Origin of the sequence: Rhodopseudomonas sp. P1 (genome assembly GCF_039642825.1) — a bacterium.
Taxonomy (GTDB): Bacteria; Pseudomonadota; Alphaproteobacteria; order Rhizobiales; family Xanthobacteraceae; genus Rhodopseudomonas; species Rhodopseudomonas palustris_H.
Genome location: NZ_CP088006.1, coordinates 56,733 through 112,927, shown reverse-complemented (window position 1 = coordinate 112,927; position 56,195 = coordinate 56,733). Strand labels below are relative to the sequence as shown.

Here is a 56,195-nt window from a genome sequence, read left to right as displayed (position 1 = left end):
TAGTCAATCCGAAAACCGGCATTGCCTACGCGGCTGACGTCGCCAAGCATCTGGTGCTGCCTTCGATCACGCTGGGGCTGGTGTTCGTCGCGCAATATTCGCGGCTTGCCCGCGTCAACATGATCGACGTGCTGTCGGCGGACTACATCCGCACCGCGCGCGCCAAGGGGCTGCCGGAGCGGGTGGTGCTGGTCAAGCACGCGCTGCGCAACACGCTGATCCCGATCGTCACGGTGATTGGCCTGCAGTTCGGCAATCTGTTCGCCGGCGCGGTGTTGGTGGAGACGGTGTATTCCTGGCCGGGCATGGGGCGGCTGGTGTTCGACTCGATCCTGCGCCGCGACTACCCGACGCTGATGGGCGTACTGTTCTTCTCCGCCGTGATGGTGATCGCGGCCAATATCCTCACCGACCTGGTGTACCGCCTGATCGATCCCCGCATCCGCGCAGGTGCCCGATGAGCACGATGGAGTCTTCGCTCGCGATGGCACAGAAGCCCGTTCCCAGCGTCAGCAAAGTACCGAAGGCGGTGTCGCCGGCCCGGGCTGCGCTGCGGCAATTCATGAAAAGCCCGTCGGGCGTCGCCGGCGCGGTTTTGCTGCTGGTGCTGATCGCCGGCACGATCTTCGGACCGTGGCTGCATCCGGTCGATCCGCTCGACATCGTCGGAATGCCGTTCGCGCCGCCGGACGCCGATGCTCCGCTCGGCACAGACTATCTCGGCCGCGACGTGCTGGCCGGGCTGATCTATGGCGGCCGCGCCACCCTGACGGTGGGCGCGGTGGCGGCGCTGATTACGATCGTGATCGGCGTCACCGTCGGTGCGCTCGCCGGCTTCTTCGGCGGCTGGGTCGACGCGCTCCTGGTCAAGATCGCCGAGTTCTTCCAGGTGCTGCCGCCGCTGCTGTTCGCGATGGTGCTGGTGACGCTGTTCGGTCCGAAGCTGTCGACCATCACGCTGGCGATCGGCGCCGTGAGCTGGACCTCGGCGGCCCGGCTGACGCGCGCCGAATTCATGCGGCTGCGGGATCTGGATTTCATCAAGGCCTCTCGCGCCGCCGGCGCCGGCAGTCTGCATCTGATCCTGCGCGTGGTGCTGCCGAACGCGCTGCCGCCGATCATCGTGTCGGCGACGCTGGCGATCGGCACGGCGATCCTGTTCGAGGGCGGCCTCAGCTTCCTCGGCCTCGGCGATCCCAACACCATGAGCTGGGGCCTGATGATCGGCCAGAACCGCAACTACGTGCTCGACGCCTGGTGGGCGGTGACGTTCCCGGGCGCCGCGATCTTCCTCGCCGTGCTGGCGGTCAGCCTGGTCGGCGACGGCGTCAACGATGCGGTCAATCCGCGGCTGCGGCGGAGGTGATAATGGCGCCGGTCCTGTCGGTCGAGAATCTCAGCGTCAGCATGACCAATCGCGACGGCGATCTGGTCCCGGTGCTGGAGAATCTGTCGTTCACCCTCGATAAGGCGCGCACCGTCGCGCTGGTCGGCGAGTCCGGCTGCGGCAAGAGCATGACGGCGCTGGCGATCATGCGGCTGCTGCCGGAAGGCTTCGTGGTCACCGGCGGGCGCATCATGCTCGACGGCGAAGATCTGCTCACCGCGCGACCGAAGCGGATGCGCGCGCTGCGGGGCGACGCGATGTCGATGGTGTTTCAGGAGCCGATGACGGCGCTGAACCCGCTGTACACCGTCGGCGATCAAATCGCCGAGGTGCTGTATTATCACCGCCGGCTCAGCCGCAAGGACGCCGCCGAGCAGGCCGTGCAGTTCCTGAAAGCGGTGCAGATCCCGGCCGCCGAGCAGCGGGCAAAGGCGTATCCGCATCAGATGTCCGGCGGGATGCGGCAGCGGGTGATGATCGCGATGGCGCTCGCCTGCCGGCCGAAGCTCTTGATCGCCGACGAGCCGACCACTGCGCTCGACGTCACCGTGCAGGCGCAGATTTTCGACCTGCTCGCCCAGCTCCAGGACGAGACCGAAGCCGCGATCGTGCTGATCACCCACGATCTCGGTGCGGTCGCGGAACTCGCCGACGACATCGCCGTGCTCTATGCCGGTCGCTGTATCGAGACCGGACCGGCACATGAGATCGCGGCGCGGCCGCGCCATCCCTATACGCGCGGCCTTCTCGGCTGCGTGCCGCATCTCACCGTCGGCGTCGCCAAGCCGGAGCAGTGGATCGATCTCGGCGAAATTCCCGGCATGGTGCCGGCGCTCGGCAATCGCGGGCCGGATTGCGCGTTCCTGGCGCGCTGCGCCAACGCCTCCGAGGCCTGCCGGTCGCGGCCGCAGCCACCGCTCGGTGTGATCGCGGCCGGGCATGCGGTGTCGTGCTGGCGTGCCGAGGAGATCGCCGCATGATGATCCACGAAGATCTGCGCCCCGCCGACGGCGATCCCTATCTGCTCGACGTCAACGACCTTGTGGTGCACTTCCGCACCGGCCGCAAGCGGCCGTGGGGCAAGCCGTCGTTCGTTCACGCGGTCGACGGCGTCAGCTTCCGCGTCAAGCGCGGCACCACCTTCGGCATCGTCGGCGAAAGCGGCTCGGGAAAATCCACCACCGCACAGGCGATCATGCGGCTGGTGCAGGCGACCTCGGGGCAGGTGGTGTTTCGCGGCGAAGACATCATGCCGCTCACCGGCGAGCCGCTGCGCAAGGCGCGCAAGCATCTGCAGATCGTGTTTCAGGACCCGTTCTCGGCGCTCGACCCGCGACGCAGGGCCGGCGACCAGATCCGCGAGCCGCTCGATCTGCTCGAGATCGGCAGCCGCAGCGAGCGCGACGCGCGCGTGCGCAAGCTGCTCGCCGAAGTCGGCCTGCCGCCGGAAGCCGCCGATCTGTTTCCGCATCAGTTCTCCGGCGGTCAGCGCCAGCGGCTGTGCATTGCCCGCGCCTTGGCGCCGGAACCCGAGCTGATCGTCTGCGACGAGGCGGTGTCGGCGCTCGACGTCGCGATCCAGGCGCAGATCCTGAACCTCTTGAAGAAGCTGCAGCGCGAGCGCGGACTCACTTACATCTTCATTTCGCATGACCTCGGCGTCATCCAGCAGTTCTGCGACGAGATCGCCGTGATGTATCTCGGCAAGATCGCCGAACAGGCGCCGGCCTCGGCGCTGTTCACCGAGCCGCGCCATCCCTACACGTGGTCGCTGGTGTCGGCCGCGGTGCCGCCCGGTCCGCTGCGCGACGAGCTGAAGGCTAAGTATCTGGTCAAGGGCGAGCCGCCGTCGCCGGTCGATCCGCCGCCCGGCTGCCGCTTCGCGCAGCGCTGCCCGTTCGCCGAGGCGCGCTGCCGGGCAGAGTTGCCGTTCCTCGACGCCGCAGGTCACGAACACTACGTCGCCTGCCACCGCCAGGACGAGATCGGCATCCCCGATTTCGCCCCGCGCGCGGCGAGCGGGCCGATCGGTTAGTTCACTCGGCGGCGATTTGCCATTCGTGGAATATCAATCACCGTCATTGCGAGGAGCGCAGCGACGAAGCAATCCAGCTCCGTGCGCTGAGCTGGATTGCTTCGCTTCGCTCGCAATGACGGTAAGTCAGTCCTACACCTTGGCGTCGAGCAGCGCCTTGCTCATGTTGCGGTCCGCCTTCAGTGAGGCGAGGTTGGCGGTGTAGCTGTATTTCGCGACCATCTGGCCGATGAATTCCTGCGCCAGATCGACGTTCGGCGCTGCCACCATGCCGTCCGCATTGGCGAACGGCGCTTGCGGGTCGGACACAGGCACGGTGGCGGGCGAGGTCGTGCCCAGGCTGGTCTGAGTGCCGCCGGTCGATGTGTCGGTTTGATTGACCTGCAGCGGCTTGTAAGCCTGTGGCGCACCGGCCGGGACGGTGCCGTCGGCGCTGGGCAGCGCGCCGGTCGATTGCTGATTGGCGATGTTGCTGGCCGACACTTCCAGCCGGCGGGTCGCTGCTTTCAGGCCGGAGACGGCAATCGACGAGATGCTGGACATGGACGCGCTCGTTGCGGCGGACAGGTGCGGGCAGAAGACGCCCGCACCTTGCAACGATCCGTGCACAGCTTGGGTGCAATTTGAACGATCCGGCTAAAGCTTTCTTAATCCTGCCGTGCGTCACGCGGATTGCGTCAGGCCGGCTGCGTCGCCGGCCGCTGCGGGCGCCGCCGCAGCTTGCGCCGGGTCCACAGCCAGACGCCGGTGACCAGCAGGCCGAGCAGCACCACCGAGGTGATCACGTTGAGCGTGCCGGACAGCCAGGTCGACCAATTGCCTTCGTGCAGCAGCCGCGGCCAGTTGCGCGGCAGCGGCGTGACGCCATCCGGCGCGAAGGTGTAGGCGCGCAGCTCGCCATCTTCGTAGATCCGCGCCATCATCCGTCCGCCGCGATTGGCGATCATCGCCAGGTGCGACACGTCGTGCGATTGCGCGATCTGCTGCACCGCGTCGGTCAGCTTGATGGTCATGCGGGCCGGCGGCGGGCCGCTGGAGAACGTCAGGCCGAACGCCATGCACAGCGCGGTGAGGGGGCTGAGCAGCAACAGCGGCAGCGTGAACCACGCCGCGCCCTTGTGCCAGCCGGCGAGGCTGTTGCGCAGCCGCGGTAGCCCCATCAGTACGCCGATCGTCATCAGCACCGTCATGGCGATGGTCGAGGTGATCACCAGCCACTCGTAGCCGAGCAGGCGCTCATGGGTGCGTCGCGCCCATAGCAGCAGGTCGCCGGTGGGATCGCTGGCGGCTGCGGCTTCGCCGGTTGCGAGGTCGATCGGTGGTGCATTGACCCCGAGCAGGCGCATCTGTTGGCCGGTGGCGTTGATCGCGAGCCCGCGCGCCTGGCCCTGCGGATCGTAGCGTTCGATCAGGCCGGTGAGGCGGGCGGCATCGAGCGTTCCGGCCGGCAGGCCGCGGCCTTGCAGCATCGGCTCGACCGACAGAATGAGTCCGGTGACGATGATGGCGAGCAGCGGCAGCGCGAACACCAGACTGGTCCAGCGATGCAGTTTGAGCAGAAGTACGTTGTTCATGATGAGACTTCAGGGTTGCGATAGGCGGCGAGAAACACGCGAATCCCGGCGTCGATCAGTGCTTGAACGTCGGCTTCGCTGGGACGGCCGAGCTGCAATTCCCATTGCAGCTGCAGCCGGCCTTGCACGAGGCTGAGAAACTGGACTGCGGCGAGGCCGATATCCGGGATGGTGAGGAGCTGTTGCGCCACCGCGGCACGGAGAAAATTCGCGACCTCCTCCTCGCAGCGGCGCGGCCCGGCCGCCATGAACACCGCCGCCATTTGCGGAAACCGCGCGGCGTTGCTCATCACCAGCCGGTGCAACTTGAGTCCGCGGTCGTCGAGGAAGAACGAGGTGTAGCCGCGGGCGATGGCGCGCAGCGCCGGCTCCAGCTCGATCGGCTGCCCGTCGGGCTGCCACAGCATTTGCGGACCGAAGTTGCGGCATTCGTCATCGACCAGCGCCAGCAGCAGCGCATCCTTGCTGGCGAAGTGCACATACAGCGTGGCCTTCGACACCCCGGCCTCGCGGGCGATCGCGTCCATGCTGGTGACGTCGAAGCCGTGATCGGCGAACAGTTTTCGGGCAGCGGCGAGCACCTGTCGGAGCTTGCGGTTTTCACCATTCGGATCGATGGCTTGCTGCTTACGGGGGCGGGGCATGTCAGGTTCGCGCGTCGGCCGGGATGTCACGGAGGTGTAGGCCTCCCAACCTATCGGTTCGCTGACAGGCTTGCAATAAAAACTAAACCGTTTAGTTTAGTCGCGTAGCCACGTCCGTGTAGGTATTTACATGCGCCATCACTACGAAATCGCCGTCACCAAGCTCATTCCAGACGGCGCTACGCTGAGCCCGCCGATCAGCTTTGCGGCCGAAAGCCACGACGACCTCGCGGATATTATCCGCCGGGTGACCGACAGGGGGTTGTTCGATCCCGAAGAGACCAAGGCGTTTTGCGTCGGTCTGAAACTGCTCGGCGGCGTGATGCTGCAGCATCGCGACAAAGAACTGTTCAAAGACTTCGCGCCGGCGTTCGGCGCCTTAATGAAGACGCTGAAGGCGCGCTGATCCAATCCTTCGTTGTCCCGCGACCGCGAAGTGATTCGGCACCGCAGGACAAAACGATCAGTTGCGGCTGCGGGCATCCGCGACACCGTGTCCGGGAAATGCCGAATCACGCTTCGACCTTGTCGGGTTCGTCGATCCGGCAGACCGGCAGCTATCATCGCTTCGGAGTCGTGCTCCAACCCGGAGCCGGCATGCGTCTCGCTGCCACGCAGTCAGCTTTGGTCGCACTCCAAGACGCGTCCTACGCTGTTCGTTGTTCCACTTGTCCGGCAAATCACCAACTCGCGCAGCCTGATGAGCGACGGTAACATCGAAACAAGCGGTCGGTCGTGACGGGCCGCGCTGGATGTTGAGCCGCCGTGACCGGCGTGTCGCCGACGCGCGTTGTGGTGACGATCGCGCTGTGCCGACGTCATCCTTAGTAGCGGTTGCTCTGTCCTTAAGCGTGCTGAAACTTGCGCCTGTTGAAATTCCGGGGCGTTGATAACATGCTGCAGTTGCAAACCGTCTGGTGACAATTCCAACAGGTATGGAGGTAGTATGCGCTCCTCATCGATGATCTTGCTCGGTGCCATCGCGCTCGTTGCCGCGCTGTCGGTGGTGAACCAGGTCGGTGTGCCTCACCCGGCCCTGATCGAACCCGCCGTCGCCGCCACGCCGGTCGCGCCGCCGGTCAGTGCTTTCCGCACCGTGACGTCGTCGACCTGCTCGTCCAACGGCTGCCCGACCTCGTGCGAGGCGGATGAAGCGCTGATCTCCGCGATCTGCATCGGTCCGAGCAGCGCCAAGTTCAGCGACAACCTTTCTCTGGAGAACGGGCAGATGACCGCGAGCTGCGGCCCGAGCTCCTCCACCATCGTGGTGTCCTGCGCCCGCAAGTAACGCAGGCAGTTCGCTTCTGGGAGCCGGCGGCTGATCCAAGCACCCGCGGGCTCCCGTCAGTCTCAAAGGTTCTCTCCGATGCAAAACTGGTTCATCGCACTCGCCGTCGCAGTGCTGCTGCTCATCGGCTTCGCCGCCGGACCGATGTCCGTGGTCGTCGCCTTCCTGGCATTCTGGGTCACGCTGTATCTGGTGTGGGCCCGCGAACTCGGCTTCAAGGACACCTGGTCGCGCTACGGTCTGCAGCGCGTGAAGCCGCCGTTCTGGGCGGCGGAGAACAAGGTCTGGTTCTTCCCGATCTTCGACGACCGCGCCAAGGTGGTGAAGGCCGCCGCGGTGCCGCTGCTGATCATCGCGCTCAGCCTGATGCTGCCGACCTCGGTGGTGCGCATCGGCACGCTCTTGGTGCTGGCCTGGTACTGCCTGGAGATCTACCGGTCGCAGAAGGGCCTGGATCAGCTCGACCGCGCGCGCTTCAACTAATTCGGCGCAGCGCCGTTTCGGCGGCGCGCGCTCACGACGACATCGGCAACGGCGGGTGTGGCCAGCTCCACGCCCGCCGTTCGCGCGTCGGCGGTTAGGCATCTTTAAATCCTCCGCAGTTAGTACTGGACGGCGCTGCAGATTTTGCGATCATTGTCGCGCGTGAATGGCGTGCACAGGGCTCCGGCCGTGCGGCCATCTGATGCTTAGGTAGCCGGAGAGCCTCGAGGAGATCGCGATGGCAGACAAGAACTCGTCCGACGTCATCCTGAACGTGATGACCAAGAACCTCGAGCAGGCGCGCGGCGCGATGACCAACTACCTCGAGTTCATCAGCAAGAGCATGTCGGTGGTGCCGATGGGCCAGAGCAGCCAGGCCACGACGCTGAAGGGTTACGTCGACCGCAACGTCCAGGCGACCTTCGATTTCTCGCAGCAGTTGCTGCATGCCAAGGACTTTCAGGACGTGGTTCGGATCCAGACCGAATTCCTGCAGACGCAATTCCGTGTGCTCACCGACCAGGCCAAGGACGTCGTCGAGATGACCAAGCCGACCGTCATCGTTCCGAACGACGGCTAGAAGGTTTTGTCCGCCACCACCGGTCGGCCTGTCGTGTAGCGGTCGTCATCTGCGACGACCGCTACGGGAACGGTTGCGCACACATCGCATTGATGCAGCTGAACAGGCTCAGCTCTGATTTTGGATACCAAGCATGTTGAAAATCGTCGGTCCGCTCCTTTGCCTCACCCTGATCGCCGGTGCCGCGCAGGCTCAGGAGCGCCGCCCCGACCCTGGCTGTGGCCGGGATGTGTCGCGTCTGTGCCGAGCGGTGATGAACGAGTCCGACGGGGCGATTCTGAATTGCCTGCAGCAGCATCGCGCCAAGCTCAGCGCCAAATGCGCCAAGGTGCTGACTGACAACGGTCAGTAATAACTCTCCGTCATCGGTCCATGCCTTGTCTGTCGAGGGCTCCGGGTTCTTGAGGGTTCGCCAGGAGCGAGCCCCGGAATGGCCAAGACCGGAATAGCCAAGACAAGCCCGACCATGACGCCGGACGAGATCGATCCTAGGTCGAACCGCCGCTGACGCCAGCGACCGGCAGCACCTCGGTCGCGGTGGTGCGATCGGGGGATTCCTCTTTCCAGCGCACCGAGCCGAACGGCCGCTCCAGCATGCGGCGCACCCGCACCGGCTCCGGTCCACGATGAAACGCGATCGCGCGCCGGTGCAGCGCGCGGTCGTCCTGGGTCGAACGACTGCGCTGGCGCAGATAATCGAGCCAGGTCGGGCAGTGATAGCGCTCGGTCCATAATTCGGGATCTGCGACGTCGCGGGCGATCGACCAGCCATAGGCACCGTTGCGCTGGCGGCTGAGCTGCACCTCCTGCATCACGTTGTGAAACGCGCGCGCTTCGTCGGCGTCGACCCGGTAGTCGATTTCGATCACCACCGGACCGCTGCGTGACGTCAGCGCCAGTTTCACTTCCGGATCGGCCAGCAGTTCGGCATCCTCGGTGCGGGTGCCGACCGGCGGCATCGGCAGCAGGAAGGCGAGGACCGGAGAAGCCAGCATCCCAAGTCCCGACAGCAGCATCGATGGCGCGACGCCGGACAGATCAGCGACATGGCCCCAGCCCCAGCTGCCGATCGCGATGCCGCCGGAGATCGACGCCTGGAATGCCGCAAGCGAACGCCCCGCCACCCAGCGCGGCGCCGACAGTTGAACGCCGATGTTGAACAGCGCGATCGCCAGCATCCACACTGCGCCCGCGATCACCAGCGCGGCGGCGGTGAGCAGCGGCGAACGGCTGATCGCGATCACCGCCATCGCCACGCCCATGATCATCGCGCACAGCCGAACCGCGGCTTCACTGCTTAGGCGCTGCCGCGCAATCCCGACATTGAGTGCGCCGATCACTGCGCCGATGCCGAACGCGCCGAGCAGAAGGCCGTAGGTCTCGGCGCCGCTGTGCAACAGGTCGCGCGCCACCAGCGGCATCAGGGCCAGCACCGAAGAGCCGGCGATGCCGGTCACCAGGGTGCGGGTCAGCACGATCCGAATCGTCGGCGAGTTGGTGATGTAACGCACGCCGGAGACGATCGCGCGGTTCAGCCGCTCCGGCGGCAGCCGCGGCGGCTCGCTCTCCCGACGCCACAGCAGCAGCACGATCAGCAGCGGCAGATACAGCACCGCATTGGCGGCGAACGCCGCCACCGCGCCGGCAGCCGCCACCACGATGCCGCCCACCGCCGGGCCGAAGCTGCGCGCGATATTGTAGCTGATGCCGTTCAGTGCGACCGCGGCCGGCAGGGTTTCGGCCGGCACTTGCTCGGACACCGAGGCCTGCCAGGACGGCCCAAACAGCGCCATGCCGGTGCCGATCACGAAGCAGAACAGCAGCAGGGTGTTGGGCGTCACCAGCCCGAGATGCGCCAGCGCCGCCAGCGTCGTCGCGCCGGCGAGGCCGATGCCGAGCGCGGCGAGCGCCACCAGGCGACGGTCGTACATGTCGGCGATCGCGCCCGCCGGCATCGCCACCAGCATGATCGGCAGCATCAGGGCGGTCTGCACCAGCGCCACCTTGTCGGCGGACGCGGTCATCTGCGTCATCGCCCAGGCGGCGCCGACGCCATTGATCATCAGGCCGAGATTGGACAACAGGCTTGCCAGCCAGATCCGCCGGAACAGTGCGTGCCGCAGCGGCGCCGCGATCCCGTCGCCGGAAAACAGCCCGCGCTTCGCCGTGCCCGCCATCTGGGTCTGACCCTCCGCCGTCCTCACCGCCCCGCCGATTCAACGGCGCTGGAAACAGTGATGCCTGCGAAGCGCTCGCACTGTCCAGAGCCAACGTGGCGCAGCTCTCAGGCCAGGGTGCGGCTCACAGGTGCCGGCTTAGATCGGTGATGGTCGGCGCATCGCCATTCAGGGGATTTTGCGGGTCGCGGCTATAGCGCAGCGTCTCGAACCGCATCGCGCGGGCGTCGATCATCACCAGCCGGCCGACCAGCCCTTCGCCGAAGCCGACGATCTCGCGGATCGCCTCCAGCGCCATCATCGAGCCAAGCACGCCGGCGAGCGCGCCCATCACTCCGGCCTCCTCGCAGCTCGGCACGGTGCCGGCCGGCGGCGGTTCGGGAAACAGGCAGCGATAGGTCGGGTTGGGCTCGCCCGCGGCGTTGCACTCGTGGGCGCGGATCGTCGTCAGCGATCCGTCGAACTGGCCGAGCGCCGCGGTGATCAGCGGCTTCTTGGCCAGATAGCAGGCGTCCGACACCAGATAGCGCGTGGCGAAATTGTCGGAGCCATCAAGCACCAGATCGCAGCCGCCGATCAGCGCCAGCGCATTGGAGCCGTCGAGCCGCACCCGGTGCTGCACCACGCGGACGTGGGGATTGAGAGCGAGGATCCGGCTGGCTGCACTGTCGGCCTTGCGGGCGCCGATGTCGGGCGTGGCGTGGATCACCTGGCGCTGCAGATTCGACAGCGTGACGATGTCGTCGTCGACGATGTCGAGCGTGCCGATGCCGGCGGCGGCCAGATACATCAGCACCGGCGCGCCGAGTCCGCCTGCGCCGACCACCAGCACCCGCGCACCCTTCAGCGCCGCCTGTCCGGGGCCGCCGACATCGCGCAGCACGATGTGGCGGGCGTAGCGTTCCAGTTCCTCGGCACTCAGCATGATCGGATGGTATCCTTCACTTCCACGGCCAGACTGGCACCGTCATCTTGAAGACGCGCATCCGGCTGATCCTTTCCTGCGGTCGAAGGTGCGATTTCCGGCAGGCGAGACATTGTGCGCGGTGCCGCGCGTCGAACCGGCGCAGCGTTGGCGCCGACCAAGCGGTTGTGGTTATTTGCGCATGGCGCAACGTTGCTCGGGAATTGTCATGAGATCGATGCTGGCTGCAACCCTGATCGTCGCCGGTGCCGCCACTCTGGCGGCGCATGGCGCACACGCTGCGCCGAAGCAGACCGCGGCTGCGCCGCCGGCAGCGCAGACCCCTGCGGAGACGGCCAGAACGCTCGCGCAGGGTGAGCGGCAGGCGATTCAATCCGATCTCGCCTGGACCGGCGACTACAATGGCCTGATCAATGGCGAGGTGTCCGATCGGATGATCGTCGCCATCAAGCAATTTCAGACCAATCAGGGGCACAAGCCGACCGGTGTGCTCAATCCGCAGGAGCGCGGTCAGCTCGCCGAGGCGGCGCGCAAGCTGCAGGCGAGCGTCGGCTGGAAGCTGGTTTCCGATCCGGTCACCGGCGCGCGGGTCGGCGTACCGACCCGGCTGGTGCCGCAACAGGCTTCCGACGGCAATGGCACGCGCTGGAGTTCCTCCACCGGGACGATTCAGGTCGCGTTGTCGCGGCGTAAGGAAGCGGACGTCTCGATCGCCAAGCTCGCCGAGCAGGAGAAGAAGGAGCCGGGCCGCAAGATCGAATACAGCGCGATCAAGCCGGACTTCTTCGTGCTGTCGGGCACTCAGAACCAGAAGAAGTTCTATATCCGCGGCAGCTTCAAGGATGCCGAGGTCCGCATCCTCACCGTGCTGTACGACCAGGCCACCGAAGGCACGATGCAGCCGGTCGTCGTCGCCATGTCGAGCGCCTACAATCCGTTTCCGGGCGGCGTCCAGGCCGGCCCACCGCCGCGAAAGAAGGTCGAATATTCGACCGGCACGATCGTGGGCGCCGACGGCGCGATCCTGACCGATCGCGAGGCGGTCGAGGGCTGCCTGTCGATCGTTGTTGCGGGTTACGGTCCTGCCGATCTGGCCGATCGCAGCAAGGAGCCCGAGCTGGCGCTGCTGCGGATCTACGGCGCGTCCGAGCTCAAGCCGCTGCCGATCGGCGGCGGCGCGGCCAAGTCAGGAGCTGTCGAGATCACCGGCGTCGCCGATCCGCAGAGCCAGGGCGGCGGCGCTGCCGTCAGCACCGTCAAGGCGCAGCTCACCGCTGCCGGCACCACCGGCGGTTTGGTAGTAACGCCGCCGCCGAGCCTCGGGTTTTCCGGTGCGCCGGCACGCGATGCAGAGGGACGGTTCGCGGGGCTGACGACGCTGCGTCTGCCACTTGTCGCAGGAGCGGCGGATGGCGCTGCGGCACAGGCGACGCTGATCACCGCCGACACCGTCCGCAGCTATCTCACCGGCGTCGGCGTGAAGCCGGTCGAAGGTACCACCAAGGATCCCAAAGCGAGCGTCGTCCGCGTGATCTGCGTACGGAAGTAAGCGTCGTGCAGCTCGGATTGCCCAGCAAATTAGGGTTGGTCGGATCGACGCGTCTCATTATCTTCGGCTGATATTTATGAGATTGCTGAAAGCAGAATTCCGTGAAGCCGATCGTCTATTGCGGCGAGGAGATGCCGATTGGTCATCTCGCGCCAATGAGAATTGCGTGCCCCTGCGCGCCGATGAATCGGGAATTGCTGATCGACGTTGGCTTCGCCAATCATTGCTATACTGAGAAGTTTATCCAGGGCATCCACTCGCCCGACCAGATTGTCGTGACGGAAGCGAAAGATCGACACAGAGTGTTCTGTCCGATCCGGTACGAGCTTTCTTTCAAACTCCCAGAGCTGATCGAAGCTCTGCCACGCAGCAAGGTTCACCAGACTTCACAACGTCGCAATTATGTGTACGTCGTTCGGCTCGAACTGGAGAAGCGCCCTTATGAGATCTCCAAAGGGCCGCGAACTACGCCGAGGCCGATTTGCGCCTGACGGTCGAAAGTGCCTACCTCGCTGAAGCAGGCTCGAGCTTCAGCAGACGTCCGAACAGCATTCGTTTCGTGATCTTGGCGCACAAGATTTTGGTCAACCAGCCAGTGAAGTTTGCACCGCGTTGAAAAGAAAAAGGCCTCCCCGAAAGGAGGCCTCGTTTCGGTTTCCACTTTGGCCTTTCGGCCTATCTCGCTCACGCGTGGACCAAGAGAACTTGGCGGGGAAGCGCTTTTCCAACCGATCTATCGCTTCATATGCATACAATACCGTACGAGATACTTAGTTTCAACGACAACAGTTTCAAGTCTCGAATGGGCTTGGTCTATACCAAAGCCTTGATCTAGCTAGATTATCCCGATTGGAGCTCATTTCGCCGAAGCCGACTACTTCTGGCACTTCGGGCACCAGAACGTCGACCGGCCGTTCTGCACGAAGCGTTGCACCGTGCCGCCGCAGGTCGGGCACGGCTTGCCTTCGCGGTCGTAAACCTTGAACGCGTGCTGGAAGTAACCGAGCTCTCCGCTGGTCTGGCGATGGTCGCGCAGCGATGAGCCGCCGGCCTTGATCGCTTCGCCCAGCACCTCGCGGATCGACTCGGTCAGCCGCACCGCGTGGTCGGTCGGTTCTTCCTTGCGATTGGCCAGCGTTGAGGCTTTGCGCTTTGGTGACAGGTGCGCGCGAAACAGAGCCTCGCAGACATAGATGTTGCCGAGCCCGGCAACCACGCGCTGATCGAGCAGCGCGGCCTTGAGGCTAGTCTGCTTGCCGGCGCAGGCCTTCGCCAGCAGGCTGGCGTCGAATGCGTTGCCGAGCGGCTCGGGGCCGAGGCCCTTCAGGTGCGGCTCGGTTTCGATCTCGCTGCGCGGAAACACCTTCATGAAGCCGAACCGGCGCGGATCGTTGAACACGATGCGGGCGCCGGACGCCATTTCGAACACCACGTGGTCGTGGGTGCGGTCCTCGCTGCGCGGATAGTGAAACTCGCCCGGCGTGGTCTCGCCATCGGCCTCGATCACCCGGAACGAGCCGGACATCCCGAGATGCATCAGCAGCACGTCGCCGCTCGACAGGTCCGCCAGCAGATATTTGGCACGCCGGCCGAGCCCGGTGACGGTCTGGCCGGTGAGCCGGGCGATGAAGTCCTTCTGCAGCGGAAACCGCAGGTTCTCCCGGTGCGCCACCGCGCGGTCGATCCGAAAGCCCTCCATCGCCGGCTGCAGCCCGCGGCGGACGGTTTCGACTTCGGGGAGTTCGGGCATCGGGCTCGCTCGGAAGGGCTTTAAGCCACTTGATTGGCTTGAATTTCAGGCATGGCGGCGACAACCCGGCGATTGCGGCCGGCGCCGTCCGTCGTTGCATTCTACATTTGGCGTCAGCCAGTTAAGGCATTCAGGTGATAGCGCCTCCGCACCAAGCGCGCTATATGGTCCGCTGCGGACCGCCGTTTTCGTGTTTCGGGCGGCAATCGGCCTGAAAAACCGTCCGCGCGCAGGAGTTGAAGGCATGACTGAGCCGGGCGAGACCACGCATTTCGGCTATCGCGACGTTCCGCTGGACGAGAAGCAGACGCTGGTCAACGACGTGTTTCACAGCGTCGCCGGCCGCTACGACCTGATGAACGATCTGATGTCGGGCGGCATGCACCGGTTGTGGAAGGACGTGATGATCACGACCCTCAACCCGCCGCGTGACGACACCCCGTTCCGGCTGCTCGACGTCGCCGGCGGCACCGGCGATATCTCGTTCCGGGCCGCCAAGGCCTCGGGCGCTGGCTTTCACTCCACCGTCTGCGACATCAACACCGACATGCTCGAAGTCGGCCGCCAGCGCGCGGTCGAGCGCAATCTCGACGACAAGGTCGATTTCGTCGAGGGCAATGCCGAGAGCCTGCAGTTCGACGACCGCAGCTTCGACGCCTACACCATCGCGTTCGGTATCCGGAACGTGCCGCGGATCGATCTGGCGCTGAAGGAAGCCTATCGGGTGCTGAAGCCGGGCAGCCGCTTCCTGTGCCTGGAGTTCTCGTCGGTCGACGTGCCGGGCCTGTCCAAGCTGTACGATCTGTTCTCGTTCAAGGTGATCCCGGAGATCGGTCGCGTCGTCACCGGCGATGCCGACAGCTATCAGTATCTGGTCGAATCGATCCGCAAATTCCCCAAGCCGTATGATTTCGCCGAGATGATGCGTGACGCCGGCTTTGCGCGCGCCAACTGGCAGGTGATGAGCGGCGGCATCGTCGCGCTGCATTCGGGCTGGCGTTTGTGATCGCAGCACTTACTCATGTGGCGCGGCTCGGCCGCGCCGCCTTCGTGTTCGCGCGCGAGGGCGTGTTCGGCGTGGTCGATCCGGCGTTGATTCCGCCTGCAGGTCAGGTGCCGATCCGGCTGGCGCGGCTGATCGAGCGGCGCGGCGCCAAGTCCGGCCCGCGGCTGTCGCGGGCGCTGACGCGGCTCGGCCCGGCGTACTTGAAGCTCGGCCAATTCCTCGCCACCCGGCCCGATGTCGTCGGCGTCGCGATGGCGCGCGATCTCGAAGCGCTGCAGGACCGGCTGCCGCCATTCTCGCAGGACGAAGCCAACGAGGTGATCGCGACCTCGTTGGAGCGACCGCTGCGCGATCTGTTCGTCAGCCTCAGCCCGCCGGTGGCGGCCGCTTCTATCGCCCAGGTGCATCGCGGCGAGATCGAGGTCGACGGCGTCCGCAAGCAGGTCGCCGTGAAGGTGCTGCGGCCCAACGTGTCGGCGCGTTTCAAGCGCGACCTGTCGGATTTCTTCTATGTGGCCGACAAGGCCGAGCTGTATTCCGCCGAGGCGCGGCGGCTGCGGCTGGTCGAAGTCATCAACACGATGTCGCGCTCGGTCGCGATGGAGATGGATCTGCGGCTGGAAGCGGCCGCGGCGTCCGAGATGGCCGAGAACACCAAAGACGATCCGGACTTCCGCGTCCCCACCGTCGATTGGGATCGCACCAGCCACAACGTGCTGACGATGGAGTGGATCGACGGCATCCCGCTGAACGATCACGCCCGTCTGAAGGACGCCAACGTCGATACCATCGAGCTCGGCCGCAAGGTGATCCAGAGCTTCCTGCGCCATGCGCTGCGCGACGGCTTCTTCCACGCCGATATGCATCCGGGCAACCTGTTCCTGGATCGCGACGGCAAGCTGGTGGCGGTCGATTTCGGCATCATGGGGCGGCTGCTGCCGAAGGAGCGGCGTTTTCTTGCCGAGATCCTGCTCGGCTTTATCACCCGCAACTATCGCCGCGTCGCCGAGGTGCATTTCGAGGCCGGCTACGTGCCGGCGCATCACTCGGTCGAGAATTTCGCGCAGGCGATCCGTGCGATCGGCGAGCCGATCCACAATCGCACCGCCGAAGAAATCTCGATGGCCAAGCTGCTGACGCTGCTGCTCGAGGTCACCGGCCTGTTCGACATGCGGACCCGGCCGGAGTTGATCCTGCTGCAGAAGACCATGGTGGTGGTCGAAGGCGTGGCGCGGTCGTTCGATCCCAAGCTCGATATCTGGAAGGTCGCCGACCCGGTGGTGCGCGAGTGGATCCAGCGCAATCTGGGGCCGATCGGCAAGGTCGAAGGCGCGCTCGCCGGCGCCGGCGAGCTCGGCCACACGCTGACCAGCCTGCCGACCATCGTGTCGCGGGCCGTCACCGTGCTGAATCAGCTCGAGGTCATGACTAAGGACGGCCTGGTGCTGGCGCCGGAGACGATCGCTGCGATTGGCCGCACCGAGCGCGGCCGTACCAGGGGCCGGACGGTGGCGCTGTGGGTGATCGCTGCGACCTTCATTGGGGTTCTGATCGCGCTGTCGCGGATGATCTGATTGCATTGCATTCATGCCTTGAATGCAATGCCTGCATCCGCTAGCTTTTCGTCATGGCCAATCTGACGATCCGCAAGCTCGACGACGTCCTCAAAGCCGAACTCCGCCAACGAGCGGCTGCCAATGGCCGCTCGATGGAAGACGAAGTCCGGGTGATCCTGCGCGACGCCTGCCACAGGCGGCTCGGCTTCGCAGAGCCTTTGTCGGCCGACCCTTCCGTGCCCTCAGTCCCGACGCCGGAAGATCCGCCGGAAGGCACTCGCGCCCAGCCGCAGCAGGGCGCGCGGGTGACGCTGATCGTGGGTGGCGGCATTGCGGCCTATAAGGCGATGGACCTGATCCGCCGGCTGAAGGATCGCGGTGCCGACGTCCGTGTGGTGCTGACCAAGGCGGCCCAGCAGTTCGTCACCCCGCTGACTGCGAGCGCGCTGTCGCATCAGCGCTGCTACACCGATCTGTTCGACCCCTCGAGCGAGTTCGATGCCGGGCACATCCGCCTTGCCCGCGACTGCGACCTGATTGTCGTCGCGCCGGCGACCGCCGATCTGATGGCCAAGATCGCCGGCGGTCATGCCGATGACCTTGCGACCGCGATCCTGCTCGCCACCAATCGCCAGATCCTGCTGGCGCCGGCGATGAACCCGCTGATGTGGAACAACGCCGCGACCCGGCGCAACGTCGCCCAGCTTAAGCAGGACGGCGTCGCGATGGTCGGTCCCAATGCCGGCGAGATGGCCGAACGCGGCGAGGCCGGCGTCGGCCGGATGGCGGAGCCGATTGAGATCGCCGCCGCCGCCGAAGCGCTGTGGCGGCCGCAGCCGCCAAAGCTGCTGCTCGGCAAGCGCGTGCTGATCACCGCTGGCCCGACCCACGAGCCGATCGATCCGGTGCGCTACATCGCCAACCGCTCGTCCGGCAAACAGGGCTACGCGATCGCAGCCGCGGCGGCCGCCGCCGGCGCCGAGGTGTCGCTGATTTCGGGTCCGGTCGAGCTACGGGCGCCGGCAGGTGTCGACCTCACCCGCGTGGAGTCGGCGCGCGAGATGCTTGCTGCCGTTCAATCGGTGCTGCCGGCGGATGTGGCGATCTTCGCCGCCGCCGTCGCAGACTGGCGCGTTGCTAGTGAAGGAATACAGAAGCTCAAGAAGGGCGCCGGCGGGCCGCCACCGCTGCAACTGACCGAGAACCCCGACATCCTGGCCACGATCTCGAAGCTGACTGAAGGCCGGCCGCCGCTGGTGATCGGCTTTGCGGCCGAGACCGAAAACCTGATCGACAACGCCACCGCCAAGCTGGCCCGCAAGGGCTGCGACTGGATCGTCGCTAACGACGTCTCGCCGGCCACCGGCGTGATGGGCGGCGACCGCAACACCGTGCATCTGCTGATGCGCAACGGTGCCGCCACCGATCTCGAATCGTGGCCGCTGATGACCAAGGACGAAGTCGCGACCGCGCTGGTGGCGCGGATCGCTCAAGCAATGGCAGTTCCCGCATGACCCAAAAGATCACCGTTTCGATTCGCCATCTGCCGCACGGCGAAGGCTTGCCGCTGCCGGAGTATCAGACCGCGCATGCCGCCGGGCTCGACCTGACCGCCGCGGTCCCGCAGGACGCTCCGCTGACGCTTCAGCCCGGCCGCTACGTGCTGGTGCCGACCGGACTCACCATCGCGCTTCCGGAGAACTACGAGGCTCAGGTGCGGCCGCGTTCGGGCCTTGCCGCCAAGCACGGCGTCACCGTGCTGAACGCGCCGGGCACGATCGACGCCGATTATCGCGGCGAGATCGGCGTGCTGCTGATCAATCACGGCACCGAGCCGTTCACGATCCGCCGCGGCGAACGCATCGCTCAAATAGTGATCGCCCCGGTCAGCCGCGCTCAGTTCGTGGCGGTCGAGGTGCTGCCGGAAAGCGGCCGCGGCGCCGGTGGTTTCGGCTCGACCGGCCGCTGAGTGGCGGCGCCGCGTTGAGGTGTTAGTTCCGCGACTCAACTAGATTTAGTGTCAAGCACGACCGGAATCGGCGCGGGAAAATATAAATCGTCCGTTTGCGGACGGTCATGACTCCGTTCACGGTCTGGACTCTTACCCCCCGAGTCGCGATGGCGATAATGTCCTCCGATTCGGCTATGGCGCGGCTTGTCAGTTGCGCCGTGCGGTTTGGGGCAATCGATGTCAGGCGTATTGGGGTCCATACGTCGGACCAGTCTGTCGTGCACCTCCCTGGTGCATGGTTTGGCTGGGACGGCCGTGATGGTCGCGTCCTCGCCGGCGCGAGCCGCAGACGATCACCTGGCCGCCATCACGTCGTCGCTGCTGCTGGACCTCAACCGCCACGAGATGATGACGTTGATCATCGCGCTCGCGGCGCTGGGCTTTTCGGTGATGTCTGCGATCATGCTGGTGCGGACGCGGCAGCGCGCGCTTGCGCGCGAAGCGGGGCTGCGCGCCGACCTGCAGGGGCTGCAGGCCGAGTCCGACCGCTTTCAGGCGCTGCTGTTCGCCGAGCCGCAGGTGCTGATCTCCTGGGCCGCCGGCGACAGCCGTCCGCAGATCAGCGGCGACACCGCGCTGTTCCTGCCGCCGGAGACCCAGAGCCGCCAGCCGCAACGCGTGCTCGCGTTCGGAACCTGGCTGCCGCCGGAGCCGGCGCTGCAGATGGATCACGCCGTCGACGCGCTGCTCGACAAGGGCGAAGGCTTTCTGCTGCAGCTCGTCACCTCGACCGGCCGGTCGATCGAGGCGATGGGGCGCGCCGTCGGCGGTCAGGCCGTGGTCCGCATCCGCGAACTCAGCGGCGTGCGCCGCGAACTTGCCGATATGAGCCGGCGCTTCAAGGCGCTGCAGGACGAAACCGAGATGCTGCGCGGCTTCGCCACCGCCGCGCCGTGGCCGATCTGGACCCGCCGCTCCGACGGCACGCTCAGCTTTGCCAACGCCGCCTATGCGCGGGCGACCGATGCCAGTGACGCCGCGGACGCGATCGGCCGCAATCTCGAATTGCTCGATTCTTCCGATCGTGCCGCGCTGGCGCGGGCGCTCAGCGACGGCTACGAATACTCCGGCCGGCTGCCGATCGTGGTCGGCGGCGAGCGCCGTTACTTCGACGTCCGCGCCCTGAAGGTGACCGGCGGCAGCGCCGGCATCGCGGTCGACGCCAGTGAAACCGCCGCGCTCGGCGCCGCGCTGGAGCGGATGGCCGATGCACATCGGCGCACACTCGATCAGCTGTCCTCCGGCGTTGCGGTGTTCGACGCTCAGCGCAGGCTGTCGTTCTACAACGACTCCTATCGCAAGCTGTGGGACCTCGACCGCATCTTCCTCGACAGCCATCCCGACGACTCCACCGTGCTCGACCGCCTGCGCGCCGAGCGCAAGCTGCCGGAGGAGCGCGACTTCAAGGCGTGGAAGAACAAGCTGCACGAAGCCTATCGGGCGGTCGAAGCCGAGAAGGACGTCTGGTACCTGCCGGACGGCCGCGCGGTCAGCATCGTCACCACGCCCAATCCGGAAGGCGGCGTCACCTATCTGTTCGACGACGTCACCGAAAGCCTCGATCTCAAGCGCCGCTATGGCGGCCTGATCGACGTCCAGCGCGAAACGCTCGACAATCTCTCGGAAGCCGTCGCGGTGTTCGGCTCCAACGGCTGCGCGCAGTTGTTCAACCCGCCGTTCGCGCGGATGTGGAACCTGTCGGCCGAGGCGCTGCAGAGCCAGCCGCACATCGAGGCGATCGAAGAGTGGTGCCGGCCGCTGTTCGACGACGAGGTGTTCTGGCAGGCGCTGCGCGGCGCCATCACCGGCATCGACGATCGCCGCCATGTCCTGCTCAAGCTCGAGCGCAAGGACGGCAGCGTGCTGGCCTGCAAGACCATGCCGCTGCCCGACGGCGCCACCATGCTGACGTTCCAGGACATCACCGACACCGAGAATGTCGAGCGGGCCCTGCGCGAGCGCAACGAGGCGCTGGAGACGGCCGATCGCATCAAGATCGATTTCGTCCACCACGTCTCGTACGAACTGCGCTCGCCGCTGACCACGATCATCGGCTTCGCGCACTTCCTCAGCGATCCATCGACCGGGCCGCTCACCGAGAAGCAGGCCGAGTACGTGAACTACATCACGACCTCGACCAATGCGCTGATGGCGATCATCAACAATATCCTCGATCTCGCCAGCATCGACGCAGGCGCCATGACGCTCAATCTCGGGCCGATTGACATCCGCAAGGTGATCGATGCGGCCGCCGAGGGCATTCAGGACCGGCTGGCGCGCGATCAGATCGTGCTGCAGGTCGATATCGATCCGGCGATCGACAGCTTTGTCGGCGATGAGCGGCGGGTCGTGCAGGTGCTGTACAATTTGCTCGCCAACGCGGTCGATTTCTCGCCGCCGCAAGGGACGGTGCGGCTGACGGTGCGCCGGGGCGAGACCCGCGTGGCGTTCACCGTGACCGACTCCGGTCCCGGCATCGCGCCGGCGTTCAAAGAGAAGATGTTCGATCTGTTCGAGAGCGATCCGCAGGGCTCGCGGCATCGCGGCGCCGGGCTCGGCCTGTCGCTGGTGCGCTCGTTCGTCGAGCTCCACGGCGGCAAGGTCCAGGTCGAGTCGGCGATCGGCCGCGGCACGTCGGTGACCTGCGAATTTCCGATCGAGCCGGCCGCTCGACGCCACGCGGCCGAATGAGCGCGGTGGCGACATTCTCGGTCGCGCTCGCCAACGAGACGGCGACCGCGCGGCTGATGGCCGAGGTTGCGCTTCTGATCGGCCCCGGCGATGTCGTGACCTTGTCGGGCGATCTCGGCGCCGGCAAGACAGCCGCGGCGCGGGCGATGATCCGTTATCTGGCGGACGACGACGCGCTCGAAGTCCCGAGCCCGACCTTCACGCTGGTGCAGACCTACGATCTGCCGCCTTATCCGCTGCTGCATGCCGATCTGTATCGGGTCGAGGATCCATCCGAGCTGGAAGAAATCGGGCTGTCGCCGCTGCCGGACGGCACCGTGGTGCTGATCGAATGGCCCGAGCGCGCCGGCGCGGCGCTGCCGGAAGACCGCATCGACATCGCGCTCAGTCATCGTCCGGCCCTGGGCCCGTCGGCGCGCGCGGCGGAAATCACCGGGCACGGCAAAGCCGTGAAGCAAGTCGAACGGCTCGCGGCGCTGCGCAGCTTCATTGAGACCGCCGGCTACGCCGATGCCGAGCGCCGGCACATGCCGGGCGACGCTTCGACGCGCTCCTACGCGCGGCTGCAGCGCGGCGCAGAAAGCGTGATCCTGATGAACGCGCCGCGCCGTCCGGACGGTCCGGCGCTCTATGCCGGCAAGAGTTACAGTGCCGCGGTGCATCTGGCCGAAGACGTCCGGCCGTTCGTCGCGATCGGGCAGGGCCTGCGCGAGCGCGGTTTCTCGGCGCCTGCGATCCATCACGCCGATCTCGATGCCGGCTTCCTGATCACCGAAGATCTCGGCCGCGTCAGTTTCGTCGAGGGCGATCCGCCGGCGCCGGTGACGGCGCGCTATCAGGCTGCCACCGACATGCTGGCGGCGCTGCACGCCAAGCCGCTGCCCGATCACCTGCCGCTGTCGACGCGCGAGAGCTACGCGGTGCCGACGTTCGACGAAGCCGCGATGATGATCGAGGTCGGCCTGATGCCCGAGTGGTATCTGCCGGATCGCGGCGCGCCGCCGTCTGAAGCGTTGCGGGCCGAATTCGTTGCGCTGTGGCGCAAGCTGCTCGCCGGCATAGCGGCCGCGCCGCGGACCTGGGTGCTGCGCGATTATCACTCGCCGAATCTGATCTGGCTGGAGGATCGTCCCGGCATCGAGCGCGTCGGGGTCATCGACTTCCAGGACACCGTGCTGGGCCCGGCCGCCTACGACGTGGTGTCGCTGCTGCAGGACGCCCGCATCGACGTGCCGGAAGCGACGGAATTGTCGCTGCTCGGCCGCTACGTCAAAGCCCGGCTTGCCGCCGATCCGGAGTTCGACGCTCCCGGTTTCGCGCGGCTCTACGCGGTGATGTCGGCGCAGCGGAACACGCGGCTATTGGGAACTTTCGCCCGGCTCAACCGGCGCGACGGCAAGCCGCAATATTTGAAGCATCAGCCGCGGGTGTGGGCGTATCTGGCCCGTTCGCTGGCACATCCGGCGCTTGCCGAGGTCCGGGCCTGGTACCGTGACCACGTGCCGCCACCGCTCTGATTCGGCGGATTTCCTTTACGCATCTTTAGAATCGGCCCCGTAGTGTTCCGGGGTCGCCGAGGCATGGCCCGGCGACGCCAAGACCGAACCGCAGGACTTCGAGATGGTTGCCGAACGCAATAAGGACGGCCGCGTCGTTTTCGATCGTGGGTTGCGCGCGCAGATGATGGCGATCGACGGCACTTGGCGCCGTCCCTGCCTGATCGAAGACGTCTCCGAGTTGGGTGCCAAGCTCACGGTCGAGGGAACGGTCGAGGGTCTCAACCTCAAGGAATTCTTCCTGCTGCTGTCGTCGACCGGACTGGCCTATCGCCGCTGCGAGCTGAGCTGGATCAACGGCGACCAGATCGGCGTCACCTTCCTGCGTCTCGACCGGAAGAAGAAGCGCGCGGCGCAAGTCGAGAACGCCTGAGCCGCGTCTGCGCTGCCTAATGCTCCCGCGCCGAACCGCGCGCCGTCGTATCGTCGTCATGATCGCCGACTACCCAATGACCGCCTCCGATAGACCGTTCGGAGCCGCGTGATACAATCGATTCGCGCCGCCCGGCGCGTTCCGAGTCGGAGACCATGACCGTTCGTCCCCACAAAGCCATGGTGCTGGCCGCCGGCCTCGGCCTGCGGATGCGCCCGCTCACCGATCATATGCCGAAGCCGCTGGTGCGCGTCGCCGGCCGTCCGTTGCTCGACCACGTGCTCGACCGGCTGGCCGAAGTCGGCGTCGCCGAAGCCGTCGTCAACGTCCACTATCTGCCGGATCAGATCATCGATCACGTCGCCGGGCGGACCAGCCCGCGGGTGATCATTTCGGACGAGCGCGATCAGGTGCTCGGCACCGGCGGCGCGGTGGTGAAGGCGCTGCCGCTGCTCGGCGATGCGCCGTTCTATCATCTCAATGCCGACACGATGTGGATCGACGGCGTGCGGCCGAATCTTGCGCGGCTCGCCGAAGCGTTCGATCCGGCCCGGATGGACATCCTGCTGCTGATGGCGCCGACCGCGAACAGCATCGGCTACGCGGGCAAGGGCGACTTTGCGATGAGCCCCGACGGCAGCCTGCACAAGCGCAAAGAGACCGAGGTGGTGCCGTTCGTCTATGCGGGCGCCGCGATCATGTCGCCGGCGATCTTCAAGGACGCGCCGCTGGGCGAGTTCTCGCTGACCAAGATGTTCGATCGCGCCGGCCAGCAGCATCGCCTGCACGGGCTGCGACTCGACGGCTTGTGGATGCATGTCGGCACGCCCGATGCGGTGCCTGCGGCCGAACGGGCGTATCTCGCCAGCGTCGCCTGAGAGGTCGGCCTGCGCCGGCCACCTCCTTTCGCCGGATTTGCCGTGCCATGATGGCGGAGGCGAATCAGGACATCGATGCACCTTTTCAGCGTTCCATCTTCGGCGCCGTTTTTGCGCACGACCATCGCGGCGCTGGTCGACGGCCGGCTGGTCGACGGTTTCGAGGCACGCACCGCGCCGGAGCGGCTTGCCGACGCCACGCTGTATCTGCCGACGCGCCGCGCCGGCCGGATGGCGCGCGAGATCTTCCTGGACGTGCTCGGTGCCGATGCCGTGCTGCTGCCGCGGATCGTCGCGCTCGGCGATATCGATGAAGATGAGCTGGCGTTTTCGCAGGTCGCATCTGGCCTCGCCGATCTGGAGATTCCGCCCGCGCTCGACGGGCTGCCGCGCCGGCTGTTGCTGGCGCAGCTGATCGCGAGCTGGGCGGCGCGGCTGAAGCCGGACGATCCGGCGCAGGCGCCGCTGGTGGTCGGCGGTCCGGCCTCGGCGCTGGCGCTCGCCGACGATATGGCGCGGCTGATCGACGATATGTCGACCCGCGGCGTCGACTGGTCGGCACTCGAGACATTGGTGCCCGATGCGTTCGATCGCTACTGGAGCCTGACGCTCGATTTTCTCAAGATCGCCGGCCACGCCTGGCCGCAATATCTGACAGAGACCGACCGGATCGAACCCGCGGCTCGCCGCGACCGGTTGATCGATGCCGAGGCGCAGCGGCTGGCGACCCAGCGCAGCGGTCCGGTGATTGCCGCCGGCTCGACCGGCTCGATGCCGGCGACCGCGAAGCTGCTCACCGCGATCGCGCGATTGCCTCACGGCGCGGTGGTACTGCCCGGCCTCGATGTCGATCTCGACGACGCGGCGTGGAATCTGATCGGCGGCAGCCGCGACCGGCAGGGCAAGCTCATCACGCCGCCGTCGCCGAACCATCCGCAATACGCCATGCATGGCCTGCTCGACCGGATGGGCGTGACACGCCGGGATGTGCAGCAGCTCGGCACGCCGGCCCGGCACGGCCGCCAACTCCTCGCCTCCGAGGCGCTGCGGCCGTCATCGGCGACGGCGGTGTGGCACGACCGGCTGAAGGATGCCGAGGTCGATCGTCTGATCGGCGAAGGCACTGACGGACTGACGCTGATCGAAGCGCCGAATTCGGAAGCCGAGGCGCTGGCGATCGCGGTGGTGCTGCGCGAGGCGCGTGAGCAGGGCAAGACCGCAGCGCTGGTCACGCCGGATCGCGCGCTGGCGCGCCGCGTCGTCGCCGCGCTCGGCCGCTGGCATCTGCCGGTCGACGATTCCGGCGGCGACTCGCTGATGGACACGCAGCCCGGCATTTTCGCACGGCTCGCGGCCGAGACGGCGCTCGAAGGTTGCGAACCGGCGACGCTGCTGGCGCTGCTCAAGCATCCGCTGCTGCGGCTCGGCCGCACCGATCATGGCTGGCGCAGCGCGATCGAGACGCTTGAACTGGCGTTGCTGCGTGGGCCACGGCCGCCCGCCGGCTGCGACGGGCTTACCAAAGAATTCGCGATCTTCCGGGAAGAGCTTGCCAAGCTGAAGCGCGGCGAGGCCAGCGCGCTGCATCCGTCCGAGCCGCGCACGCGATTGTCCGAACCGAGCCTCGATGAAGCGCAGCAACTGATCGCTCAGCTCAAGGCCGCGCTCGCGCCCTTGGAGACGTTCGGACCGAGCCCGCTCGACCTGTGCGAAATCGGCGCGCGGCATCGCGACGTCCTGAAGGCGTTGACGGCTGATCATGACGGCATCGTCGAAGCGTTCGAAGGCCCGCAAGGCTCGGCACTGCTGCGGGCATTCGACGATCTCGCCGCAGTCGGACCGGCGAGTGGCGTATTGGTCGCGGCGCGCGACTATGGCGAAGTGTTCGAGACCGCTTTCGGCGATCGCGTAGTCCGCCGTCCCGAACGTGCCGAAGCGCCGATCCGCATTTACGGTCCGCTCGAAGCCCGCCTGACGCAGCAGGATCGGGTTGTGCTCGGCGGCCTGGTCGAGGGTATCTGGCCGCCGGCGCCGCGGATCGACCCATGGCTGAGCCGCCCGATGCGGCACGAATTGGGCCTCGATCTGCCGGAGCGCCGCATCGGTTTGTCGGCACACGACTTTGCGCAGGCGCTCGGCGCCGACGAGGTGTTCATCACTCACGCCGCCAAGGTCGGCGGTGCGCCCGCAGTGGCGTCGCGCTTCCTGCACCGGCTCGAAGCGGTCGCCGGCGAGGATCGCTGGAAGGCGATGAGGGCGCGCGGGCAGACCTATCTGGACTACACGCACGAACTCGATCGCCCCGAGAGCGTGGCGCCGATCGCGCAGCCTGCACCGAGGCCGCCGCGGTTCGCGCGGCCGCTGAAACTGCCGGTGACGGCGATCGAGGATTGGCTGCGCGATCCGTATACGATCTACGCCAAGTACATCCTGCGCCTGTCGCCGCTCGATCCGGTCGACATGCCGCTGTCGGGCGCCGATCGCGGCTCCGCGATCCATGCGGCGCTCGGCGAATTCACCGAGCGCTACCAGGACGCTCTGCCCGACGATCCGGTAACGGCGCTGCGCCAAATCGGCCAGAAACACTTTGCGCCGCTGATGGACCATGCAGAGGCGCGCGCTCTGTGGTGGCCGCGCTTCCTGCGGATCGCCACCTGGTTTGCCGCGTGGGAGCAGCAGCGCCGCAATGGCGTCGTGCAGGTGCAGGCGGAGCGCCGCGGCACGCTGATGATCCCGCTTGGTGGCGAGCGCAATTTCGAACTGTCGGCGCGCGCCGACCGCATCGAACGGCGCGACGACGGCAGCTACGCGATCCTCGACTACAAGACCGGCCATCCGCCGACCGGCAAGCAGGTGCGGATGGGGCTGTCGCCGCAGCTCACACTGGAAGCGGCAATTCTGCGCGACGGTGGTTTTGCGGATATTCCGGCCGCGGCTTCAGTGAGCGAGCTTACTTACGTTAAGCTGAGCGGCAACACGCCGCCGGGCGATGAGCGCGTGCTCGAACTGAAGATCGAACGCAAGGATGAGCCGCAGCACCCCGACGATGCCGCTGATGAGGCGCGCGCCAAGCTGGAAGGATTAGTCCGCCGCTTCGAGGACGAGAAGCAGCCCTATCGCTCGCTGGTGCTATCGATGTGGTCGCAGCGCTACGGCACCTATGATGATCTGGCACGGATCAAGGAATGGTCGGCGGCCGGCGGTCGCGGAGACGCGTCGTCATGAGCCGCGTCATTCCCAACGAAGCCCGCGCCCGGCAGGAGATCGCCTCCGATCCGTCGGCGTCCGTGTTCGTCTCCGCCAATGCCGGCTCGGGCAAGACCCATGTGCTGGTGCAGCGCGTGATCCGGCTGCTGCTCGACGGCGTATCGCCTGAGCGCATCCTGTGTATCACCTTCACCAAGGCGGCCGCCGCCAACATGGCGGAGCGGGTGTTCACCACGCTCGGCCATTGGGTGAAGCTCGACGACGACGCGCTGTCCGACGCGATCCGCGCCACCGGCGTCAAAACGGTCGGGCCCTCACTGCTGGCGCAGGCGCGAAAACTATTCGCCTGCGCGTTGGAGACGCCCGGCGGGCTGAAGGTGCAGACCATCCACGCGCTGTGTACGCGGTTGCTGCAGCAGTTTCCGTTCGAGGCCAACGTGCCGGCGCGGTTCAGCGTGCTCGACGATCGCGATCAGGCCGAACTGATGCAGCGCGCCAGCCTCGACGTGCTGCTGCGCGCCGCCGCGGCGCCGGAGAGCGACGCCGGGCGGGCACTGGCGTTTGCGATGACGAGCGCCGCCGACGTCACCTTCCGCGATGTGGTGCAGGAGGCCTGCATGAGCCGCGATCGCTTCATGGCGTGGGTGGCGCAGGCAGGCAGCGTCGAGCGCGCGATGGCGCAATTGTCCGCGACTCTCGGCGTGGCGCCGGACGATAGCTGCGAAGCGGCCGATCGCGACATCGTCGATGGCCCGAACCTGCCGCGATCGGAATGGGCTGCGGTCGCGGCGACCTTCGAAGGCGGTAGCGCTAACGATCAGGCGCAGGGCAGGCGGTTGCGCGCCGCGCTGGCGCTGGCCGATGCGGCGCAGATCGAGGCTTATCTCCAGGTGTTCTTCACCAAGGATAGCGGCCTGCGCAAAAGCCTGATTACCAAAAAGCTCGGCGACGGCGCGCCGGGCCTCGCCGAAAGGCTGCAGCGCGAAGGCGCCCGGCTTGCCGGGTTGCTCGAACGACGCCGCGCATTGGCGTTGCGCGAACGCACGCGAGCGCTGCTGGTGATCGCCGCGCAGGTCGCGGGCAACATCGCACGCGAGAAGCGCGAGCGCGGTCTGCTCGATTACGACGACCTGATCGACAAGACGTTGGCAATGCTCGACAGCGGCGCTGCCGGGTGGGTGCATTTCAAGCTCGACCGCGGCGTCGATCAGGTGCTGATCGACGAGGCGCAGGATACCTCGCCGAAGCAGTGGAAGATCGTCGCCCGGCTGATCGATGAATTTACTGCGGGTGAAGGCGCCCGCGACGGCGTCCGGCGCACCATCTTCGCGGTCGGCGACGAGAAGCAGTCGATCTTCTCGTTCCAGGGCGCGGTGCCGAAGGAGTTCGCCGAGCAGCGCAACGAATTGCAGCGCCGATTCCATGGGGCCGGCCTGACCTTCGAGAAGGTCTCGTTCAACTACTCGTTCCGCTCCGGCGCCGCGATCCTGAAGTCGGTCGATCACGTATTTCGTGACCCGGCGATCTACCGCAGCATCCACGCCGACTCGACCTACCCGCTGCATCAGTCGCTCGCCGATGCCGGGCCGAGCCTGATCGATCTGTGGCCGCTCGAAGTTCCGGACGATCGTCAGCAGATCGAAGGCTGGCAGGCACCGTTTGACGCGGTGTCCGAAACCAGTCCCGAGGTCCGGCTTGCCGACAAGGTGCGGGCCGAGATCGGCGCGCTGATCGCGCGCGGCACCCAGACTGGGCCGATGGGCCGCCGCCGGCCGCTGAGCTATGGCGATGTGCTGATCCTGGTGCGGCGGCGCGGGTCCGCGTTCGATGCGGTGATCCAGGCGCTGAAGCGCGGCGGCATTCCGGTCGCGGGCGCCGACCGGCTGAAGCTGACCGAGCATATCGCAATCATCGACCTGATGAACCTCGCCGACGCGCTGCTGTTGCCGCAGGACGATCTGGCGCTCGCAGTGGCGCTGAAGAGCCCGCTGTTCGGGCTCGATGACGACGACCTGTTCAAGCTGGCCTGGCAGCGCAAGGGTTCGCTCCGTGCCGCGCTCACCGATCATGCCGCGGGCGATCAGAAGTTTGCGGCCGTGCAGCGCCGGCTGGAGAACTACGCGGCGCGGGCGCAGGCCGAAACGCCGTTCGGATTTTACGCCTGGCTGCTCGGCGGCGATGGCAGCGACAGCGGCCGCGCCCGAATCCTGCGCCGGCTCGGGCCGGAGGCCAACGATGCGCTCGACGAGTTTCTCGAACTGGCGCTGAGCTTCGAGCAGAAGCGCGCGCCGTCGCTGCAGGGCTTCATGGCGTGGCTGCGCGAGGCCGACACCGAGATCAAGCGCGACATGGAAATCTCCCGCGACGAAGTCCGGGTGATGACGGTGCACGGTGCCAAGGGGTTGGAAGCGCCGGTGGTGTTCCTGATCGACACCACTTCGTCGCCGGCCGACACCCAGCGGCTCAACCTGATCCGGCTGCCCGGCGGCAACGCCGCGCCGGGCTCGGTCGCCGCGATGGTGTGGGCGGGCCGCAAAACCGACGATCCGCACATCGTCGAGCAGGCGCGCAGCGCGATGATCGAGGAGACCGAGGACGAGTATCGCCGGCTGCTCTATGTCGCGATGACCCGCGCGGCCGACCGGCTGATTGTCGGCGGCTGCATGCCGGGCAACCGCAACGAGGTGCGGCCGCATTCCTGGTACGACCTGATCAGCAAGGGGCTGGAATCGTCCGGGCTGGTGATGCAGCCGGTCCCGCCCGACGGCGTGATCAAGCGCTACTGCCGCCCCGAGGACGTGATCGAGGAAACCGGCGCGGCGATGCCGAGCCGCGAGTCCGATGCACCGTCCCTGCCGGACTGGCTGCGCCGGCCGGCGCCCGGCCTGCCGTCCGCCGAACAGGTGTTGCGGCCCTCGGATGCCGACGATGATGATCGGCGCCGGTTGCGGCCAGGGGAATCCGACGCCAGTCGCAGCCGCGCGCTGCAGCGCGGCACCTTGGTGCACCGGCTGCTGCAATCGCTGCCGGAGATCGCCGCGGCCGATCGCTCTGGCGCGGCAGCCCGGTTTCTCAGCCGCAATGCGGCGGACTGGAGCGAGGAGGAGCGCGGCGCGCTCGCCGCCCAGGTCCTCGGGCTGATCGCCGATGCCAGGTTCGCGGCGGTGTTCGGTCCAGGCAGCCGCGCCGAAGTGCCGATTGTCGGCCGGCTGCAGCGGCGGGGCGGGCCGGTGCTGGTCTCCGGCCAGATCGACCGCTTGGTGGTGACCGAAACCGAGGTCCTGATCGTCGATTACAAGACCAACCACGCGCCGCCGCGGGTCGAGGTTGAGGCGCCGCGCAGTTACGTCCGCCAGCTCGCCCGCTACCGGGCGGTGCTCGGCGCGATCTATCCACAGCGCACTGTCCGGGCCGCTCTGCTCTGGACCGAAGCAGCTGAAATCATGGAGATTTCGGCCTCTGCGCTGGACGCGGAGCAGGCCGATCTGACGGTGCCGTGAGCCGTGCTTGACCGCACCGCGGCGCGTTCCTACGTTCACCCGTCATCACGGCGCGATTCCCGCCGCCGCTCTTCATCCGGTTTCACGAGGTATCCTATGGCCGTTGGTAAGGTGTCAGACGCCGATTTCGAAAACGAGGTTCTCAACGCCCAGGGGCCTGTGGTGGTGGACTTCTGGGCCGAGTGGTGCGGCCCGTGCCGCATGATCGCGCCGGCGCTCGACGAAATCGCCGGGGCGATGGGCGACAAGGTCAAGATCGTGAAGCTCAACGTCGACGAGAGCCCGGTCACCGCCTCGAAGTACGGCGTGATGTCGATCCCGACCCTGATGATCTTCAAGGGCGGCGAGATGGCCTCGCGCCAGGTCGGCGCCGCGCCGAAGGCCAAGCTGCAGCAGTGGATCAGCGCAGCGGTCTGAACTCAGGCGCGCCACGAACGTTCTGAAACGGCCGGCATTCCGCCGGCCGTTTTGCGTTTAGGGTGTCCTGCGTGGCGGCAAGAGCCAAGTCATCGAAGACCAAATCCGCCGCACCGATTGAGCCGATGGAGGCACGGTCGGTCGATGCAATCCCGACCGGATCGGAGTGGCAGTACGAGCCGAAATGGGACGGCTTCCGCTGCCTGATGGTACGGAGCGGCGATGTTATCGCGCTGTGGTCGAAATCGGGGGAAGACCTCACCCGCTACTTCCCCGAATTAGTTGCGGCGGCCCTGCAGCTCAAGGCCGAGCGCTTCGTGCTCGATGGTGAGATCGTCGTGCCGCAGCGGCGGACATTTTCGTTTGATGCGCTGCTGCAGCGGATACACCCCGCCGCAAGTCGCGTGAACAAGCTCTCGGTCGAGACGCCGGCGCTGCTGCTGGCGTTCGATCTGCTGGCGAGCCCGCGCGACGACGCGCTGGCGGCGCAGCCACTGACGCAGCGGCGCGAGGCTCTCGAAGTCTTTGCGAAGACGGAGTTCAAGGGCCACCCAACGTTCCGGCTATCACCGGCCACGACCAGTACCAAGCAGGCAGCGAAGTGGCTGGCGCAGGCAGGTGGCGGCTCCGACGGCGTGATCGCCAAGCGGCGCGACCTTGCTTATCAGTCCGGCAATCGCGACGGAATGCAGAAGATCAAGAGGTTTCGCAGCGCCGATTGCGTGGTTGGCGGCTTCCGCTACGCCAGCGCGCCGCTGGGTGGCCGCAAAGTGGTCGGCTCGCTGTTGCTCGGTCTCTATGACAAAGCCGGCCTGCTGCATCACGTCGGCTTCACCTCGGCGCTGAAGCGGGCCGAGAAACCGGCCTTAACCGACAAGCTGGAGAAGCTGCCCGGCGAGGGCTTCACCGGCAATGCGCCGGGCGGACCGAGCCGATGGTCGACGGCGCGCTCGGCTGAGTGGCAGCCGCTTGCTCCGAAGCTGGTGGTCGAAGTCTGCTACGATCATTTCAGCGGCGAACGCTTCCGCCATGGCACCAGTCTCCTGCGCTGGCGCCCCGACAAGGCGCCGCGGCAATGCACGATGGACCAGCTCGCGCAGAAGCTGGTCGATCCGATCACGCTGCTGGCCTGAGCCGAACGATTAGTTCGGCGGTGTGCCGTTGAGGCTCAGCACATGGCCGGCGAGATACAATGATCCGGCGATCATGATCCGCGGCGGGAGTTCGTAGGCCAGCGACGCGATGCGGCGCAGCGCGGCCGGGACGTCATCGGCCAGTTCGACCCGCAAGCCGAGCGCGCGGCCGGCGTCGGCGAGGCGCTCCGGCGGCATCGCGCCGTCGCGGTTCGGGATCGGCACCACGATCAGGTGCCGCGTCAGCCCGGTGAAGTTGGCGAGAAACGCGGCTGCGTCCTTGTTCGCCATCATCCCGGCGATCAGCACCAGCGGTCGCGATACGCGTTCTTCGAGATCGCCCAGCGCCGCGGCCGCGACGCGACCGCCGTCGGCATTGTGGCCGCCGTCGAGCCACAGCTCGCAGCCAGCCGGTGCGTCATCGAGCAGTTTGCCGGACGTGATCCGCTGCATCCGCGCCGGCCAGTCGGCCGCCAGCAGCCCGGCCTGATAGGCGTCTTGCGGAATCGTGAAGTGCGATTGCGCGCGTAGCGTCGCGATCGCGAGGCCAGCATTGTCGATCTGATGCCGGCCGAACAGTTTGGGCGCGGTGAGATCGAGCAGGCCGCGTTCGTCCTGATAGGCGAGCCGGCCGTGTTCGAGCTGGACGTGCCATTGCTGGCCGCAGGCGAACAGCGGAGCGCGCAGCCGCTTCGCCTCGCACTCGATCACCTCCATCGCCTCGTCGCGCTGCTCGGCGACGATCACCGGTGCGCCGCGGCGCAGGATGCCGGCCTTCTCGGCGGCGATGTCGGCGACGGTCGGGCCGAGAAACTCGGTGTGGTCGATGCCGATCGGCGTCAGCACGCAGGCGAGCGGATGCTCGATCACATTGGTAGCGTCGAGCCGGCCGCCAAGCCCGACTTCGAGCAGGGTGACATCGGCCGGATTCTGCGCGAACAGCCACAAGGCCGCGGCGGTCTCGATCTCGAACAGCGTGATCGGCGCTCCGGCATTGACGCGTTCGCAATGCGCCAGCGCGGCGATCAGCTCATCATCGCGGACCAGCCGGCCGGCGATCCGGACGGTCTCGTTGACGCGGACCAGATGCGGGGAGGTGTAGGCGTGGACCTTGAGGCCGGCGGCTTCCAGGATCGCGCGCAGGAACGCGACGGTCGAGCCCTTTCCGTTGGTGCCGGCGACATGGATCACCGGCGGGAGCTGACGTTCGGGATGGCCGAGCGCAGCGAGCAGCCGCTCGATCCGCCCGAGCGTAAGGTCGATCGCGACCGGATTCAGCCGCGCCAGGATCGCGCGCAATTCGCCGAGCGAAGCCGGCGGCGCGGTGCCTTCGCTCACGCCTGCGGCGCGGCCGGCTGGGCCGGCGGCTCGGTCGGCGCCGGAGCGGCGGGCGGCTCGGCGGCAGTGGTCTCCGGCTCGGCCTTGGCGGCGGCTTCGGCCGGAGCCTCGACCGCGGTGGTGACGGTCAGGGCCGGCGACTTGGTCAAGAGCCGGCACAGCCGCGCCAGGGTCGGACGCAGGTCGTGGCGATGCACCACCATGTCGACCATGCCGTGGTCTTTGAGATATTCGGCGCGCTGGAAGCCATCGGGCAGCTTCTCGCGGATGGTCTGCTCGATCACGCGGGCGCCGGCGAAGCCGATCAGCGCGCCCGGTTCGGCGATGTGGATGTCGCCGAGCATCGCGTAGGAGGCGGTGACGCCGCCGGTGGTCGGATTGGTCAGCACCACGATGTAGGGCAGCTTGGCTTCGCGCAGCATCTGCACCGCGACCGTGGTGCGCGGCATCTGCATCAGCGACAGGATGCCTTCCTGCATCCGCGCGCCGCCGGAGGCCGCGAACATGATGAAGGGCGCGTGTTTTTCGACCGCCAGCTCCATGCCGCGGATGATCGCTTCACCCGCCGCCATGCCGAGCGAGCCACCCATGAAGTCGAAGTCCTGGACGGCGACCACGACGGGCGAGGTTTCGAGCTTGCCGAAGCCGACGCGCACGGCGTCATGGGCGCCGGTCTTGGTGCGGGCATCCTTGATGCGGTCGGCGTATTTGCGCTCGTCGCGGAATTTCAGCGGGTCGGCCACGACTTCGGGCAGCGCGACGTCGTACCAGGTCTCGTTATCGAAGATCGAGCGCAGACGCGCCAGCGCGCCCATCCGCATGTGATAGTTGGAGCCGGGAATGACGAACTGGTTCTGCTCGACGTCCTTGTAGAACACGAGCTGCCCGGTATCCGGACATTTGATCCAGAGGTTCTCCGGAGTCTCGCGCCGCAGAATGTTGCGGATCTTCGGACGGACGACGTTGGTCAACCAGTTCATGACGTGCTCCGCGCGTCGCCGGACAGGGCGCCGCCTGGGTTCATGGCGTTGTCAGGATATGGCGGCGGGGCACGGCCCCGTCCAGACCACCGTCCTGCTTCGATTGCTGCTATTCCGCAGCCTGTTTCGCACCGCGAACGCCGGCCGCGAGCGAGGCGACCAGATCCGCCACCGCACCGACCGTGGCCTTGGTGGCGCGGCCTTCGGCGTCGAGGCTGGCCTTGAGCGCATCGATCAGCGCCGAACCGACCACCGCGCCGTTCGCCTGCGCGGCGATCGCTTGCGCGGCTTCCGGCGTGCGGATGCCGAAGCCGACGCAGACCGGCAGGTTGGTGTGACGCTTGATCCGCTGCACCGCGGCGCCGACCGCCGAGGCATCCGCCGAGGCCGATCCGGTGATGCCGGTGATCGAGACGTAATAGACGAAGCCCGAAGTGTTGGCGAGCACCGCCGGCAACCGCTTTTCGTCGGTGGTCGGGGTGGCGAGGCGGATGAAGTTAAGCCCGGCCTTCATGGCCGGCAGGCACAGTTCCTCATCCTCTTCCGGCGGCAGGTCGACGATGATCAGGCCGTCGACGCCGGCCTGCTTGGCGTCGGCCAGGAAGGCATCGACGCCGTAGATGTAGATCGGGTTGTAGTACCCCATCAGCACCAGCGGCGTAACGTTGTCGGTGGCGCGGAAGTCGCGGACCAGCCCCAGCGTCTTCTTCAGCGTGGTGCCGGTCTTCAGGGCGCGCAGGCCGGCGGCCTGGATCGCCGGACCGTCCGCCATCGGGTCAGTGAACGGCATGCCGATCTCGATCACGTCGGCGCCTGCGGCCGGCAGTGCCTTGAGGATCTGCAGCGAGGTGTCGAGATCGGGGTCGCCCGCCATCACGAAGGTGACGAGTGCCGGGCGGCCCTGCTGCTTCAGCTCACCGAAGCGGGTGTCGATGCGGGTGGTCATCAGAACTTGCCCCCGAGATGTTCGGCAACCGACGCGAGGTCCTTGTCGCCGCGGCCGGACATGTTGACGACCATCAGGTGATCCTTCGGCAGCTTGGGTGCGAGGTCGGCGACCTTGGCGAGCGCGTGGCTCGGCTCCAGCGCCGGGATGATGCCCTCGAGCCGGCAGCACAGCTTGAACGCGTCGAGCGCTTCGGTGTCAGTGGCGGACAGGAAGTTGACGCGGCCGACATCGTGCAGCCAGGAGTGCTCGGGGCCGACGCCCGGATAATCGAGGCCGGCGGAGATCGAATGCGCTTCCTCGATCTGGCCGTCCGCATCCATCAGCAGATAAGTGCGGTTGCCGTGCAGCACGCCCGGCTTGCCGCCGGCGATCGACGCCGCGTGCAGCTTGTCCAGACCGTGGCCGGCGGCTTCGACGCCGTAGATCGCCACGCCTGGATCGTCGAGGAACGGATGGAACAGCCCCATCGCGTTGGAGCCGCCGCCGATGCAGGCAACCAGCGAGTCGGGCAGGCGGCCTTCGGCCTGCATGATCTGCTCGCGGACTTCCTGACCGATCACCGCCTGGAAGTCGCGCACGATCATCGGATAGGGGTGCGGGCCGGCGACCGTGCCGATGCAATAGAAGGTGTTGTGGACGTTGGTGACCCAGTCACGCAGCGCCTCGTTCATCGCGTCCTTCAGCGTGTTGGCGCCGGAGGTGACGGGGCGGACTTCGGCGCCGAGCGCCTTCATCCGCAGCACGTTGGGCTGCTGGCGTTCGACGTCGACCGCACCCATGAACACCACGCATTCGAGACCGAACTTGGCGCACATCGTCGCGGTGGCGACGCCGTGCATGCCGGCGCCGGTCTCGGCGATCACCCGCGGCTTGCCCATGCGCTTGGCCAGCATGATCTGGCCGAGCACGTTGTTCACCTTGTGGGCGCCGGTGTGGTTGAGGTCTTCGCGCTTGAAGTAGATCTTGGCCCCGCCGAAATGCTCGGTCAGCCGCTCGGCGAAATACAGCGCCGAGGGACGTCCGACATAGTGCTTGAGATGGCCGTCCATCTCGGCGCGAAACGCCGGATCGACCTTGGCTTCCGCGTAGGCCTTTTCCAGATCGAGGATCAGCGGCATCAGCGTCTCGGCGACGAAGCGGCCGCCATAGATGCCGAAATGCCCGCGCTCGTCGGGGCCGGACCGGAAGGAATTCGGCAAAGCTTGGTTCATGTCAGCTCTTGGGTTAGGCCGCGCGTGCGGCGCGGATGAAGTCGCGGATCAGGTCCGGGTCCTTTTCGCCGGGGGAGGTTTCAACCCCCGACGATACGTCGACGCCCTGCGCGCGCGTCACCCGCAGCGCTTCGGCGACGTTGCCGGCGTTGATCCCACCGGAGACCAGAAACGGCAGTTTGAGATTGACGCCGTCGAGCAGCTTCCAGTCGAACGTTGCACCGAGCCCGCCGGGGCGGGTGGCGTCCTTCGGCGGCCGCGCGTCGAACAGGATGCGGTCGGCCACCGCCGCGTAGTCCGGCAGCACTGAAAGATCTTCCGGGCCCGCGACCGCGATCGCTTTCATCACCGGCAGACCGTAGATGCGCTTGATCGAACGCACCCGCTCCGGGCTCTCGCTGCCGTGGAATTGCAGCCAGTTCGGCCGCAGCTGCTCGACGATGGCGTCGAGCAGGTCGTCGTCGGCATCGACGGTGAGCGCGACCTTGGCGGCACGGCTGCGGACTTGACGGCCGAGCGCATCGGCGAAGTCGATGTCGAGGTGACGCGGCGAAGCGGGAAAGAACACGAAGCCGACCATGTCGGCGCCGGCTTCGACCGCTGCTTCCAGCGTGTCGGCGGTCGTCAGACCGCAGATTTTTACAATTGTGGACATGGCTGTGCGCTGAATCTGGGTTGCCGGCGCGCCAGGGCGCCGCAGAGAATGCGCAGTCTTACAACGTCGCGCGGGACTTGTCGCGCCCGGCGCCGCTGGAACCGCTCTCGAGCAGCAGCCGGCGCGGCTCGCTCTGCGCGGGCGTGGCGATGCTGGCACGCAGGCTGGCGAGCTGGTTCTGGGCTTCGATCGCTTCGGCCTGATGCCGGCGGGCGGCGCGTCGCCAGCGCCGTTGTCCGAACCAGGTGGCGATACCGCCGAGGATGACGCCGACGATGGCGGTAACGATGATCACGACGAACAGCGGCAGTCGGATGTGACCGAGCGGGTTGCTGGGGTCGAGCGGATCGAACGAGACGTCGACCATGTGGCGGTTGGCGACCGCGAACACCACGAGGATCAAACCGAGCGGGATCAGCACCAGGGCCGTCAGGAATTTCTGCATGTCATTCGCTCGCCTGGCTCGGCAATGGGGCGTCGCGCTACGCGGTATCGCTGGTTTCAGCGTCGTCGCCGCCGTCGCGGTTCAGGCGCTCACGCATTTCCTTGCCGGTCTTAAAAAACGGCACGGTCTTCTGCTCGACCGGCACATGAGCCCCGGTGCGCGGATTGCGCCCGGCGCGTGCCGGACGATGCTTCACCGAGAATGCGCCAAAGCCGCGAAGCTCGACCCGATCCCCACGCGCCAATGCTTCGACGATCTCATCGAGGATCGCGTTGACGATGTTCTCGACGTCCCGCTGATACAGGTGCGGGTTGTGCTCGGCGATACGCTGAACGAGTTCGGATTTGATCATCGAGGATGTGGTCCGTGCGTGCGGACCGCCATTTCCGTGAAAATGCCGTGAACTGTCAAGACGCTAAATCGGACAGACGCCCCGGCGAAGGGCGTCCGATGGGCGTCATTGAACCCGCTTTCAGGGTCAAAATACCGCACGGGCTGCACGCCCCGCGGGCAGAGATCACTGACCCGCGGACGGCGCCCACAGCGCCAGCATGCCGTCGAGGCCGAGCCGTTCGACCGACTGCATCGCGCCGGTCTGCTCGACGCGGCGCGCGATCATGCCGAGGCCTGCAGCGTCGAACGCGACAGAGGCTGCGGCGCGCAGGAAGGTGAGGTCGCCGAATTGCGGTGAGAGCTTGTAGTCGCGCACCGGCAGGCCGGATTTGACGTTCTTGGCCTTCTCCAGCCACGCGATCGCGGTCTTCTCGTCGCCGAGTTCGTCGATCAGTTTGAGCCCTACGGCCTGGCGTCCGGTGAACACCCGGCCGTCGGCGACGACGTTGAGCTGATCGTCAGTCATCTTGCGGCTCTGCTGCACCATGCCGCGGAACCACGCGTAGGAATCCTTCACCAGCGCCTCGATGGCGGCGCGTGCCTCAGGACTGGTCGGCTCGAAACCGTTCGGCGCAGCCTTCAGCGGCGACGATTTTACTTCCTCGACCTTGACGCCGACGGTCTTCAGCAGCTCGGACACGTTCGGATATTGGAACAGCACGCCGATCGAACCGACCAACGAAGTCTGCTGTGCGACGATGTGCTCGGAGGCCAGCGCGGCGATATAGCCGCCGGAGGCGGCGAGCCCTTCGACCACCACGACCATCGGCTTCTTCGCCTTCAGCCGCGCCAGCGCGTCGTGCAATTCCTCGGAGCCCGCGGTGGTGCCGCCGGGCGAATTGATGTGGACGATCACGGCCGAGTAGGACGACTTGCCGAGCCGGTCGAGCGCTTCGACACGCTCGTCGTTGCTGCGGATCAGCCCCTCGATCTTGATGCGGGCGATCGAGCCGGTCGAGGTGAGCGCGCCGCGCCCTGCCGGCGACACCATCGCACCGATCGCCACCACGGCGACGATCGCGACCAGCACAGCCGCCACGCGCCAGAACGTCAGCTTCCTTCGCATCCGGCGGCGATCGACGATCACATCGGAATCAAGCGACATCAGCGGTTCTCCGGTCGGCGCTATCGTTTCGGTTGTCGGATGGGATCGTTGCCGTCCCATGAGCGAAATACATCAATTACAATCCAATATGAAGAAAACATGGTTCGTGCGGCAGCCTGCCCGCACCGCTGCGACCACTTGGCGCCGGCCGTCGCATGGCGGGTCACGCGCAACGAAAAAGGGCCCCGGCAATGCCGGAGCCCTGGATGTCGTGAGGTAAGCCTGAGGCTTACTTGTCGCGCTGCTTGAGCGCGGTGCCGAGAATGTCGCCCAGCGTCGCGCCCGAATCGGACGAGCCGTACTGCGCGATGGCTTCCTTCTCCTCGGCCACTTCCAGCGCCTTGATCGACACCTGGACCTTGCGGGCCTTCTTGTCGAACTGGATGACGCGGGCGTCGACCTTCTCACCAACCGCGAAGCGGTCGCTGCGCTGGTCGTTGCGGTCGCGTGCCAGCTCCGAGCGCTTGATGAAGGTGTTGAAGTCGGTGCCGACGATCTGCACGTCGATGCCGCTTTCCTTCACGTCGAGCACTTCGCAGGTCACGACAGCGCCCTTCTTGACGTCGCCCGGCTCGGCGAAGGGGTCGCCTTCGAGCTGCTTGACGCCGAGCGAGATGCGCTCCTTTTCGACGTCCACGTCGAGCACCACGGCCTTGACCATGTCGCCCTTCTTGAAGTTGTCGATCACCTGCTCGCCCGGCAGCTTCCAGTCGAGGTCCGAGAGGTGGACCATGCCGTCGACGTCGCCGTCGAGACCCAGGAACAGACCGAACTCGGTCTTGTTCTTGACCTCGCCTTCGACGGTCGAACCGACCGGATGCTTCTCGACGAACACTTCCCACGGATTGCGCATGGTCTGCTTGAGACCGAGCGAGATACGGCGCTTGACCGAATCCACCTCGAGCACCTGCACTTCGACTTCCTGAGAGGTCGAAACGATCTTGCCGGGGTGCATGTTCTTCTTGGTCCACGACATCTCGGAGACGTGGATCAGGCCTTCGATGCCCGGCTCGAGCTCGACGAACGCACCGTAGTCGGTGATGTTGGTCACGCGGCCGGTGAAGCGCGCGTTCAGCGGGTACTTGGCCTCGATGCCCTGCCACGGATCGTCCAGCAGCTGCTTCATGCCGAGCGAGATGCGGTGGGTCTCGTGGTTGATCTTGATGATCTTGACCTTGACGGTCTGGCCGATCGTCAGCACCTCGGTCGGGTGATTGACCCGGCGCCAGGCGATATCGGTCACGTGCAGCAGGCCGTCGATGCCGCCGAGGTCAACGAACGCACCGTAATCGGTGATGTTCTTGACGACGCCGTCGATCACCTGACCCTCTTCGAGGTTCTGCACCAGCTCCTGGCGCTGCTCGGCGCGGGTCTCTTCCAGCACGGTCCGGCGCGACACGACGATGTTGCCACGGCGGCGATCCATCTTGAGGATCTGGAACGGCTGCGAGTTGTTCATCAGCGGCGCAACGTCGCGGATCGGACGGATGTCGACCTGCGAGCGCGGCAGGAACGCCACGGCGCCGTCGAGGTCGACCGTGAAGCCGCCCTTGACCTGATTGAAGATGACGCCGAACACCTTCTCGTTGTTCTGGAAGGCCTTCTCGAGCTTGCCCCAGCTCTCTTCGCGGCGCGCCTTGTCGCGCGACAGCACGGCTTCGCCAAGCGCATTCTCGATCCGATCGAGGAACACCTCGACGGTATCGCCGACCTTGATCTCGTTGTCGCGGCCCGGACCTGCGAATTCGCGCAGCGGCACGCGGCCTTCGGTCTTCAGGCCGACGTCAATGACGGCCATGTCCTTCTCGATCGCGACGACCTTGCCCTTGATAACAGAGCTTTCCTGCAGGTTGCCGCCGGCGAAGGACTCGTCGAGCATCGCGGCGAAATCGTCGCGGGTCGGGTTGTAAGTGTCAGTCGAAGCCATTTGTTCTCCAGATGCGGATGTCGCCGGCAGTTCGGTTGAGGGCCGTCTCGCGCGCACAGTGTCAGGGGTCCGCGAACCTGACGACCGCCCAGCACATCAGTGCGGAGCGGGCCGGCAGCATGCCTGCACGGTCGAGACGTTGATCCGCGGTGAAGCGGATCGCAGATTGGGGCATTCCAGCAGAACGTCCGGCGGCAAAAGAAGCGACGAATCCGAGATGGATCTCGCGGTCTTCATCCGGCCATCGCGGCGGTGGCGGCGGAGCGGGCGAACCTCCAATGACGGCGTCGGTTTGGTCGATTAGACCCGACGCCGGCCCGCTCGAACGGCCTCGACAATGTCGATGGCGGCCCGGACGCCGCCTTCTATATCCAAATAGGAATTATCGAGCAAGACTGCATCCGGTGCTTGCTTGAGCGGCGCCGCCGAGCGGCTCTTGTCGCGTTCGTCGCGCTTGATGATGTCGGCCAGGATCACCGCCTCGTCGGCGGGCTCGCCGCGGGACTGGGCTTCCAGGAAGCGGCGGTGGGCGCGAACCTCGGGCGAGGCGACCACGAAGATCTTCACCTCGGCGTCGGGACAGATCACTGTGCCGATGTCGCGGCCATCCAGCACGGCGCCGGGCGGCGCGGCGGCGAAAGCCTGCTGGAACTCGACCAGGGCGGCGCGAACTTGCGGATGGGCCGACACCACCGAGGCGGCTTCGCCGACCGCGTGGCTCTTCAGCGCCGGATCGTCGAACCGCGCCGGGTCGAGCGTGCGCGCGACCTCGGCGGCGCGCGCCTCGTCGGTGAGGTTGGCGCCGGCGTCCAACATCGCCTTGGCGACCGCGCGGTAGATCACGCCGGTATCAAGATGCCTGAGGCCGTAATGTGCGGCCAGCCGCTTGGCGAGCGTGCCTTTGCCCGATGCGGCCGGTCCGTCGATGGCGATGATCATTCTCTTGTGCATTCCAATTGGCTTGGTGAGCCTTTACGGCGGCGGGCGTCCCGACGAGGTTTTGCAGGCGTGAACGAGTGGGTATAAACCCGCGATCCGCCGAAGCCAGCCTCGTTGGCGATTTCCTATCAATCTCTGCCCGGACCCTTCCTGGATGGCCACGCCCGCTTTCGTCAAACGCATTACGCGATCGGATGCGGTCCTGTCGCTCGGCGTCAACTTCTCCAAGATCTATTTTAAGTTCGTGATGTGGACCGGTCGATACGACCGGCAGGCCGCTCCGATCCCGGAGCCTTACATCCTGGCGATGTGGCACGGGCGGCTGATCATGGCGCCGATGCTGCAGACCAAGAGCAAGCCGCTGGTCGCGCTGATCAGCGGGCATCGCGACGGTAAGATCATCTCCCGGGTCGGGGCAGCTTTCGGGATTCAGACCGCGGTCGGTTCGTCCTCGCGCGGCGGCATGCGGGCGGCGCGCGAAATGATGCGGCTCGGAAAGTCCGGCCACAGCCTGTTCGTCACGCCTGACGGTCCGCGCGGTCCGCGGATGCGCATCAACAGCGAGGGCGTTCTCGACATGGCGCGGCTGACCGGGCTGCCGATCCTGCCAGTCTCAGTCAGCCTGTCTCGTCACAAGCTGCTTCGGAGCTGGGATCGGCTGATGCTGCCCGGGCTTTTTGCCAAGGTCGCGATCCGGTTCGGCGAGCCGATCACTGTCGAGGCGGGCTCGCCGACCGCAGAGATCGCAGAGCGGCTGCAGGCGGCTCTGACCGCCGCCCAGAACGAAACCGACCGGATCGTCGGCCTTCAGCCGGTCGAAGCGGCCTGAGGCTCAGCCGAATTCGGCACCGAGCCGCTGCATCATCGGAACGAAGTCCGGGAAGCTGGTGGCGATGAAGGCGGTGTCGTCGACCGTCACCGGCTTGTCCGAAGCGAGGCCCATCGCGAGCGCCGACATCGCGATGCGATGATCCATGTGGGTGGCGACCACGCCGCCGCCCGGCACATGGCCCTTGCCTTCGACGATCAGATCGTCGCCGGCGATCTCGACCGCGACGCCATTGACCCGCAGCATCGCCGCCGTCGCTTCCAGCCGGTCGCTTTCCTTGACCCGCAATTCGTGCAGGCCGCGCATCACGGTGGTGCCCTCGGCGAACGCAGCGGCGACCGCCAGCACCAGATACTCGTCGATCATCGACGGCGCCCGCTCCGGCGGCACCTCGACGCCCTTCAGCTTCGATCCGCGCACGCGGAAACGGGCCATCGGCTCGCCGGCATCGCCCCGGATGTCGCTGTCCTCGATCGAGGCGCCCATCTCGCGCAGCGTCGTGATCAGGCCCGTGCGCAGCGGGTTGGTCATCACGTCGGTCAGTTCGATGTCGGAGCCGGGCACCACCAATGCCGCCACCATCGGGAAGGCGGCCGACGATGGATCGGCCGGCACCACCACCGGGGCGCCGCGCAATTCGGGTTGGCCGGTTAATGAAATCTTACGGCCATGGGCACCTTCGGCCTCGGTGACGATCGTGGCGCCGAAATGCTGCAGCATCAGCTCGGTATGATCGCGGCTGGCTTCGGCCTCAATCACCGTCGTGACGCCGGGCGCCGACAGGCCGGCGAGCAGCACCGCGGATTTGATCTGCGCCGACGGCACCGGGGTGCGGTACAGAATCGGCAGCGGATCGCGGGCGCCCTGCAGGGCCAGCGGCAATCGGCCGCCCTCACTGCTCGACACCACTTTGGCGCCCATCAGCTCCAGGGGATCGACGATTCGCCGCATCGGCCGGCTGCGCAGCGACGCATCGCCGTCGAACGTCGCCAGGATCGGCGATCCGGCGACTGCGCCCATCGCCAGCCGGCAGCCGGTGCCCGAATTGCCGAAATCCAGCGGGGCTTCCGGTGTGGCGAAGCCGGCGACGCCGACGCCGTGCACGCGCCATTCGCAGTCGCCGGTGCGCTCGACCTTGGCGCCCAGGGCGCGCATCGCCTTGGCGGTGTTGAGAACGTCCTCGCCCTCGAGCAGGCCGGAGATTCGGGTCTCGCCGACCGCCAGCGCGCCGAGAATCAGCGCCCGGTGCGAAATCGACTTGTCGCCCGGGACGCGCGCGGTGCCGTGCAATGCGCCGCTCTTGCGCGCCTGCAGCGGCGTCGGCTGGTTCGAATCAGTCAAGATTGTGGTCCCTCGCGGCTGCGGGTGATTCGGCCTGGCATTGCGGCCGTCCTCGCGGCCTTCGGCATAAACCGCTATTGACAGCGGCGTGCCAACTAGCCAAGTGAAGCACCGTTTTTCAAGAAATCCCAAGGTTGCACAAGTGGCGAAATCCGATCTCGGAACCAAACGCATTTGCCCGACGACGGGCAAAAAGTTCTACGATCTGAACAAGAATCCCGTGATCTCGCCCTACACCGGCGAGGTGGTGCCGATTGCACCGGTTACGGCGCCGCGCACCCGTGCGGATCAGCGCGCCCCTGTTGGCGCGGATACGGAAGCCCCCGAGGCGATGGAAGCCGAAGAGCTGGTGTCGCTGGAAGAGGCCGATGCCGAGGAGAACTCCGGCAAGGTCAAGGCCGTGGTGCCGGAATCCGAGGACGACATCGAAATCGACGAGGCGATCGACGACGATGACGACGATTCGACCTTCATCGCCGATGAAGAAGAAGAGGATGAAGACGTCACGGACATCATTGGTGACGTTTCTGGCGATGAGGAGACTTGAGATCGTCGCCGATATGTGATCAACGATTGCCGCGCGGCCGATTTTGATTTGCGCCGCGCACCCAGGGTAAGGGGCCATAGCTCAGCTGGGAGAGCGCTTGCATGGCATGCAAGAGGTCGGCGGTTCGATCCCGCCTGGCTCCACCATCCTTCGCTTGCTTCGCAAGCTTCGGCTCGGCAAGCCGACCACCCCATCGACGCGAAGCAAGAGAAGGATGCCGCGGCGTAGCCCGCAGGGCGAAGCCGGGCTAAATTCGCTTCATTGTCTCGAATCGATTTCGAGCGCCTTAGCGCGGGGTGCTCAATGAAATACGTCTACATTCTTCAAAGCGAAGTTTCTGAGCACTTCTACGTCGGCATCACTGACAATCTGCCTGCGCGGATTGGTAAGCATAACGCCGGCGAAGTCCCGCATACGTCGAAATTCCGCCCTTGGAAGCTGAAGACGTATGTTGCTTTCAGCGACACCCGTCAGGCGGTTGCTTTTGAGAAGTACCTTAAGTCCGCTTCAGGCCGTGCGTTTGCCAAGAAGCGCCTTTGAGAGTTAAGTTCTCCGCTCCTGCAAAGCTTCGGTAAGAAAGCCCTTATGACCTCTGCATCGATGCCCGGCGCGATCGCCGGATTGCGTGTAATCGATCTGACCCGCGTGCTTGGCGGGCCCTACTGCACCCAAATCCTCGCCGACCACGGCGCCAACGTCATCAAGGTCGAACCGCCGGCCGGCGACGAGGTGCGCGACTGGGGGCCTCCGTTCCATGACGAGGACGCGGCGTATTTTCTCGGCGTGAATCGCAACAAGCGTTCGATCGGCCTCGATCTCGCGTCGCCCGGCGGGCGCGAGGTGCTGTTGAAGATGCTCGAAGGCGCCGACGTGCTGATCGAGAACTTCAAGCCCGGCACGCTCGACAAATGGGGCCTCTCCAACGAGGTGATTCGCGAGAAGTTTCCGCGGCTGGTGCATTGCCGGATTTCGGGCTTCGGCGCCGATGGCCCGCGCGGCGGCAACCCCGGCTATGACGCCATCATCCAGGCGATGACCGGCATGATCGCCGCGACCGGCTCGCCGGAGAGCGGACCGGTGCGAATCGGTGTGCCGCTGGTCGACATCACCACCGGCCTGTATGCGACCATTGGTATCCTGATGGCGCTGGCGGAGCGTGAGCGCTCCGGCAAGGGCCAGTTCGTGGAGACCACGCTGTACGAAACCGGTCTCGCGATCATGCATCCGCATACCGCGAACTATTTCCTGCATGGCAAGCCGCCGGCGCTGACCGGCAACGAGCACCCGAACCTGGTGCCGTATTCGACCTTCAACGCCCGCGACGGCCAGATCTTCACCGGCGTCGGCAATGACGGCACGTTCCGCAAGCTGTGCAAGGAAATCGGCAAGCCGGAGCTCGGTACCGATCCGCGCTTCGCGCGCAACAAGGACCGCATCGCCAACCGCGCTGCGCTCCGCGCCGAACTCGAGGCGGTGTTCAGCCAGCACGATGCGGTGCCGCTGTGCGACCGGCTGCTCAATGCCGGCTTGCCCGCCGGCCCGGTGCAGTCGATCGACAAGGCGCTGACCAGTCCCCACACCGCCTACCGCGGCGATGTGATCGAGAAGGATTGGTACAAGGGCGTTGCCTCGCCGATCCGGTTCGAGCGCACCAAGGCGAGCCTGCGCGGCCTGCCGCCGACGTTCAGCCAGCACGCCAACGAAGTGCTCGGCGAGTTCGGCTATTCGGCGGACGACATCGCCAAGCTGAAGGCCGACGGCATCGTCAGCGGCCCCGAGCGCAAACGCTGATGAGGACGGCGCCGGCCGCGATGCCGGCGCCGTTCATTCTGCTCTCGCTACGCACCCAGCTGCAATTACCGCAGTGCAGGAACTCTTGCACTGCATCATAAGCTGTTGCGACGACAGCGATGCCGCCGCTTCCTCCCCGGCGGTGCCTCGCTTATACGGTCATGTGTCTGTCATCGCGCACTGCTACGCGCGCCCACCACGACAGCACGTGCCCAACCGGGAGGTTTTCATGGCATTTCGATCCTTTGGCCTGACCGCGGCCGCCGCGACGGCGATCGCCGCGACGCTGGCGATGGCTGCGCCGGCATATGCGGTCACCGAAATTCAGTGGTGGCACGCGATGACCGGCGGCAACAACGATGTCATCGTCAAGCTGGCCAATGACTTCAATGCCGCGCAGAGCGACTACAAGGTGGTGCCGACCTACAAGGGTGGCTACGCCGATACCATGAACGCCGGCATCGCCGCGTTCCGCGCCGGCAACGCGCCGCACATCCTGCAGGTGTTCGAAGTCGGCACCGCCACCATGATGGCGGCGACCGGCGCCGTGAAGCCGGTCTACAAATTGATGCAGGAAACCGGCGAGCCGTTCGACCCGAAGGCGTATCTACCGGCGATCACCGGCTACTACTCGACCTCCAAGGGCGAGATGCTGTCGTTCCCGTTCAACTCGTCCTCGATGGTGATGTGGGTCAATCTCGACGCGCTGAAGAAGGCCGACATCGCCGAGATTCCGAAGACTTGGCCCGAGGTGTTCGAAGACGCCAAGAAGCTGAAGGCTGCCGGCTACGCCACCTGCGGCTTCTCCACCGCCTGGGTCACCTGGGCCAATCTCGAGCAGCTCTCGGCCTGGCACAACGTGCCGCTGGCCAGCAAGGCCAACGGTCTCGACGGCTTCGATACCAAGCTCGAATTCAACGGCCCGGTTCAGCTCAAGCATCTGCAGAAGCTGATCGAACTGCAGAAGGACAAGACCTACGACTATTCCGGCCGCACCAACACCGGCGAGGGCCGCTTCACCTCGGGTGAGTGCCCGCTGTTCCTGACCTCGTCGGGCTTCTTCGGCAACGTCAAGTCGCAGGCCAAGTTCAACTGGACCAACGCGCCGATGCCCTACTATCCGGACGTCAAGGGCGCGCCGCAGAATTCGATCATCGGCGGCGCTTCGCTATGGGTGATGGGCGGCAAGAACGCCGCCGAGTACAAGGGCGTCGCCAAGTTCCTGGCGTTCCTGTCCGATACCGATCGCCAGGTCGCGATCCACAAGGCCTCGGGCTACCTGCCGATCACCAAGGCGGCCTACGAGAAGGCCAAGGCGGACGGCTTCTACAACGAGCAGCCGTATCTCGAAACCCCGATCAAGGAATTGACCAACAAGCCGCCGACCGAGAATTCGCGCGGCCTGCGGCTCGGCAACATGGTGCAGCTCCGCGAACTGTGGGCCGAGGAGATCGAGCAGGCGCTGGCCGGCAAGAAGACCGCCCAGCAGGCGCTCGACGCCGCCGTCGAACGCGGCAACGCCATGCTGCGGCAGTTCGAGAAGACGGCGGTGAGGTAAGCACCGTTACCCCTGGCGTCATGCCCCGCGAAGGCGGGGCACCCAGTATTCCAGAGCGTTGCGATTTGAACGGCAACGACATGGAGTACTGGGTCGCCCGGTCAAGCCGGGCGACGACGGACAGGATGCTTGTCGAGTCTTCCGGCCACAGGTAAGCAACTCGTCACATGCTCAAGCAGGCCGTCTTCCAGTCCAAGTTCCTGCCCTATCTGCTGGTCCTGCCGCAGCTCGTGGTGGTGCTGGTGTTCTTCTATTGGCCGGCCGTGCAGGCAGTGATCCAGTCGTTCCTGCTACAGGACGCCTTCGGCCTGTCGACCGTGTTCGTCTGGTTCGACAATTATCGCGAGCTGCTCGACCAGCCCGACTACTTCGCCGCGATCATCCGGACCTTCGTCTTCTCCTTCGCGATCGCGCTGTCGTCGCTGTCGCTGGCGCTGCTGCTGGCGGTGATGGCGGACCGGCCTCTCCGCGGCTCGACATTCTACCGCACCATGCTGATCTGGCCCTACGCGGTGGCGCCGCCGGTGGTCGGCGTGCTGTGGGTATTCATGCTCAATCCGTCGCTCGGCGTGATCGCGCACGGGCTGCGCGCGCTCGGCGTCGACTGGAACCCGCTGCTCGATGGTGATCAGGCGGCGCTATTGATCGTGCTCGCGGCGGCCTGGAAGCAGATCTCCTACAACTTCCTGTTCTTCCTCGCCGGGCTGCAGGCGATTCCGTCCAGCGTGATCGAGGCGGCCGCGATCGACGGCGCCCGGCCGATGCGCCGGTTCTGGACCATCATCTTCCCGCTGCTGTCGCCGACCATCTTCTTCCTGGTGATCGTCAACGTCGTGTACGCGTTCTTCGACACCTTCGGTATCATCGACACCATGACCCGCGGCGGTCCGGCGAAGGCGACCGAAACGCTGGTCTACAAGGTGTATCAGGACGGCCTGCTCGGCTCGAACCTCGGCAGTTCGGCGGCTCAGTCGGTGATTCTGATGGCGATCGTGATCGCGCTGACGGCGATCCAGTTCCGCTTCGTCGAGCGCAAGGTGAATTACTGATGGTCGAGCATCGGAAGTTCGGAAATCTGGTGCCGCATCTGATCCTGTGGATCGGCGTCGCGATCGTGGCCTTCCCGGTCTATCTGGCGTTCGTCGCCTCGACCCAGGACAACGCCACCATCGCCAACGGCCAGATGTCGCTGCTGCCCGGCGGCCACTTCCTGGAAACCTATTACAAGACCATCTTCGTCGGCTCCTCCGGCACCACCCGCGAGCCGGTCGCCAGCATGCTGTTCAACTCCTTCGTGATGGCGATGTCGATCGCGCTCGGCAAGATCGCGATCTCGATCATCTCCGCCTATGCGATCGTGTATTTCCGGTTTCCGTTCCGGATGACGATCTTCTGGCTGATCTTCATTACCCTGATGCTGCCGGTCGAGGTCCGGATCTATCCGACCTACAAAATCGCCGCGGACCTCAATCTGCTCGACAGTTACGCCGGGCTGGCGCTGCCGCTGATCGCGTCGGCGACCGCGACGCTGCTGTTCCGACAGTTCTTCATGACGGTGCCGGACGAACTGTTGGAGGCGTCGCGGATCGACGGGGCCGGGCCGCTGCGATTCTTCTGGGATACGCTGCTGCCGCTGTCGCGCACCAACATGGCGGCGCTATTCGTGATCTTGTTCATCCTCGGCTGGAATCAATATCTCTGGCCGCTGCTGATCACCACGCGCGACGACATGCAGACCATCCAGATCGGTATCCGCAAGATGATCGTCACCTCGGATGCGCTGACCGAGTGGCCAGTGGTAATGGCGACCGCCGTTCTGGCGATGCTGCCGCCGGTCGCCGTGGTGGTGCTGATGCAGAAACTGTTCGTGCGCGGACTGGTCGAGACGGAGAAGTAGCAACAGTGGCCAACGTCGTTCTCCGCTCTGTCCGCAAGACCTATCCGGGTGGTTTTGAGGCAATTAAAGGCGTCGATTTCGAAGTCGGCGACGGCCAGTTCTGCGTGCTGGTCGGGCCGAGCGGCTGCGGCAAGTCGACCCTGCTGCGAATGATCGCGGGGCTCGAAACCGTCACCGGCGGCGAGATCGGCATCGGGGATCGCGTCGTCAACGACGTCGAGCCGGCCGATCGCGACATCGCGATGGTGTTCCAGAACTACGCGCTCTACCCGCACATGACCGTGTACAACAACATGGCGTACGGCCTGCGCAACCGCGGCATGGCCAAGGCGGAAATCGACGCGCGGGTGCAGGAAGCGGCGCGCATCCTCGAACTCGGTCCGATGCTGGCCCGAAAGCCGCGGCAATTGTCCGGCGGCCAGCGCCAGCGGGTGGCGATGGGCCGTGCCATCGTGCGGCATCCCAAGGTATTTCTGTTCGACGAGCCGCTCTCCAATCTCGACGCCAAGCTGCGGGTCGCGATGCGGGTCGAGATCCGCAAGCTGCAGCGCCGGCTTGCCACCACGGCGATCTACGTCACCCACGACCAGCTCGAGGCGATGACGCTCGCCGACATGCTGGTGGTGATGAACGCCGGCCAAGTCGAACAGATCGGCTCGCCGCTCGACGTCTATGCCAAGCCGGCGACGACCTTTGTGGCCTCGTTCATTGGCGCTCCGCCGATGAACCTGCTGACCCTGGCAGACGATCTGCGGAGCCAGCTCGGTGGTGCGCCGGCGGAGGCGGGTATTCTCGGCGTCCGCCCTGAGGACCTCGTCATCGACCCAGGAGGGGCAGCTGATGGCGGGCTGGCGCTCGATATCACCGTCGAGGCGATCGAGCGGGTCGGGCCGGAGACGTTCGTCTACGGGGCCCGCGCAGGCCATGAGGCGCGGCCGGTGGTCGCTGGAAAGCCTGGCGAAGGGGCCGGCGGGGACATCATCGTCCGGATTCCCGGCCAGGTCGCGCCGGCGGTCGGAGAGCGCATTACGGTCGCGGCGCCGCCGCACAGCCTGCATCTGTTTTCCGCCGACGGGCGCCGCCGGATTGCCGGCTAGCCGGCCGTAAGCTACTGGTGGAATTCGCTGTTCTGGCCTTCTTGAACAGTTCTTTTGCACTGCCCATATTGGTTTGGACTGGACGGCGAGGTGCCGGACGGTCGATGGGGTGCCGCAAGGACCCCCTCAAAGTCGCTTCGAGAGGACTTTGTGATGTCTCGTGTTCCTTCGTTATCTAGTCCCTTCCTGCTGGGATTCGACGAGATCGAGCGTGCGCTCGACCGCGTCGTCAAAGGCGCCGACGGGTACCCCCCGTACAACATCGAACGGTGCGAACGCAGCAACGGCGATCCCGAAAAGCTGCGCATCACACTGGCGGTGGCTGGATTCACCCGCGATCAACTCGATGTCACAGTTGAGGAAAATCAATTGGTGATCCGGGGCCGGCAGCAGGATGACAAGACTCGGCAATACATCCACCGCGGCATTGCCGCGCGTCACTTCCAGCGGACGTTCGTGCTGGCCGACGGGATGCAGGTGTTGGGTGCGGACCTGAAAAACGGGTTGTTGTCCATCGACCTGATCCGGCCTGAGCCGGAAAGGGTCATTAAGACAATCGCCATCACCGAACACGAATAATGGAACGAGTAGCGGACTCGACCGCTTAGTCTCCTAGAGGAGTCGAGACCATGACTGAAGCTGGTACTACGCTTGAAAATGTGGGCGTCACGCCGGAAGCGCTGGCGCATCTGGGCGAAGGCCACATCGCCTATGTGAAGCAGATCCGCTCCGAAGACGTACCTGGGTTATTCCCGCAGGCGCCGCAGATCGCACCGGGCCTCAAGCTGTTCGCGCTGCATTCGGCCGATGGCACGCCGATCATGCTCACCGACAGCCGTGAAGCGGCGATCGCGAATGCCTGGAGCCAGGAACTGCAGGCCGTCAGCGTCCACTAAGCGCTGACTGAAGAAGACGGTTACGCGACGCGGGGGTCCGGTGACGGCCCCCGCGCCCGCTGGATGCTCATCAGCGGCGCTGAGGCGCCCCAGCAAGCAACCGCAGCGCGTTGCATTGCTCACGTTCCCACATCGATAGTAACGCGATCTCGTGCCGATGCCGTCGCGGCTCAGCGACGTTGGAGCTCGTACGAGTAACCGCAGCGCCTGAACCAGTTTCGGTCCGGTGCCGAGGGCTCATTCTGCTTTCAGTGTAATGCCTTCGCGAAGCTCGCGGGCTGGCGGCCAGCAATATGCCGCGCTGTTAAGCCGCGGTGGCCGGCGGCAGCGCCAGCACCGAGTAGATTGCATGGGCGTCGCGAGAGGCACGCAGCTTCTTGGCGACGTCCTGGTCACGCAACAGCCGGGCGATCCGCGCCAGCGCCTTGAGGTGGTCGGCGCCGGCACCTTCGGGCGCCAGCAGCAGGAAGATCAGGTCGACCGGCTGGCCGTCCATCGCTTCGAAATCGATCGGACGTTCCAGCCGCGCGAACAGCCCAAACAGCTTTTCCAGCTTCGGCAGCTTGCCGTGCGGAATTGCCACCCCGTAGCCGACCGCGGTGGTGCCGAGCTTCTCGCGCTGCAGCAGCACTTCGAAGATCGAGCGCTCGTTCTGACCGGTGAGTTCAGCGGCGCGCGCCGCGAGTTCCTGCAGCGCCTGCTTCTTGCTGATCACCTTGAGCGCCGGGATGACGGCCTCGGGCGCGACAAGATCCGTAATCGTCATCAGGCGTTCCGGGGGTGTTGGTGCGGTCCGGGTGAAATAGGACGGCGGTGGGTTGCGTCAAGCGTTCGATCTGAGAAGCGCCGCGCGATTTCCTGATCGCGGCTAAAACGCTTCTGAAATCATGATCCTAACTTAAGTCTAGCATTCCTGCCGGCGGCCGTAAAATGCCGTCGGCGGTCCGCCGAAAAGCGGCGGACCATAGGCAGAGCGTTGCACGGGCGTCAATGCCTCGCGGAGGTTCCGCTTGCGGCTTTCCCGCGAGGCAATGCGCGGATCAGTTCGTGCCGTTCAGCACCGGCGGGTCGATCCAGCCGATATTGCCGTCGGCGCGACGATAAATGATGTTCACGCGGCCCGAGCTGCCGTGCTGGAACACCACCACGGGTGCGCCGGTGAGATCGAGCTCGACCACCGCCTCGCTCACCGACAGCCGCTTCATCGCGGTGGTGGCCTCGGCGATGATCACCGGGTTGTAGGCGTCCTCGTGATGCTCTTCGTCGCCGGGTGCTTCGATCACGTAGCTGGCCGCGTCCACCGGCGTGCCGAGCTCGGCGAGTGCGTTGGCCTCGGCGTGAGCCTTGCGGGCCGAACGATCCTTCAGGCGGCTCTTGTAGCGGCGCAGGCGCTTCTCGATCTGGACCAGCGCCTGATCGGCGCTGACATAGGCGTCGGCGGCATTCGACTCGGCTTCAAGCGTGATGCCGGAATCGAGGTGCAGCGCACAATCGGTGCGGAAGCCGAAACCGTCTTTGCTGAGCGTGAAGTGCCCCGAATAATTCCCATCGAAATACTTGCGCAGCACCTCCTCGGTGCGTTCGCTCACGCGGCTGCGCAGCGCTTCGCCGATGCTGATGCTTTTGCCGGATATCCGGATGGTCATGGCAGTGCCTCGATTCACATGTGGGGAGGTGAGTCTAGTCAGAGCAGGGCGACGCAATCAAGCTGGGGCTGTGTCGCGGGAGCGGCTCGCGGCCGCAGACGGCGTGCCCAGCATGTTCTGCTTGTCGCGACGGCGCTGCACTGAAGAGGGAATGCGCATCGCTTCGCGATATTTCGCGACGGTGCGACGCGCGATGTCGATGCCGGCCTCGCGCAGACGTTCGACGATCGTATCATCCGACAGGATTGCTGACGGATCTTCACTGTCGATCAGTTGGCGAATCTGGTGCCGCACCGCTTCGGCCGAATGCGCTTCGCCGCCGTCGGCGGAAGCGATCGACGCAGTGAAGAAATACTTAAGCTCGAAAGTGCCGCGGTTGGTCGCCATGTATTTGTTGGCGGTGACCCGCGACACCGTCGATTCGTGCATCTGAATTGCGTCGGCCACGGCTTTCAGATTCAGCGGCCGCAGATGCTTGACGCCGTGGGTGAAGAAACCGTCCTGCTGGCGCACGATCTCGGTCGCCACCTTGAGGATGGTGCGGGCGCGCTGATCGAGCGCGCGCACCAGCCAGGTGGCGTTCTGCAGACAGTCGGAGAAGTACGACTTGTCGCCGTCCTTGCGGATCGTCTTCGACAGCTCCGAATAATACGACTGGTTGACCAGCACCTTCGGCAGCGTGTCGCTGTTGAGTTCGACCAGCCAGCCGCCGTCGGGGCCGGGCCGGACGAACACGTCAGGCACAATGGTCTGCACCCGCGACGAGCCGAACTTCAGGCCCGGCTTCGGATCGAGGTGACGGATCTCGCCGATCATGTCGACGAGGTCTTCGTCGTCGACGCCGCAGATCTTGCGCAAGCTTGCAACGTCGCGCTTGGCGAGCAGGTCGAGGTGTTCGACCAGCGCCTGCATCGCCGGGTCGTAGCGATCGCGCTCCCGCAACTGGATGGCGAGGCATTCGCTCAAGTTGCGCGCGCAGATCCCGGGCGGGTCGAAGGTCTGCAGCACCTGCACGACCGCTTCGACGTCGTCCTGACTGGCGCCGAGCCGTTCGGCGGCATCGCCGAGATCGGCCGGCAGGTAGCCGGCGTCGTCGACGAGGTCGATCAGGTACTGTCCGATCAGCCGCTGCGACGGCGTCGTGACCGCAACCGCGAGCTGTTCGGCGAGATGGTCGGCCAGCGAAGTCTCGGCCGCCACGAAGGCTTCGAGATTGTAGCCTTCATCCGACGACGCTCCGCCGCCCCATTCAGTATAGGAGGCCGGCGCGCTGTCCTGCGCGGCGCGGGCCGCAGCTTCGGCGGGCTCTTCGGGAAAAACGTTCTCCATGCCGGTATCGAGCGTCTGCTCGATATCGCTCCGGCTGCCGAGATCGCGGTGCATCCATTCTTCGGTGCCTGGCTCGAACGCGCCGGCGGCCGCGGGGTCGGTGAAATCCGAAGAACCCTCGCCGCCGAAATCCTCGCCGCTGCTTGCACCGAACTCGCTGCCGCCCTCGGCGCCTTCCGCCGTGGCTTCACCGGCCACCGGCGGTTCCGCATTGTCGCCGGCGCGATCGAGCAACGGGTTCTTCTCGATCTCATCCTCGACGAAAGCCGCGAGGTCGAGATTCGACAACTGAAGCAGCTTGATCGCCTGCATCAGTTGCGGGGTCATCACCAGAGACTGGGTCTGACGAAATTCGAGACGTTGCGACAGCGCCATGGTGGCCAGAAACGGTAGTTGGTCCGTTTCTTGCTTACGCCTTTCCGGAGCGGTTGTACACGCCTTGACGGATGGGAAATTTGGAGTAGAGGCGCCGGCCCTTTGGGCGGAATATCTTTGCGGTATCTAAGTAGTTCTGATCGCGCCTCACGATCAAGCCGGTAGCGGTAATCATGGACCCGCCGGCTCTAAACCGCAACCGGCTTCACAGCCGGAATTCTTCGCCA

At 65.9% G+C, this 56,195-nt stretch carries 54 protein-coding genes and 1 tRNA gene (2 of these 55 cut by a window edge); 34 read left to right on the top strand and 21 right to left on the bottom strand.

Translation table 11 applies throughout. The annotated features are described in order from the left end of the window. The 4 genes in view from LRC39_RS00530 to LRC39_RS00515 are tightly spaced (at most 2 nt apart) and all read left to right on the top strand, a layout consistent with a single transcriptional unit that may run on beyond the window. On the top strand, nt 1-461 hold the 3' end of the coding sequence (locus LRC39_RS00530; RefSeq protein WP_346296004.1) for an ABC transporter permease. 520 nt of this gene lie to the left of the window's left edge; only the last 461 of its 981 coding nucleotides appear in the window; the start codon falls outside the window, past its left edge; its stop codon occupies nt 459-461. Beyond that, nucleotides 458-1,366: an ABC transporter permease gene (locus tag LRC39_RS00525; protein WP_346296003.1), complete on the top strand. Its 909-nt coding sequence runs from the start codon at nt 458-460 to the stop codon at nt 1,364-1,366. The genes LRC39_RS00530 and LRC39_RS00525 overlap by 4 nt, the downstream gene beginning before the upstream one ends. A gap of 2 nt (nt 1,367-1,368) precedes the next feature. Then, nucleotides 1,369-2,367 carry an ABC transporter ATP-binding protein gene (locus LRC39_RS00520; RefSeq protein ID WP_346296002.1) on the top strand — a complete coding sequence of 333 codons (999 nt, stop codon included), beginning with the start codon at nt 1,369-1,371 and terminating at the stop codon, nt 2,365-2,367. After that, nucleotides 2,364-3,422, top strand: a complete 1,059-nt coding sequence (locus LRC39_RS00515; RefSeq protein WP_346296001.1) for an ABC transporter ATP-binding protein — start codon at nt 2,364-2,366, stop codon at nt 3,420-3,422. The genes LRC39_RS00520 and LRC39_RS00515 overlap by 4 nt, the downstream gene beginning before the upstream one ends. Before the next feature lie 132 nt (nt 3,423-3,554). Here the strand turns inward: LRC39_RS00515 and LRC39_RS00510 are convergent, their stop codons facing one another. From LRC39_RS00510 to LRC39_RS00500, 3 genes are all read right to left on the bottom strand, one after another. Next, nucleotides 3,555-3,965, bottom strand: a complete 411-nt coding sequence (locus LRC39_RS00510; RefSeq protein ID WP_346296000.1) for a flagellar basal body rod protein FlgC — start codon at nt 3,963-3,965, stop codon at nt 3,555-3,557. A gap of 134 nt (nt 3,966-4,099) precedes the next feature. Then, a complete protein-coding gene (locus LRC39_RS00505; protein WP_346295999.1) occupies nt 4,100-4,996 on the bottom strand; it encodes a PepSY-associated TM helix domain-containing protein in 897 nt (298 codons plus the stop codon). Further along, the gene (locus tag LRC39_RS00500) at nt 4,993-5,640 is read right to left on the bottom strand and encodes a TetR/AcrR family transcriptional regulator (protein WP_346295998.1); all 648 of its coding nucleotides are present in this window, start codon (nt 5,638-5,640) and stop codon (nt 4,993-4,995) included. The genes LRC39_RS00505 and LRC39_RS00500 overlap by 4 nt, the downstream gene beginning before the upstream one ends. A gap of 130 nt (nt 5,641-5,770) precedes the next feature. On the opposite strand from LRC39_RS00500, the gene LRC39_RS00495 reads away from it, so the two are divergent. The 5 genes from LRC39_RS00495 to LRC39_RS00475 all read left to right on the top strand — a co-directional run bounded on the left by LRC39_RS00495 (nt 5,771) and on the right by LRC39_RS00475 (nt 8,343). Beyond that, nucleotides 5,771-6,046, top strand: coding sequence for a DUF3861 domain-containing protein (locus LRC39_RS00495; RefSeq protein WP_346295997.1), 276 nt, complete (start codon nt 5,771-5,773; stop codon nt 6,044-6,046). 540 nt (nt 6,047-6,586) lie between these two features. Continuing rightward, on the top strand, nt 6,587-6,928 hold the full coding sequence (locus LRC39_RS00490) for a hypothetical protein (RefSeq protein ID WP_264053800.1): 342 nt from the start codon (nt 6,587-6,589) through the stop codon (nt 6,926-6,928). 78 nt (nt 6,929-7,006) lie between these two features. Then, on the top strand, nt 7,007-7,411 hold the full coding sequence (locus tag LRC39_RS00485; protein ID WP_346295996.1) for a hypothetical protein: 405 nt from the start codon (nt 7,007-7,009) through the stop codon (nt 7,409-7,411). A gap of 238 nt (nt 7,412-7,649) precedes the next feature. Next, entirely contained in the window at nt 7,650-7,991 is a 342-nt protein-coding gene (locus tag LRC39_RS00480; protein ID WP_011155660.1) for a phasin family protein, read from the top strand. A 133-nt stretch (nt 7,992-8,124) separates the two neighbouring features. Continuing rightward, complete coding sequence (locus tag LRC39_RS00475; RefSeq protein WP_107353725.1) at nt 8,125-8,343, top strand: hypothetical protein; 219 nt, start codon at nt 8,125-8,127, stop codon at nt 8,341-8,343. A 136-nt stretch (nt 8,344-8,479) separates the two neighbouring features. On the opposite strand, the gene LRC39_RS00470 is transcribed toward LRC39_RS00475, so the two are convergent. Together LRC39_RS00470 and LRC39_RS00465 are read right to left on the bottom strand one after the other, a co-directional pair. Next, nucleotides 8,480-10,168 carry an MFS transporter gene (locus tag LRC39_RS00470; protein ID WP_346295995.1) on the bottom strand — a complete coding sequence of 563 codons (1,689 nt, stop codon included), beginning with the start codon at nt 10,166-10,168 and terminating at the stop codon, nt 8,480-8,482. A 124-nt stretch (nt 10,169-10,292) separates the two neighbouring features. After that, nucleotides 10,293-11,093 carry a HesA/MoeB/ThiF family protein gene (locus LRC39_RS00465; protein WP_346295994.1) on the bottom strand — a complete coding sequence of 267 codons (801 nt, stop codon included), beginning with the start codon at nt 11,091-11,093 and terminating at the stop codon, nt 10,293-10,295. 208 nt (nt 11,094-11,301) lie between these two features. Between LRC39_RS00465 and LRC39_RS00460 the strand changes: the two genes are divergently transcribed. Both LRC39_RS00460 and LRC39_RS00455 read left to right on the top strand, forming a co-directional pair. Then, a complete protein-coding gene (locus tag LRC39_RS00460; RefSeq protein WP_346295993.1) occupies nt 11,302-12,642 on the top strand; it encodes a serine protease in 1,341 nt (446 codons plus the stop codon). 101 nt (nt 12,643-12,743) lie between these two features. Then, nucleotides 12,744-13,133 carry a hypothetical protein gene (locus LRC39_RS00455; RefSeq protein ID WP_346295992.1) on the top strand — a complete coding sequence of 130 codons (390 nt, stop codon included), beginning with the start codon at nt 12,744-12,746 and terminating at the stop codon, nt 13,131-13,133. Between the two features lie 383 nt (nt 13,134-13,516). On the opposite strand, the gene mutM is transcribed toward LRC39_RS00455, so the two are convergent. Beyond that, entirely contained in the window at nt 13,517-14,392 is an 876-nt protein-coding gene (gene mutM / locus LRC39_RS00450; RefSeq protein WP_346295991.1) for a bifunctional DNA-formamidopyrimidine glycosylase/DNA-(apurinic or apyrimidinic site) lyase, read from the bottom strand. 244 nt (nt 14,393-14,636) lie between these two features. Between mutM and ubiE the strand changes: the two genes are divergently transcribed. From ubiE to LRC39_RS00390, 12 genes are all read left to right on the top strand, one after another. Beyond that, nucleotides 14,637-15,398, top strand: coding sequence for a bifunctional demethylmenaquinone methyltransferase/2-methoxy-6-polyprenyl-1,4-benzoquinol methylase UbiE (gene ubiE / locus LRC39_RS00445; protein ID WP_011155654.1), 762 nt, complete (start codon nt 14,637-14,639; stop codon nt 15,396-15,398). Next, nucleotides 15,395-16,972, top strand: a complete 1,578-nt coding sequence (ubiB, locus tag LRC39_RS00440) for a 2-polyprenylphenol 6-hydroxylase (RefSeq protein WP_346295990.1) — start codon at nt 15,395-15,397, stop codon at nt 16,970-16,972. The genes ubiE and ubiB overlap by 4 nt, the downstream gene beginning before the upstream one ends. 53 nt (nt 16,973-17,025) lie before the next feature. After that, nucleotides 17,026-18,468 (top strand): bifunctional phosphopantothenoylcysteine decarboxylase/phosphopantothenate--cysteine ligase CoaBC, encoded by a 1,443-nt coding sequence (gene coaBC, locus LRC39_RS00435; RefSeq protein WP_346295989.1) that lies wholly within the window; start codon nt 17,026-17,028, stop codon nt 18,466-18,468. Continuing rightward, on the top strand, nt 18,465-18,923 hold the full coding sequence (gene dut, locus LRC39_RS00430; RefSeq protein WP_107342348.1) for a dUTP diphosphatase: 459 nt from the start codon (nt 18,465-18,467) through the stop codon (nt 18,921-18,923). The genes coaBC and dut overlap by 4 nt, the downstream gene beginning before the upstream one ends. A 219-nt stretch (nt 18,924-19,142) precedes the next feature. After that, on the top strand, nt 19,143-21,656 hold the full coding sequence (locus LRC39_RS00425) for a sensor histidine kinase (protein ID WP_346295988.1): 2,514 nt from the start codon (nt 19,143-19,145) through the stop codon (nt 21,654-21,656). Continuing rightward, nucleotides 21,653-23,173, top strand: a complete 1,521-nt coding sequence (tsaE, locus tag LRC39_RS00420; RefSeq protein ID WP_346295987.1) for a tRNA (adenosine(37)-N6)-threonylcarbamoyltransferase complex ATPase subunit type 1 TsaE — start codon at nt 21,653-21,655, stop codon at nt 23,171-23,173. The genes LRC39_RS00425 and tsaE overlap by 4 nt, the downstream gene beginning before the upstream one ends. 103 nt (nt 23,174-23,276) lie before the next feature. Continuing rightward, nucleotides 23,277-23,585, top strand: a complete 309-nt coding sequence (locus LRC39_RS00415) for a hypothetical protein (protein WP_011155648.1) — start codon at nt 23,277-23,279, stop codon at nt 23,583-23,585. 155 nt (nt 23,586-23,740) lie between these two features. After that, nucleotides 23,741-24,463 carry a nucleotidyltransferase family protein gene (locus LRC39_RS00410; protein ID WP_164637358.1) on the top strand — a complete coding sequence of 241 codons (723 nt, stop codon included), beginning with the start codon at nt 23,741-23,743 and terminating at the stop codon, nt 24,461-24,463. Between the two features lie 75 nt (nt 24,464-24,538). Then, nucleotides 24,539-27,688 carry a double-strand break repair protein AddB gene (gene addB, locus LRC39_RS00405; RefSeq protein WP_346295986.1) on the top strand — a complete coding sequence of 1,050 codons (3,150 nt, stop codon included), beginning with the start codon at nt 24,539-24,541 and terminating at the stop codon, nt 27,686-27,688. Continuing rightward, nucleotides 27,685-31,170, top strand: a complete 3,486-nt coding sequence (gene addA, locus LRC39_RS00400) for a double-strand break repair helicase AddA (protein WP_346295985.1) — start codon at nt 27,685-27,687, stop codon at nt 31,168-31,170. Before addB ends, addA begins: the two co-directional genes overlap by 4 nt. Before the next feature lie 96 nt (nt 31,171-31,266). Continuing rightward, nucleotides 31,267-31,587, top strand: coding sequence for a thioredoxin (gene trxA / locus LRC39_RS00395; RefSeq protein WP_011155644.1), 321 nt, complete (start codon nt 31,267-31,269; stop codon nt 31,585-31,587). Between the two features lie 116 nt (nt 31,588-31,703). Continuing rightward, nucleotides 31,704-32,720, top strand: a complete 1,017-nt coding sequence (locus LRC39_RS00390) for an ATP-dependent DNA ligase (RefSeq protein WP_346297557.1) — start codon at nt 31,704-31,706, stop codon at nt 32,718-32,720. A 9-nt stretch (nt 32,721-32,729) separates the two neighbouring features. On the opposite strand, the gene LRC39_RS00385 is transcribed toward LRC39_RS00390, so the two are convergent. The 10 genes from LRC39_RS00385 to cmk form a co-directional block, all read right to left on the bottom strand. Continuing rightward, nucleotides 32,730-34,058, bottom strand: coding sequence for a bifunctional folylpolyglutamate synthase/dihydrofolate synthase (locus LRC39_RS00385; RefSeq protein WP_346295984.1), 1,329 nt, complete (start codon nt 34,056-34,058; stop codon nt 32,730-32,732). Next, nucleotides 34,055-35,038 (bottom strand): acetyl-CoA carboxylase, carboxyltransferase subunit beta, encoded by a 984-nt coding sequence (gene accD / locus LRC39_RS00380; RefSeq protein ID WP_346295983.1) that lies wholly within the window; start codon nt 35,036-35,038, stop codon nt 34,055-34,057. Before accD ends, LRC39_RS00385 begins: the two co-directional genes overlap by 4 nt. A gap of 109 nt (nt 35,039-35,147) precedes the next feature. Continuing rightward, nucleotides 35,148-35,984, bottom strand: a complete 837-nt coding sequence (gene trpA, locus LRC39_RS00375; RefSeq protein ID WP_346295982.1) for a tryptophan synthase subunit alpha — start codon at nt 35,982-35,984, stop codon at nt 35,148-35,150. Further along, the gene (gene trpB, locus LRC39_RS00370) at nt 35,984-37,198 is read right to left on the bottom strand and encodes a tryptophan synthase subunit beta (RefSeq protein WP_263990073.1); all 1,215 of its coding nucleotides are present in this window, start codon (nt 37,196-37,198) and stop codon (nt 35,984-35,986) included. The genes trpA and trpB overlap by 1 nt, the downstream gene beginning before the upstream one ends. Before the next feature lie 13 nt (nt 37,199-37,211). Continuing rightward, the gene (locus tag LRC39_RS00365) at nt 37,212-37,853 is read right to left on the bottom strand and encodes a phosphoribosylanthranilate isomerase (RefSeq protein WP_164571892.1); all 642 of its coding nucleotides are present in this window, start codon (nt 37,851-37,853) and stop codon (nt 37,212-37,214) included. A 58-nt stretch (nt 37,854-37,911) separates the two neighbouring features. Then, on the bottom strand, nt 37,912-38,298 hold the full coding sequence (locus LRC39_RS00360; protein ID WP_107342338.1) for a lipopolysaccharide assembly protein LapA domain-containing protein: 387 nt from the start codon (nt 38,296-38,298) through the stop codon (nt 37,912-37,914). Between the two features lie 37 nt (nt 38,299-38,335). Further along, on the bottom strand, nt 38,336-38,650 hold the full coding sequence (locus LRC39_RS00355) for an integration host factor subunit beta (RefSeq protein ID WP_107342337.1): 315 nt from the start codon (nt 38,648-38,650) through the stop codon (nt 38,336-38,338). Between the two features lie 165 nt (nt 38,651-38,815). Beyond that, a complete protein-coding gene (gene sppA, locus LRC39_RS00350) occupies nt 38,816-39,796 on the bottom strand; it encodes a signal peptide peptidase SppA (protein WP_107353705.1) in 981 nt (326 codons plus the stop codon). 229 nt (nt 39,797-40,025) lie between these two features. Continuing rightward, nucleotides 40,026-41,723, bottom strand: a complete 1,698-nt coding sequence (gene rpsA / locus LRC39_RS00345) for a 30S ribosomal protein S1 (RefSeq protein WP_011155635.1) — start codon at nt 41,721-41,723, stop codon at nt 40,026-40,028. Nucleotides 41,724-42,023: 300 nt separating this feature from the next. Further along, a complete protein-coding gene (gene cmk / locus LRC39_RS00340; protein WP_164637388.1) occupies nt 42,024-42,662 on the bottom strand; it encodes a (d)CMP kinase in 639 nt (212 codons plus the stop codon). A 154-nt stretch (nt 42,663-42,816) separates the two neighbouring features. On the opposite strand from cmk, the gene LRC39_RS00335 reads away from it, so the two are divergent. Then, nucleotides 42,817-43,491: a lysophospholipid acyltransferase family protein gene (locus LRC39_RS00335; protein WP_013499910.1), complete on the top strand. Its 675-nt coding sequence runs from the start codon at nt 42,817-42,819 to the stop codon at nt 43,489-43,491. A 3-nt stretch (nt 43,492-43,494) separates the two neighbouring features. Here LRC39_RS00335 and aroA read toward each other — a convergent pair whose 3' ends face one another. Further along, entirely contained in the window at nt 43,495-44,832 is a 1,338-nt protein-coding gene (gene aroA, locus LRC39_RS00330) for a 3-phosphoshikimate 1-carboxyvinyltransferase (protein WP_346295981.1), read from the bottom strand. Nucleotides 44,833-44,974: 142 nt separating this feature from the next. On the opposite strand from aroA, the gene LRC39_RS00325 reads away from it, so the two are divergent. From LRC39_RS00325 to LRC39_RS00280, 10 genes are all read left to right on the top strand, one after another. Then, a complete protein-coding gene (locus LRC39_RS00325; RefSeq protein ID WP_346295980.1) occupies nt 44,975-45,379 on the top strand; it encodes a TIGR02300 family protein in 405 nt (134 codons plus the stop codon). Between the two features lie 70 nt (nt 45,380-45,449). After that, nucleotides 45,450-45,525, top strand: a tRNA-Ala gene (locus LRC39_RS00320). A 157-nt stretch (nt 45,526-45,682) separates the two neighbouring features. Next, a complete protein-coding gene (locus LRC39_RS00315; protein ID WP_346295979.1) occupies nt 45,683-45,919 on the top strand; it encodes a GIY-YIG nuclease family protein in 237 nt (78 codons plus the stop codon). Nucleotides 45,920-45,964: 45 nt separating this feature from the next. Beyond that, nucleotides 45,965-47,170: a CaiB/BaiF CoA transferase family protein gene (locus LRC39_RS00310; RefSeq protein ID WP_346295978.1), complete on the top strand. Its 1,206-nt coding sequence runs from the start codon at nt 45,965-45,967 to the stop codon at nt 47,168-47,170. 229 nt (nt 47,171-47,399) lie between these two features. After that, nucleotides 47,400-48,728: a sn-glycerol-3-phosphate ABC transporter substrate-binding protein UgpB gene (gene ugpB / locus LRC39_RS00305; protein ID WP_107342331.1), complete on the top strand. Its 1,329-nt coding sequence runs from the start codon at nt 47,400-47,402 to the stop codon at nt 48,726-48,728. Between the two features lie 167 nt (nt 48,729-48,895). Continuing rightward, nucleotides 48,896-49,777, top strand: coding sequence for a sn-glycerol-3-phosphate ABC transporter permease UgpA (ugpA, locus tag LRC39_RS00300; RefSeq protein WP_264053776.1), 882 nt, complete (start codon nt 48,896-48,898; stop codon nt 49,775-49,777). Continuing rightward, on the top strand, nt 49,777-50,625 hold the full coding sequence (gene ugpE / locus LRC39_RS00295) for a sn-glycerol-3-phosphate ABC transporter permease UgpE (RefSeq protein ID WP_164571480.1): 849 nt from the start codon (nt 49,777-49,779) through the stop codon (nt 50,623-50,625). Before ugpA ends, ugpE begins: the two co-directional genes overlap by 1 nt. Nucleotides 50,626-50,630: 5 nt before the next feature. Next, a complete protein-coding gene (locus LRC39_RS00290; protein WP_346295977.1) occupies nt 50,631-51,722 on the top strand; it encodes a sn-glycerol-3-phosphate import ATP-binding protein UgpC in 1,092 nt (363 codons plus the stop codon). Nucleotides 51,723-51,875: 153 nt separating this feature from the next. Further along, nucleotides 51,876-52,301 (top strand): Hsp20 family protein, encoded by a 426-nt coding sequence (locus LRC39_RS00285; RefSeq protein ID WP_011155625.1) that lies wholly within the window; start codon nt 51,876-51,878, stop codon nt 52,299-52,301. Nucleotides 52,302-52,351: 50 nt separating this feature from the next. Continuing rightward, nucleotides 52,352-52,618: a DUF1150 family protein gene (locus LRC39_RS00280; protein WP_107342327.1), complete on the top strand. Its 267-nt coding sequence runs from the start codon at nt 52,352-52,354 to the stop codon at nt 52,616-52,618. Nucleotides 52,619-52,922: 304 nt separating this feature from the next. Here the strand turns inward: LRC39_RS00280 and ptsN are convergent, their stop codons facing one another. The 4 genes from ptsN to lptB all read right to left on the bottom strand — a co-directional run. Further along, the gene (gene ptsN / locus LRC39_RS00275) at nt 52,923-53,384 is read right to left on the bottom strand and encodes a PTS IIA-like nitrogen regulatory protein PtsN (RefSeq protein ID WP_107342326.1); all 462 of its coding nucleotides are present in this window, start codon (nt 53,382-53,384) and stop codon (nt 52,923-52,925) included. A 274-nt stretch (nt 53,385-53,658) separates the two neighbouring features. After that, the gene (hpf, locus tag LRC39_RS00270) at nt 53,659-54,264 is read right to left on the bottom strand and encodes a ribosome hibernation-promoting factor, HPF/YfiA family (RefSeq protein WP_107342325.1); all 606 of its coding nucleotides are present in this window, start codon (nt 54,262-54,264) and stop codon (nt 53,659-53,661) included. Between the two features lie 57 nt (nt 54,265-54,321). Beyond that, nucleotides 54,322-55,968, bottom strand: coding sequence for an RNA polymerase factor sigma-54 (gene rpoN / locus LRC39_RS00265; RefSeq protein ID WP_346295976.1), 1,647 nt, complete (start codon nt 55,966-55,968; stop codon nt 54,322-54,324). A 205-nt stretch (nt 55,969-56,173) separates the two neighbouring features. After that, nucleotides 56,174-56,195 carry the 3' portion of an LPS export ABC transporter ATP-binding protein gene (gene lptB / locus LRC39_RS00260; RefSeq protein ID WP_346295975.1) on the bottom strand. Its footprint extends 941 nt past the window's final position, so the window shows 22 of its 963 coding nt (coding positions 942-963); its start codon lies beyond the right edge, outside the window; it ends in the stop codon at nt 56,174-56,176.

Excerpts from the sequence above, each read along its gene's own strand:
- LRC39_RS00525 (WP_346296003.1), top strand. The coding sequence starts at position 458 with ATGAGCACGATGGAGTCTTCGCTCGCGATGGCACAGAAGCCCGTTCCC.
- LRC39_RS00520 (WP_346296002.1), top strand. The coding sequence starts at position 1,369 with ATGGCGCCGGTCCTGTCGGTCGAGAATCTCAGCGTCAGCATGACCAAT.
- LRC39_RS00515 (WP_346296001.1), top strand. The coding sequence starts at position 2,364 with ATGATGATCCACGAAGATCTGCGCCCCGCCGACGGCGATCCCTATCTG.
- LRC39_RS00510 (WP_346296000.1), bottom strand. The coding sequence starts at position 3,965 with ATGTCCAGCATCTCGTCGATTGCCGTCTCCGGCCTGAAAGCAGCGACC.
- LRC39_RS00505 (WP_346295999.1), bottom strand. The coding sequence starts at position 4,996 with ATGAACAACGTACTTCTGCTCAAACTGCATCGCTGGACCAGTCTGGTG.
- LRC39_RS00500 (WP_346295998.1), bottom strand. The coding sequence starts at position 5,640 with ATGCCCCGCCCCCGTAAGCAGCAAGCCATCGATCCGAATGGTGAAAAC.
- LRC39_RS00495 (WP_346295997.1), top strand. The coding sequence starts at position 5,771 with ATGCGCCATCACTACGAAATCGCCGTCACCAAGCTCATTCCAGACGGC.
- LRC39_RS00490 (WP_264053800.1), top strand. The coding sequence starts at position 6,587 with ATGCGCTCCTCATCGATGATCTTGCTCGGTGCCATCGCGCTCGTTGCC.
- LRC39_RS00485 (WP_346295996.1), top strand. The coding sequence starts at position 7,007 with ATGCAAAACTGGTTCATCGCACTCGCCGTCGCAGTGCTGCTGCTCATC.
- LRC39_RS00480 (WP_011155660.1), top strand. The coding sequence starts at position 7,650 with ATGGCAGACAAGAACTCGTCCGACGTCATCCTGAACGTGATGACCAAG.
- LRC39_RS00475 (WP_107353725.1), top strand. The coding sequence starts at position 8,125 with ATGTTGAAAATCGTCGGTCCGCTCCTTTGCCTCACCCTGATCGCCGGT.
- LRC39_RS00470 (WP_346295995.1), bottom strand. The coding sequence starts at position 10,168 with ATGGCGGGCACGGCGAAGCGCGGGCTGTTTTCCGGCGACGGGATCGCG.
- LRC39_RS00465 (WP_346295994.1), bottom strand. The coding sequence starts at position 11,093 with ATGCTGAGTGCCGAGGAACTGGAACGCTACGCCCGCCACATCGTGCTG.
- LRC39_RS00460 (WP_346295993.1), top strand. The coding sequence starts at position 11,302 with ATGAGATCGATGCTGGCTGCAACCCTGATCGTCGCCGGTGCCGCCACT.
- mutM (WP_346295991.1), bottom strand. The coding sequence starts at position 14,392 with ATGCCCGAACTCCCCGAAGTCGAAACCGTCCGCCGCGGGCTGCAGCCG.
- ubiE (WP_011155654.1), top strand. The coding sequence starts at position 14,637 with ATGACTGAGCCGGGCGAGACCACGCATTTCGGCTATCGCGACGTTCCG.
- coaBC (WP_346295989.1), top strand. The coding sequence starts at position 17,026 with ATGGCCAATCTGACGATCCGCAAGCTCGACGACGTCCTCAAAGCCGAA.
- dut (WP_107342348.1), top strand. The coding sequence starts at position 18,465 with ATGACCCAAAAGATCACCGTTTCGATTCGCCATCTGCCGCACGGCGAA.
- LRC39_RS00425 (WP_346295988.1), top strand. The coding sequence starts at position 19,143 with ATGTCAGGCGTATTGGGGTCCATACGTCGGACCAGTCTGTCGTGCACC.
- tsaE (WP_346295987.1), top strand. The coding sequence starts at position 21,653 with ATGAGCGCGGTGGCGACATTCTCGGTCGCGCTCGCCAACGAGACGGCG.
- LRC39_RS00415 (WP_011155648.1), top strand. The coding sequence starts at position 23,277 with ATGGTTGCCGAACGCAATAAGGACGGCCGCGTCGTTTTCGATCGTGGG.
- LRC39_RS00410 (WP_164637358.1), top strand. The coding sequence starts at position 23,741 with ATGACCGTTCGTCCCCACAAAGCCATGGTGCTGGCCGCCGGCCTCGGC.
- addB (WP_346295986.1), top strand. The coding sequence starts at position 24,539 with ATGCACCTTTTCAGCGTTCCATCTTCGGCGCCGTTTTTGCGCACGACC.
- addA (WP_346295985.1), top strand. The coding sequence starts at position 27,685 with ATGAGCCGCGTCATTCCCAACGAAGCCCGCGCCCGGCAGGAGATCGCC.
- trxA (WP_011155644.1), top strand. The coding sequence starts at position 31,267 with ATGGCCGTTGGTAAGGTGTCAGACGCCGATTTCGAAAACGAGGTTCTC.
- accD (WP_346295983.1), bottom strand. The coding sequence starts at position 35,038 with ATGAACTGGTTGACCAACGTCGTCCGTCCGAAGATCCGCAACATTCTG.
- trpA (WP_346295982.1), bottom strand. The coding sequence starts at position 35,984 with ATGACCACCCGCATCGACACCCGCTTCGGTGAGCTGAAGCAGCAGGGC.
- trpB (WP_263990073.1), bottom strand. The coding sequence starts at position 37,198 with ATGAACCAAGCTTTGCCGAATTCCTTCCGGTCCGGCCCCGACGAGCGC.
- LRC39_RS00365 (WP_164571892.1), bottom strand. The coding sequence starts at position 37,853 with ATGTCCACAATTGTAAAAATCTGCGGTCTGACGACCGCCGACACGCTG.
- LRC39_RS00360 (WP_107342338.1), bottom strand. The coding sequence starts at position 38,298 with ATGCAGAAATTCCTGACGGCCCTGGTGCTGATCCCGCTCGGTTTGATC.
- LRC39_RS00355 (WP_107342337.1), bottom strand. The coding sequence starts at position 38,650 with ATGATCAAATCCGAACTCGTTCAGCGTATCGCCGAGCACAACCCGCAC.
- sppA (WP_107353705.1), bottom strand. The coding sequence starts at position 39,796 with ATGTCGCTTGATTCCGATGTGATCGTCGATCGCCGCCGGATGCGAAGG.
- rpsA (WP_011155635.1), bottom strand. The coding sequence starts at position 41,723 with ATGGCTTCGACTGACACTTACAACCCGACCCGCGACGATTTCGCCGCG.
- cmk (WP_164637388.1), bottom strand. The coding sequence starts at position 42,662 with ATGATCATCGCCATCGACGGACCGGCCGCATCGGGCAAAGGCACGCTC.
- LRC39_RS00335 (WP_013499910.1), top strand. The coding sequence starts at position 42,817 with ATGGCCACGCCCGCTTTCGTCAAACGCATTACGCGATCGGATGCGGTC.
- LRC39_RS00315 (WP_346295979.1), top strand. The coding sequence starts at position 45,683 with ATGAAATACGTCTACATTCTTCAAAGCGAAGTTTCTGAGCACTTCTAC.
- LRC39_RS00310 (WP_346295978.1), top strand. The coding sequence starts at position 45,965 with ATGACCTCTGCATCGATGCCCGGCGCGATCGCCGGATTGCGTGTAATC.
- ugpB (WP_107342331.1), top strand. The coding sequence starts at position 47,400 with ATGGCATTTCGATCCTTTGGCCTGACCGCGGCCGCCGCGACGGCGATC.
- ugpA (WP_264053776.1), top strand. The coding sequence starts at position 48,896 with ATGCTCAAGCAGGCCGTCTTCCAGTCCAAGTTCCTGCCCTATCTGCTG.
- ugpE (WP_164571480.1), top strand. The coding sequence starts at position 49,777 with ATGGTCGAGCATCGGAAGTTCGGAAATCTGGTGCCGCATCTGATCCTG.
- LRC39_RS00285 (WP_011155625.1), top strand. The coding sequence starts at position 51,876 with ATGTCTCGTGTTCCTTCGTTATCTAGTCCCTTCCTGCTGGGATTCGAC.
- LRC39_RS00280 (WP_107342327.1), top strand. The coding sequence starts at position 52,352 with ATGACTGAAGCTGGTACTACGCTTGAAAATGTGGGCGTCACGCCGGAA.
- ptsN (WP_107342326.1), bottom strand. The coding sequence starts at position 53,384 with ATGACGATTACGGATCTTGTCGCGCCCGAGGCCGTCATCCCGGCGCTC.
- hpf (WP_107342325.1), bottom strand. The coding sequence starts at position 54,264 with ATGACCATCCGGATATCCGGCAAAAGCATCAGCATCGGCGAAGCGCTG.
- rpoN (WP_346295976.1), bottom strand. The coding sequence starts at position 55,968 with ATGGCGCTGTCGCAACGTCTCGAATTTCGTCAGACCCAGTCTCTGGTG.